The organism is Neobacillus sp. NRS-1170 (genome assembly GCF_050468025.1).
In genome coordinates this window covers 1-57,671 of sequence record NZ_JBITPF010000037.1, presented here as the reverse complement: position 1 = coordinate 57,671, position 57,671 = coordinate 1, and the positions used below count along the sequence as shown (strand labels likewise).

General features: G+C 40.4%; 52 protein-coding genes (1 of these 52 running past the window's edge). 46 read left to right on the top strand and 6 right to left on the bottom strand.

Annotated features, from left to right (window positions below; translation table 11 throughout):
- From ACIFOT_RS16760 to ACIFOT_RS16740, 5 genes are all read left to right on the top strand, one after another.
- Positions 1 to 277 carry the end of a hypothetical protein gene (locus tag ACIFOT_RS16760; protein WP_430066474.1) on the top strand. Its footprint begins 443 nt before the window's first position, so the window shows 277 of its 720 coding nt (coding positions 444-720); its start codon lies off the left edge, out of view; the stop codon is at positions 275 to 277.
- Positions 278 to 605: 328 nt separating this feature from the next.
- Positions 606 to 788, top strand: coding sequence for a hypothetical protein (locus tag ACIFOT_RS16755; protein WP_430066473.1), 183 nt, complete (start codon positions 606 to 608; stop codon positions 786 to 788).
- A 138-nt stretch (positions 789 to 926) separates the two neighbouring features.
- Complete coding sequence (locus ACIFOT_RS16750) at positions 927 to 1,400, top strand: GerAB/ArcD/ProY family transporter (protein ID WP_430066472.1); 474 nt, start codon at positions 927 to 929, stop codon at positions 1,398 to 1,400.
- 685 nt (positions 1,401 to 2,085) lie between these two features.
- Positions 2,086 to 2,520 (top strand): MarR family winged helix-turn-helix transcriptional regulator, encoded by a 435-nt coding sequence (locus ACIFOT_RS16745; protein ID WP_430066471.1) that lies wholly within the window; start codon positions 2,086 to 2,088, stop codon positions 2,518 to 2,520.
- Between the two features lie 231 nt (positions 2,521 to 2,751).
- Entirely contained in the window at positions 2,752 to 3,111 is a 360-nt protein-coding gene (locus ACIFOT_RS16740) for an ATP-binding protein (protein WP_430066470.1), read from the top strand.
- Between the two features lie 130 nt (positions 3,112 to 3,241).
- On the opposite strand, the gene ACIFOT_RS16735 is transcribed toward ACIFOT_RS16740, so the two are convergent.
- Both ACIFOT_RS16735 and ACIFOT_RS16730 read right to left on the bottom strand, forming a co-directional pair.
- Complete coding sequence (locus ACIFOT_RS16735) at positions 3,242 to 4,168, bottom strand: response regulator (protein ID WP_430066469.1); 927 nt, start codon at positions 4,166 to 4,168, stop codon at positions 3,242 to 3,244.
- Between the two features lie 6 nt (positions 4,169 to 4,174).
- Positions 4,175 to 5,404 carry a sensor histidine kinase gene (locus tag ACIFOT_RS16730; RefSeq protein ID WP_430066468.1) on the bottom strand — a complete coding sequence of 410 codons (1,230 nt, stop codon included), beginning with the start codon at positions 5,402 to 5,404 and terminating at the stop codon, positions 4,175 to 4,177.
- A 209-nt stretch (positions 5,405 to 5,613) separates the two neighbouring features.
- Between ACIFOT_RS16730 and ACIFOT_RS16725 the strand changes: the two genes are divergently transcribed.
- Positions 5,614 to 6,861, top strand: a complete 1,248-nt coding sequence (locus ACIFOT_RS16725) for a cation:dicarboxylate symporter family transporter (protein WP_430066467.1) — start codon at positions 5,614 to 5,616, stop codon at positions 6,859 to 6,861.
- A gap of 546 nt (positions 6,862 to 7,407) precedes the next feature.
- Here ACIFOT_RS16725 and ACIFOT_RS16720 read toward each other — a convergent pair.
- Complete coding sequence (locus ACIFOT_RS16720; protein ID WP_430066466.1) at positions 7,408 to 7,923, bottom strand: GNAT family N-acetyltransferase; 516 nt, start codon at positions 7,921 to 7,923, stop codon at positions 7,408 to 7,410.
- A gap of 150 nt (positions 7,924 to 8,073) precedes the next feature.
- Here ACIFOT_RS16720 and ACIFOT_RS16715 point away from each other — a divergent pair, with 150 nt between their 5' ends.
- The 6 genes from ACIFOT_RS16715 to ACIFOT_RS16690 all read left to right on the top strand — a co-directional run bounded on the left by ACIFOT_RS16715 (position 8,074) and on the right by ACIFOT_RS16690 (position 12,917).
- Complete coding sequence (locus ACIFOT_RS16715; protein WP_430066465.1) at positions 8,074 to 8,763, top strand: GntR family transcriptional regulator; 690 nt, start codon at positions 8,074 to 8,076, stop codon at positions 8,761 to 8,763.
- A 186-nt stretch (positions 8,764 to 8,949) separates the two neighbouring features.
- On the top strand, positions 8,950 to 10,221 hold the full coding sequence (gene hisD / locus ACIFOT_RS16710; RefSeq protein WP_430066464.1) for a histidinol dehydrogenase: 1,272 nt from the start codon (positions 8,950 to 8,952) through the stop codon (positions 10,219 to 10,221).
- Between the two features lie 24 nt (positions 10,222 to 10,245).
- Positions 10,246 to 11,112, top strand: a complete 867-nt coding sequence (locus ACIFOT_RS16705; protein WP_430066463.1) for an ABC transporter substrate-binding protein — start codon at positions 10,246 to 10,248, stop codon at positions 11,110 to 11,112.
- Between the two features lie 63 nt (positions 11,113 to 11,175).
- Positions 11,176 to 11,883, top strand: a complete 708-nt coding sequence (locus ACIFOT_RS16700; protein WP_430066462.1) for an amino acid ABC transporter permease — start codon at positions 11,176 to 11,178, stop codon at positions 11,881 to 11,883.
- A 4-nt stretch (positions 11,884 to 11,887) separates the two neighbouring features.
- Positions 11,888 to 12,628 carry an amino acid ABC transporter ATP-binding protein gene (locus tag ACIFOT_RS16695; protein WP_430066495.1) on the top strand — a complete coding sequence of 247 codons (741 nt, stop codon included), beginning with the start codon at positions 11,888 to 11,890 and terminating at the stop codon, positions 12,626 to 12,628.
- A gap of 22 nt (positions 12,629 to 12,650) precedes the next feature.
- The gene (locus tag ACIFOT_RS16690; protein ID WP_430066461.1) at positions 12,651 to 12,917 is read left to right on the top strand and encodes an aldehyde dehydrogenase family protein; all 267 of its coding nucleotides are present in this window, start codon (positions 12,651 to 12,653) and stop codon (positions 12,915 to 12,917) included.
- Positions 12,918 to 13,068: 151 nt separating this feature from the next.
- On the opposite strand, the gene ACIFOT_RS16685 is transcribed toward ACIFOT_RS16690, so the two are convergent.
- Positions 13,069 to 13,761, bottom strand: coding sequence for an aspartate/glutamate racemase family protein (locus tag ACIFOT_RS16685; RefSeq protein ID WP_430066460.1), 693 nt, complete (start codon positions 13,759 to 13,761; stop codon positions 13,069 to 13,071).
- 626 nt (positions 13,762 to 14,387) lie between these two features.
- Here ACIFOT_RS16685 and ACIFOT_RS16680 point away from each other — a divergent pair.
- The 7 genes from ACIFOT_RS16680 to ACIFOT_RS16650 all read left to right on the top strand — a co-directional run bounded on the left by ACIFOT_RS16680 (position 14,388) and on the right by ACIFOT_RS16650 (position 22,320).
- Positions 14,388 to 15,356: a LacI family DNA-binding transcriptional regulator gene (locus ACIFOT_RS16680; protein WP_430066459.1), complete on the top strand. Its 969-nt coding sequence runs from the start codon at positions 14,388 to 14,390 to the stop codon at positions 15,354 to 15,356.
- 216 nt (positions 15,357 to 15,572) lie between these two features.
- Positions 15,573 to 16,547: an ABC transporter permease gene (locus ACIFOT_RS16675; protein WP_430066458.1), complete on the top strand. Its 975-nt coding sequence runs from the start codon at positions 15,573 to 15,575 to the stop codon at positions 16,545 to 16,547.
- 13 nt (positions 16,548 to 16,560) lie between these two features.
- The gene (locus tag ACIFOT_RS16670; protein ID WP_430066457.1) at positions 16,561 to 17,460 is read left to right on the top strand and encodes a carbohydrate ABC transporter permease; all 900 of its coding nucleotides are present in this window, start codon (positions 16,561 to 16,563) and stop codon (positions 17,458 to 17,460) included.
- Positions 17,461 to 17,570: 110 nt separating this feature from the next.
- Positions 17,571 to 19,178: an ABC transporter substrate-binding protein gene (locus ACIFOT_RS16665; RefSeq protein ID WP_430066456.1), complete on the top strand. Its 1,608-nt coding sequence runs from the start codon at positions 17,571 to 17,573 to the stop codon at positions 19,176 to 19,178.
- 93 nt (positions 19,179 to 19,271) lie between these two features.
- On the top strand, positions 19,272 to 20,252 hold the full coding sequence (locus tag ACIFOT_RS16660; protein ID WP_430066455.1) for a carbohydrate kinase family protein: 981 nt from the start codon (positions 19,272 to 19,274) through the stop codon (positions 20,250 to 20,252).
- A gap of 2 nt (positions 20,253 to 20,254) precedes the next feature.
- Positions 20,255 to 21,733, top strand: a complete 1,479-nt coding sequence (locus ACIFOT_RS16655; protein ID WP_430066454.1) for a glycoside hydrolase family 32 protein — start codon at positions 20,255 to 20,257, stop codon at positions 21,731 to 21,733.
- Between the two features lie 17 nt (positions 21,734 to 21,750).
- Positions 21,751 to 22,320, top strand: a complete 570-nt coding sequence (locus tag ACIFOT_RS16650) for a YesL family protein (RefSeq protein ID WP_430066453.1) — start codon at positions 21,751 to 21,753, stop codon at positions 22,318 to 22,320.
- Between the two features lie 371 nt (positions 22,321 to 22,691).
- Here the strand turns inward: ACIFOT_RS16650 and ACIFOT_RS16645 are convergent, their stop codons facing one another.
- Entirely contained in the window at positions 22,692 to 23,474 is a 783-nt protein-coding gene (locus ACIFOT_RS16645; RefSeq protein ID WP_430066452.1) for a class I SAM-dependent methyltransferase, read from the bottom strand.
- A 316-nt stretch (positions 23,475 to 23,790) separates the two neighbouring features.
- On the opposite strand from ACIFOT_RS16645, the gene ACIFOT_RS16640 reads away from it, so the two are divergent.
- The 11 genes from ACIFOT_RS16640 (at position 23,791) to ACIFOT_RS16590 (ending at position 38,274) form a co-directional block, all read left to right on the top strand.
- Positions 23,791 to 24,912 (top strand): hypothetical protein, encoded by a 1,122-nt coding sequence (locus ACIFOT_RS16640; protein WP_430066451.1) that lies wholly within the window; start codon positions 23,791 to 23,793, stop codon positions 24,910 to 24,912.
- Between the two features lie 526 nt (positions 24,913 to 25,438).
- Positions 25,439 to 27,508 (top strand): sigma 54-interacting transcriptional regulator, encoded by a 2,070-nt coding sequence (locus tag ACIFOT_RS16635; protein WP_430066450.1) that lies wholly within the window; start codon positions 25,439 to 25,441, stop codon positions 27,506 to 27,508.
- A 4-nt stretch (positions 27,509 to 27,512) separates the two neighbouring features.
- Positions 27,513 to 28,361: a 3-hydroxyacyl-CoA dehydrogenase family protein gene (locus ACIFOT_RS16630; RefSeq protein WP_430066449.1), complete on the top strand. Its 849-nt coding sequence runs from the start codon at positions 27,513 to 27,515 to the stop codon at positions 28,359 to 28,361.
- A gap of 11 nt (positions 28,362 to 28,372) precedes the next feature.
- Positions 28,373 to 29,149, top strand: a complete 777-nt coding sequence (locus ACIFOT_RS16625) for an enoyl-CoA hydratase/isomerase family protein (protein WP_430066448.1) — start codon at positions 28,373 to 28,375, stop codon at positions 29,147 to 29,149.
- Between the two features lie 19 nt (positions 29,150 to 29,168).
- On the top strand, positions 29,169 to 30,317 hold the full coding sequence (locus tag ACIFOT_RS16620) for an acyl-CoA dehydrogenase family protein (protein ID WP_430066447.1): 1,149 nt from the start codon (positions 29,169 to 29,171) through the stop codon (positions 30,315 to 30,317).
- Between the two features lie 69 nt (positions 30,318 to 30,386).
- Positions 30,387 to 31,598 carry a CaiB/BaiF CoA transferase family protein gene (locus ACIFOT_RS16615; RefSeq protein ID WP_430066446.1) on the top strand — a complete coding sequence of 404 codons (1,212 nt, stop codon included), beginning with the start codon at positions 30,387 to 30,389 and terminating at the stop codon, positions 31,596 to 31,598.
- Positions 31,599 to 31,617: 19 nt separating this feature from the next.
- A complete protein-coding gene (locus tag ACIFOT_RS16610) occupies positions 31,618 to 32,391 on the top strand; it encodes an electron transfer flavoprotein subunit beta/FixA family protein (protein WP_430066445.1) in 774 nt (257 codons plus the stop codon).
- Positions 32,392 to 32,405: 14 nt separating this feature from the next.
- Complete coding sequence (locus tag ACIFOT_RS16605) at positions 32,406 to 33,380, top strand: electron transfer flavoprotein subunit alpha/FixB family protein (RefSeq protein ID WP_430066444.1); 975 nt, start codon at positions 32,406 to 32,408, stop codon at positions 33,378 to 33,380.
- Between the two features lie 30 nt (positions 33,381 to 33,410).
- Entirely contained in the window at positions 33,411 to 35,492 is a 2,082-nt protein-coding gene (locus ACIFOT_RS16600) for a (Fe-S)-binding protein (protein WP_430066443.1), read from the top strand.
- Between the two features lie 274 nt (positions 35,493 to 35,766).
- Complete coding sequence (locus tag ACIFOT_RS16595) at positions 35,767 to 37,029, top strand: MFS transporter (protein ID WP_430066442.1); 1,263 nt, start codon at positions 35,767 to 35,769, stop codon at positions 37,027 to 37,029.
- A 48-nt stretch (positions 37,030 to 37,077) separates the two neighbouring features.
- The gene (locus tag ACIFOT_RS16590) at positions 37,078 to 38,274 is read left to right on the top strand and encodes a thiolase family protein (RefSeq protein WP_430066441.1); all 1,197 of its coding nucleotides are present in this window, start codon (positions 37,078 to 37,080) and stop codon (positions 38,272 to 38,274) included.
- Positions 38,275 to 38,349: 75 nt separating this feature from the next.
- Here ACIFOT_RS16590 and ACIFOT_RS16585 read toward each other — a convergent pair whose 3' ends face one another.
- Positions 38,350 to 39,099 (bottom strand): glucose 1-dehydrogenase, encoded by a 750-nt coding sequence (locus ACIFOT_RS16585; protein ID WP_430066494.1) that lies wholly within the window; start codon positions 39,097 to 39,099, stop codon positions 38,350 to 38,352.
- Between the two features lie 214 nt (positions 39,100 to 39,313).
- On the opposite strand from ACIFOT_RS16585, the gene ACIFOT_RS16580 reads away from it, so the two are divergent.
- The 16 genes from ACIFOT_RS16580 (at position 39,314) to ACIFOT_RS16505 (ending at position 57,386) form a co-directional block, all read left to right on the top strand.
- Positions 39,314 to 39,709 carry a hypothetical protein gene (locus tag ACIFOT_RS16580; protein WP_430066440.1) on the top strand — a complete coding sequence of 132 codons (396 nt, stop codon included), beginning with the start codon at positions 39,314 to 39,316 and terminating at the stop codon, positions 39,707 to 39,709.
- A 624-nt stretch (positions 39,710 to 40,333) separates the two neighbouring features.
- On the top strand, positions 40,334 to 40,813 hold the full coding sequence (locus tag ACIFOT_RS16575; RefSeq protein ID WP_430066493.1) for a DUF2243 domain-containing protein: 480 nt from the start codon (positions 40,334 to 40,336) through the stop codon (positions 40,811 to 40,813).
- On the top strand, positions 40,803 to 41,603 hold the full coding sequence (locus ACIFOT_RS16570) for a cytochrome c oxidase assembly protein (RefSeq protein ID WP_430066439.1): 801 nt from the start codon (positions 40,803 to 40,805) through the stop codon (positions 41,601 to 41,603). The genes ACIFOT_RS16575 and ACIFOT_RS16570 overlap by 11 nt, the downstream gene beginning before the upstream one ends.
- A gap of 19 nt (positions 41,604 to 41,622) precedes the next feature.
- Positions 41,623 to 42,360: a GNAT family N-acetyltransferase gene (locus tag ACIFOT_RS16565; protein WP_430066437.1), complete on the top strand. Its 738-nt coding sequence runs from the start codon at positions 41,623 to 41,625 to the stop codon at positions 42,358 to 42,360.
- Positions 42,338 to 43,336, top strand: coding sequence for a sigma-E factor regulatory protein RseB domain-containing protein (locus ACIFOT_RS16560; RefSeq protein WP_430066435.1), 999 nt, complete (start codon positions 42,338 to 42,340; stop codon positions 43,334 to 43,336). Before ACIFOT_RS16565 ends, ACIFOT_RS16560 begins: the two co-directional genes overlap by 23 nt.
- 385 nt (positions 43,337 to 43,721) lie before the next feature.
- Entirely contained in the window at positions 43,722 to 44,297 is a 576-nt protein-coding gene (locus tag ACIFOT_RS16555; protein WP_430066433.1) for a DJ-1/PfpI family protein, read from the top strand.
- Between the two features lie 888 nt (positions 44,298 to 45,185).
- Complete coding sequence (locus ACIFOT_RS16550) at positions 45,186 to 48,710, top strand: S8 family serine peptidase (protein WP_430066431.1); 3,525 nt, start codon at positions 45,186 to 45,188, stop codon at positions 48,708 to 48,710.
- Between the two features lie 3 nt (positions 48,711 to 48,713).
- Positions 48,714 to 49,568, top strand: coding sequence for a serine hydrolase domain-containing protein (locus tag ACIFOT_RS16545; protein WP_430066429.1), 855 nt, complete (start codon positions 48,714 to 48,716; stop codon positions 49,566 to 49,568).
- A 276-nt stretch (positions 49,569 to 49,844) separates the two neighbouring features.
- A complete protein-coding gene (locus tag ACIFOT_RS16540; RefSeq protein ID WP_430066427.1) occupies positions 49,845 to 50,960 on the top strand; it encodes a mechanosensitive ion channel family protein in 1,116 nt (371 codons plus the stop codon).
- Between the two features lie 142 nt (positions 50,961 to 51,102).
- The gene (locus ACIFOT_RS16535) at positions 51,103 to 52,650 is read left to right on the top strand and encodes a spore germination protein (RefSeq protein ID WP_430066425.1); all 1,548 of its coding nucleotides are present in this window, start codon (positions 51,103 to 51,105) and stop codon (positions 52,648 to 52,650) included.
- 4 nt (positions 52,651 to 52,654) lie between these two features.
- Positions 52,655 to 53,755 carry a GerAB/ArcD/ProY family transporter gene (locus ACIFOT_RS16530; protein ID WP_430066423.1) on the top strand — a complete coding sequence of 367 codons (1,101 nt, stop codon included), beginning with the start codon at positions 52,655 to 52,657 and terminating at the stop codon, positions 53,753 to 53,755.
- On the top strand, positions 53,752 to 54,852 hold the full coding sequence (locus ACIFOT_RS16525; protein WP_430066421.1) for a Ger(x)C family spore germination protein: 1,101 nt from the start codon (positions 53,752 to 53,754) through the stop codon (positions 54,850 to 54,852). Before ACIFOT_RS16530 ends, ACIFOT_RS16525 begins: the two co-directional genes overlap by 4 nt.
- Before the next feature lie 123 nt (positions 54,853 to 54,975).
- The gene (locus tag ACIFOT_RS16520; RefSeq protein ID WP_430066419.1) at positions 54,976 to 55,953 is read left to right on the top strand and encodes a 2-hydroxyacid dehydrogenase; all 978 of its coding nucleotides are present in this window, start codon (positions 54,976 to 54,978) and stop codon (positions 55,951 to 55,953) included.
- 262 nt (positions 55,954 to 56,215) lie between these two features.
- Entirely contained in the window at positions 56,216 to 56,653 is a 438-nt protein-coding gene (locus ACIFOT_RS16515; protein ID WP_430066417.1) for a hypothetical protein, read from the top strand.
- 117 nt (positions 56,654 to 56,770) lie between these two features.
- Complete coding sequence (locus ACIFOT_RS16510; protein WP_430066415.1) at positions 56,771 to 57,130, top strand: VOC family protein; 360 nt, start codon at positions 56,771 to 56,773, stop codon at positions 57,128 to 57,130.
- A gap of 97 nt (positions 57,131 to 57,227) precedes the next feature.
- The gene (locus tag ACIFOT_RS16505; RefSeq protein WP_430066413.1) at positions 57,228 to 57,386 is read left to right on the top strand and encodes a hypothetical protein; all 159 of its coding nucleotides are present in this window, start codon (positions 57,228 to 57,230) and stop codon (positions 57,384 to 57,386) included.
- Positions 57,387 to 57,671: the final 285 nt, after the last annotated feature.

The window sequence follows — 57,671 nt, the reverse complement described above, 5'->3', positions numbered from 1 at the left end:
CTGGCACGGTTTGCGTGTGCGCTATCCCGAATACGTCGCCAGTCATAGCAAGGAGGAAGACTTCTACTTTGGCGATGACTTGCTGCTGCGCAGGCACGATTACCATGTCGATGTCTCAGGTGGTTTTCCAGCGGCTCACTATGTCTACGACTTCGTTGAGATCGAAGGGCTTCGTTTCCCGACAAAACGCCGCGCATATTTGCGTGGACCCAATCTCGAGCCAGTCAAGGATCTGCTGCTAGTCTCGATTGATTTCAGCAACTTCAGGTTCAGTTGAACTCCGAATTCAGGGTTCGATCCCCCTTGGTTCCACCAAATAACCTCAAATAAAGACAGGTTGCTTTTTGGTGAGCCGACTAAGGGGGCATACCCCGGGGAATGAAACACGCCGGATTGTCGGCTGCAATCCTTCATATACAAAAATGAAGGGGTCTAGCCGATAACAGCGGCTAGGCCTTTTGATATTTCCAAGAGCCGAAAGAACAGCCTAATGAACCAATCGGTTTAAAAGGGCGCGAATTTGAATGAAAGGATACGATTAGGGAAAAATAGAATAACTTTATGAATATGACTAGAGGTAAATATGCGGATTACAGGAACCCAGCTTGGCTTATTACTTTTTTCTTTTGTGGGTGCCGCCATATCCTTATCGATCCCGGAGTAATGGTGGCGTTCGCCAAGCAAGATGCTTGAATGTCGGTGTTTCCAGCTGCTTTAACCGGATTAAAAGTATTTGGGTGATGACGGTACTTGCACAACGTTATCCGGGTTTGACGATTACCCAATAAAGTTCAAAAATTGTCGACAAATGGATCGGAAAATGTTTAGGTTTTTATTACTTCTACTTTTTGTTTGTAATGATTTGCCAAATAGTAAGTACGCATATCGGTTTTATATTGCAATGAGCCTATGTCCCATCCGCTTGGATGAGTCAATTCTTTTTTTGGGGCTGGCTCCTGCCGTTTTTAAATCAACCGGAGAAGGCGCGCAGGATTTCTCTGGTCACGCTGCTCAGTATCGTTATTCTTATTCTTATCATTGATTTGCTGACGATTATGGTTTTCGGTCCGTTAACGGATAAACTGCAGTTTTCATTTTTAAGCGTCATTCAATATATCGGTATCAAGGGATCCTTCAAACGCTTGGAGGCACTTGCCTTCTCGATGTGGATGATGGGAATATTTATCAAAGTGCCGGTGCTGTTATTTATTCTTTGTCTGCATATAAGCCAGCTTTTCGAAATTCGGGAATATCGGGGAGTCGTTACACCGGTTACACTCTTATGTATTCTAGGTTCGGCTTGGGGTTATACGAATTCTGCAGAACTTCTCAATAAGCTTACTTATGTTTTTCCAATGATAGGTCTTACCACAATCTTCTTCCGCTATCACTCCTCGTGATTGACATTTTGTTCCGAACCTTTGGCTATCAGCGGTTTAAGTACATGGTCATCAAACAGCTCCTCGTCAACTAAGCTTTCCAGGTAAACTACAAGCCATTAAATGTTTCCGGCCCGAGCAATTTTACGGTATACAATATCCGAACAGTTTTGGAATATGTTTTTTAATAATGCCTCATTATGTTCTAAGTCGGAGGATAGGTTGCCGTACCCGTTATCATCAAACTCATGTGTCGGATCTAGAATTATCGGTTTCTTGAACAGCCATTTCTTTAACCATTTCAGAGTTGGGCCCTCCTGACAAAACTTACTCTATATGTATTTTACCAATTTTCGTAAAAGGTATTCGTTTTGCACACACTGCGCAGCACAAACTGGTTCTATTTGGAAAGTCATCTTAAAGCCCATTTGAAAATCCCGGGGAAACCAGCTACAATCGTATTAGTGATCATTAATGCAATTTTAATCATAACATGTATACTTGGCGGCACGATCAGCCAGAAAACTGGCAGGAGGCCTTCTCTCATTGACATGGGAATAATCACAGCTGTTTTTGGAACAGGCCTCTATTTTTATTTGATCAGTGTGTGTAATAGTAATGAGAAAATAAATGATGCAGCGTAAAGCTTACGGGCAAAAATAAGTGTCCGGTAACCATCTAGCAGCGTTAGGGAGGATTAGATGTAATGGCCACAATCGATGATATCCCAGGACTTTGTAACTGTACGAAGTTAAGGCGCGCGGCGCGCCATATCACGCGCTTCTACGACGCCTGCTTGTCTGAGTCGGGGGTGCGCGTTACGCAGTACTCCATCTTGGGCCATCTCAACCACCGGGGTCCGAAGACGATGATGGAGCTCGCCGAACTTATGACCATGGACCGTGCCACAATCGGGCACAATCTTCGGCCGCTGGAGCGCGACGGCCTTATCACGATTCAAGTGAGTGAAGCCGATCGGCGAGCCAGAATCGTGTCGATCACCGACGAAGGGCTCAAGCGTATCGAGCTGGGAAGAGCGGGATGGAATCGCGCCCAGGTTGAATTCGAACGCCAATTCGGCACGGAGTATGCAGCTTCCATGCGGCAAATGATGGATGAGGTGGCGGGCCTTCAGCTATGACCTCGAATGAACCGCCGATGGGTGTCAGGGAATCCTGATGGTAGTATGGGAAATGTAGAGAAGTTAAGGGCGCTTGATAACTTATCAACTAGTAAGTTCAATGTGAAATTGGAAAACAGAAAAACACAAATTCTTGTCTGGATTTATTTTTCCGATTGTTGGCGTCGGCGTACTCACGGAATTTTTTAATTGTATAGGAAATTATGCGCGATGACGAACTGTGGATAAGCGGTGAAAAAAAAATGGAGGGAGAGCATTGAAAATTTATTATCGAAAATCTTTAAATATGCGCTCAATGGTTCTAGGGTATATATCGATATCGAGGATGCAGGTAGTGAAATTCAGCTTTCCTTTAAGGACATTTCCGCCTATGAGCTAAATATTTCAGCAGACGAATTAATGGAACGTTTTAAGCGGGGCGATGAATCCAGATCCAGCCAAGGCAGCGGGCTTGGGTTATCGATTGCGAAAAGCCTCATTGAAGTTCAAAAGGGGAAATTTACAATCCACGTTGACGGAGATTTATTTAAGGCCGTTATTTCTTTCCCTAAGATGCCAGATACGCAATCGAAAGATGTGGAAGAAAGTTAATGTGAATGATGATCCAAAAAAGCCAAAATACAAAAATAGTGCATAAAAACTATTACTGCAAATATTTAAAAGGGCCGTCCTGGCCCTTTTTTGTTGTTCCCTAAAGGGAACTTGTTTGAACGAAAGCAATCTACCTATGTGATAGTCTGCCTTTTGTCTCCATTTGTAAAGCATAGAGGAATTTTTTGATATCGATTCGTGTAGTTGTGGTGTGGTTTTTTCCTTCTAGTTCGAGCATTTTCATTCTTACTTGGGTGTAGTCGAATAATTTGGATGAGTAGTATTCAAATGTTGGGTTGGCATAATCGGTTAATCCCAGTGAAGCAAGATGTTCGAGCACCTGTTGGAGCAGGCGGCGGATCCGTTGTTCCACAGCCTTTGCTTCTTTTCTTATTTCCTCCGGAGAGACGGACGAACCAAGCCGCTTTTTAGCCGCCTGTTCATACAGATCCTTCAAAGGCGGGAGCTCCCGATTTCCCTCCATGTCCCATTGATGTAAAATTTCTAGAAGATCCAACAAATCCTTTTCACCGTTTTTGCCAACAATCCCAAGTTCAAGCAGGATGCTTTTGGCAGAGGACGGAAACAAAGACTGTTTACTTGGGGGCGTGTTCTCAAACAGCCGGTTTTTTGTATTATGCGTAGTTAAAAAGCTTAATGACTTTTGAATGTTATGAAGTGATTTTTCCAGTAACAGATAGTCACTTACTTTCTTAATGATACTTACCACCTCAAGCCGGTTAATCGGCTTTGTGATATAATGCTCGACACCCAGGGAATACGCTTCGCTAATCATATCCTTCGTTTCGACTTGGGAGATCATGATGATTTTTCCCCGAAAGCTGGGAGCAATATCTCTGACTGTCTCAATCCCGTCCCTGATGGGCATGAGCAGGTCAATCATTAGAATATCAACTTCCTGTATATCGAGGGTATGGGCATCTACTTCAGACCCGTCGGCTGCTTCCCCCACCACCGAACCCAATCCCTCTTCTTCAATAATATTGGATAACATCCCTCTGATAGTGGGGGTATCATCGACAATAAAAAATTTCACCGTAAATCACCCCTTTTTCATTAAATTCACAACCGGAAGCTGAATTTCAAAGGTGGTTCCTTTTTCTTTTGAAGACTCAATCAGGTTAATTTTGCCATCAAGATCTTCAATGACATTTTTTGTGTAGGATAAACCAATTCCATTAGAAGCGATTCCAGCTTGGTCAAATTTCGTTGTAAAGCCTGGTTCAAAAATATACACTTTGTTTTTGTTAGAAATCCCGGTTCCATTATCCTTTATCGTTATTTTGACTAGGTCTTGAACCTTTTCAACCGTTACCCCAATCTGCCCCTCCTGATCGATGGCTTCCACAGCATTGGCGACAAGATTATTGATTAGGGAAAGGAGGATAAAAGTGCGGTACTCCGGATGTTCACCAGAAATTCTTACCGGGAAATCAATCGTTTTCCCGAGCAGCTCACTATAATTTTTATTCGAGATGGTTGCAACAGAAATGATTTCCTGAATGTTCATAAAATCATCTAATTTTTCTTTGGCCATTAATTTGGACAAACCGGCATATATACGTTGATTATCTTTTTTAATCTCGTGTAATTCCCCGGCGATTTTCAGCATCGCTTGCGCTTGATTCTGATTGTTTAGAGCTTTTAAATCACGATAAATGACATAGCAGGCGCTGGTTAACTTCTCCGCATCTTTCGCTGATTTTTCCAGTTGAAACATTTCTATATATAAATTAGAGACTAATAATAAAACCTCTTCGGTCCGTTTTTTTTGCTGCTCTTCAGCCAACCTTGTTTCTCGCACTAAGATGGTATTAAAAAAACCGAGGACAAAGAAGCTGCGGATGATCGCTACCCCTATAATAATCAAAAAGCTCGAGGTTGTCATTTTCATATCGGTTGTAAAATGACGAATGGTCATTTCGGTAACATTCCCCATGATTTCGAGCACCATGCCGAGCAGACCAATGAGAAGCGGCTGATGATACAATTTCTTTACCTTGAAAATATGGAAAAACATGCCGAAGACCATGTAATAAAAAAACACAGGAAAATGGATAGGGAAATCGAATGAGCCAACCTGAATCTTGTCCAGAATAATCCGAAAACAAACAACGGCACTTCCCGTTAACAAACCGGCTAAAACAGGATGGATTTTTCGTGACCATAACAAAATGAAGAAGAATACAGTTGTACTCATGCTGAATCGTAAATCAGCACCGCTTAAGGGGTAAAACTTTAATTCCCCAGTAATGGGCACAGCAATAATCATAAATAAATAAGCTAATAATTTATCGCGAATACAATCACTCCCTTTCTATCGTAAAAAAAATTTTATAAATTGTAAAAATATTTTTAATCCTTTTTGTAGTTTTTTGTAGTTTATCGTAGTACTACAGGTATGATGTAAATGTTGAAAACGATTACAGACTATATTCTACTATAATATTATCAAAAAACTTATCGATGGGAGAGAAGCGAGTGAAAAAAGTTAGTTTAGCATGGCAAATTTTTATCGGTTTAATTCTTGGGATCATTGTGGGTGCCATTTTTTACGGAAATCCGCAGGTTGAGCAATTTTTACAGCCGATTGGAACCATCTTTTTACGATTAATTAAAATGATTGTCGTGCCAATTGTTATTTCATGCCTTGTTGTCGGTGTGGCCGGTACGGGCGATATGAAATCGTTAGGGAAGCTCGGCGGAAAAACGCTCCTTTATTTTGAAATTATTACAACGATCGCAATTGTTGTTGGGTTATTAATCGCCAATGTTTTCCATCCGGGTTCAGGCGTGGACCGCTCACAACTCGTTAAATCGGACATCAGCTCCTATGTAACGACTGAAAAAGCAACGGAGTCACACTCCCATATTGATACACTTGTGAATATCGTACCGACTAATGTAGTGCAGGCGTTCGCAAATGGGGATATGTTGGCCATTATTTTCTTCTCCGTAATGTTTGGAATTGGCGTTGCGGCAATCGGTGAAAAAGGCAAGCCGATTATCGCGTTTTTTAGGGGTACAGCTGATGCGATGTTCTATGTAACCAATCAGATTATGAAGATTGCTCCATTTGGGGTTTTTGCCTTAATTGGGGTTACGGTTTCGAAATTTGGGTTGGAATCATTAATACCGCTAGGAAAATTGGTTATTACCGTTTATGGTGCAATGATATTCTTTGTTATTGTGGTCCTTGGCATTGTTGCGAAAATAGTCGGCTATAATATTTTTAAACTATTAGCTTACCTGAAAGACGAATTAATTTTAGGGTATTCCACAGCAAGTTCGGAAACCGTCCTTCCGAAAATTATGGAAAAAATGGAGCGAATCGGCTGTCCGAAAGGGATTACTTCATTCGTGATTCCGACTGGCTATTCCTTTAATCTCGATGGTTCAACCTTGTATCAGGCGATTGCAGCACTGTTCATCGCGCAAATGTATGGCATTCATATGAGCATAGGACAGCAGATTACATTAGTTCTTATTTTAATGATTACCTCAAAAGGGATTGCAGGTGTCCCTGGCGTTTCAATTGTCGTCCTGCTTTCAACCTTAGGAAGTGTCGGTGTTCCAGTCGAGGGCTTGGCGTTTATTTTAGGAGTTGACAGGCTGCTAGACATGGCCCGTACATGTGTAAACATTGTTGGTAACTCACTAGCTGCTATTGTTATCACAAAATGGGAAGGTCATAAAGTCAAAGACCACCTCGAAAAACAAGCTGCATAAACGATCATATTGGAAAAGGCACAACTAGTGAATAATAGCTAGTTGTGCCTTTTTGGTTTTTATAGACAAAATTCTAGAGATGGAGCAAAAAGTGTCTAAAAAACTGCATTTTATGGACAGAAATACTATGAGGACAAGTTTCATTAAAATTTCTCCCCGATTTTCCTCATGATCCGTCCACGAGAATCATTAAATAGCGATACCGTTTTTAAAATCCAGCGTTTGAAAGAGTTTTTCGGTATCTACCTCGTCGCTGCTATTATCAAAAGATACCATCTTAATATTTTTCCATAAACACTGTTTTTCCTGGATGCTTTGAACATACGTATCCCAGTTGGCCAGTAGTATGGGAAATGGGTTAAAATCCTTCAATAAAAATAGAAAACCATCCTAGCTGTGGCAAGCAACAGGATGGCCTCAGAGAAATATAAATGAATATTACCCTACTTGGAGGTAGGGATGAAGAGAGAAGTTTACAGCACTTCTCTTTTATTATACTGTAAATTCATTTGGGTGACCAAGAGAACCGTCCCAGTGGAGGCATCCTTATTGCTTCTTTTCAAAAGCAAACAGTTTAAGTTCTTCAGTGTCTGGAGAAAGGATAACCAACCTCTCAAAATTCATTCCAATTTTCTTTAGTAGATTGGAGGAATGGTCATTATCCTTATCAGTGATTGCAACAATTCTATTGAGTCCCAACTTTTCAATGCCATATTCCAATGTAGCAGAGGCTGCCTCGTATCCATAACCTTTGGATTGAAATCTCGATAAAAATGCAAAGCCAATATCAACATCTTCTAAAGAATCCCTTTTAATCAATCCGCAAATGCCAATCGGAATTCCTCCGTCTTTTAACTCAGTTAAGTAAAGACCAAATCCTTTTCTAGTGTACATGTCCATTGGTCCTGTTAAAATATAGTTTCTAGCATCCGCTAGCGTTCTTATACCTCTATCTCCTATGAAACGGATCCAAGAAGGATCATTCAAAAGTTCCAGGATAAAGGCATCATCATCAGGTGTTAACCATCGAAGGATTAATCTTTCAGTTTCAAATACTTTCATATAAAATACACCTCAGTATCATTTTAGCACAGAAAGACCATGAGAACCGTCCTTGAGAAATTGAAAATTATTATAATATTAAAAAAATATTGACTATTCTAAAAAATGTCCTTACACTACCATTATATAGTAATAGAGGAGGTGGCTTGTTTGTCACACTCAAAAATGGGGGAACAGCAGATTTATCTAATCTTGCGAAGCGCCATTTTTAATGCGGAGCTTCCTCCGGGCACGCAATTAGTAGAGTCATCGCTTGCCGAAGCATTTGGAGTGAGTCGAACCCCTATTCGATCCGTTCTTTCACGGCTAAAGTATGAATCATTGGTTCGTTTTATTCCCAATCGGGGAGCTTTTGTTTATTGTCCAACACCTGAAGAAGCTGAACAAATCTTCTTTGTTCGGCAGTTATTGGAGCCTGAAGCCGCTTATTTAGCGGCGCTTAAAGCAAGTCCTTCCGATCTAGAAAAGATGAACTTTTTTATTAAGGAAGAGGAACAATTTTACGACCAAAATCAACCACATCATGCATTACAGGCCATTCAGTCTTTTCATATGACAGTGATTGAGGCGAGTCAGAATACCTACCTAATCCAATGCTTGCGCGAGATACTATCCCTTACGCATATCATCCTCACATTCTATGATGTTACAGAATCTAATACCACCCATTCTCATCATGAGCATCGAGCCTTGTATAATGCCATCCACCAACGAGACGCCAACCATGCCAAACAGCTTGCTAACGATCACATACCACACATCATAGGCGATATTGACTTCACGAAAAAACTAAATCACGCATTAACCATTGAACAAATCATTACTCGGTACACTCCCTAGTAATTTTTTAATAGGGTTAATTGTATACAATTATTGTACACGTTTAGGAGGATACAATATGTCGTCTATTTTCATGAAAACGGCCGTGCCTGGGACAGGTTTTGGGACCGGTTTAAGAGCTGGCAAGCCCACTATCCGCAAATCGGCGATGTTCAACAAGTAAATTTTTAGAAGGGAGAACAGTTCATGGAAATATTAAAACAGGAGCAGCTGCAGGGCGGCGGAAAAATTCAGGTGGAAGAAGCAGTTTCTTCTATTATTCAACGGGTTCGTCAAGAAGGGGATGCCGCCCTAAAAGCCTATCTGAGACAGTTCGACGGGGTGGATATCGAGGAACTGCACGTCCAAGAAAAGGATATCCAGGAAGCCTTATCCCTATTACCGCGGACATTGATTGAGGACATTCAATTTTCGGTAGAGCGGATAAAAGCCTTTGCTGAGGCACAGCGCCGAACACTCACAGAATTTGAGCAAGAAATGATTCCGGGAGTTTATTTGGGACAACGGGTCATTCCAATCGAAACCGTTGGGGCCTATGTTCCTGGAGGACGATATCCGCTGTTATCTTCGGCACAGATGGCAATCATCCCCGCCAAAGTCGCGGGCGTATCAAACGTGAAAGTATGTACTCCGCCAACCAAAACGGGAGAAGTACATCCGGCAGTACTTGCTGCGGCCCACTTATCTGGAGCGGATGAAATCTACCGTGTTGGAGGAGCTCAAGCGATTGCTGCTCTTGCCTATGGAACGGAATCGATTGGTCCGGTTCATAAAATAACGGGTCCGGGCAATGTGTTTGTAACCGAAGCAAAACGCCAGGTTCATGGTCAGGTCGGTATTGATTTGTTAGCTGGCCCCAGTGAAGTGCTAGTTGTTGCCGATCAATTTGCCAATCCGGTATATGTCGCTTCCGATTTGCTCGCCCAAGCGGAACACGATGTTAATGCTCGGGTTGCCTTAGTGACCACCGATCGAAATCTAGGAATGGCCGTTCTTCGCGAAATCGAAGAACAGCTTAAAACCTTGCCGACTGCCGAAGTCGCCCGTGCCTCATGGGATCGATGGGGACAAGTATTCCTTGCGGATAGCTTAGAGGAAGCCATCTCGATTGTGAATGATTGGGCACCAGAACATCTTCATGTCCAAACGACAAATGCGTATGAGATTAAAGATCAATTTATCAATTATGGATCTCTATTTTTAGGAGGACTTTCCTCTGTTGTCTATGCAGACAAAGTGTGTGGAACGAATCATATCCTACCTACTCGTGCGGCTGCAAAATATACAGGCGGTGTATGGGTGGGGACGTTTTTAAAAGTAGTAACCTATCAATCTATCAAACAAGAAGGTGTAGAAGTGCTTGCACCTCATTGTGTTCGGCAATCAGGCCAAGAAGGGCTGATTGGTCATCTTCGCTCAGCCAATATCAGATGGAGCGGAAAACTGGATATTGAATAAAAATATAAATTTTATGGGGGAACTATGATGAAAAAATTCACGAAAATGTTTTTGCTCACTCTCCTTTCTCTTATTCTATTAGCCGGCTGCGGCGGTGAAAAGACGACAAACGGAAATGCCAGTGATTCAAAAGGTGACAGCAAATCTGCCACAAGTACATTAGAAAAAGCAAAAGAAAAGGGTGTGCTAGTTGTCGCATCATCGAACGATGTTCCATTTGCTTATATCAATAAGGATACAAAGAAATTTGAAGGTATTGATGCTGAAATTATGACAGAAATCGCGAAACGCTTGGGCATTGCGAAAGTAGAGATGAAAGAAGTTAAGTTTGAAAACCTGCTGCTCGAGCTTAACAACAAAGGGGTTGATATCGTTGCAGACGCGATGTACGTCAAGCCTGAACGTCAAAAAATCGCCAATTTTACGAACATCTGGTACACAGAAGGGGAAGCGCTGGTCGTCTTAAAGGATTCTCCTATCAAAGGGTTGGATGATCTAAAAGATAAGGTTGTTGGGGGACAAAAAGGAACGGCATTCCTTGAGTTTGCTCAAAAGCTTCAAAAAGAAGGAAAAGTCAAAGAAGTGAAGGTGTTTAATTCACAATCGGAATTGCTTCTTGCTGTCAATACGAAAAAGGTGGATGCGATTATCACAGATAGTGCAGTGGCAGGCTACAGTATCACTAATGATAAAACGTTGAATTTAAAATTGGTTTCCCCTTATAAAGCCGAAGCAGCTGGAAACATTGGAGCAGCTGTCCGCAAGTCTGATAAAGATCTGTTGGAAGCCGTGAATAAAGAATTAGATAAGCTTAAGGAAGAAGGGTTTGTCCTTAAAGTTTTGAAAAAGTATGGATTAAACGAAGATAACTTCGTGCCTGCTGGAAAGTAAGCAGTTTTTCATGGAGAGCTCTTTCCTAAGGCTCTCCTATCTTTTTTAAAAAGGGGGATACATATGGACATCTTAAAAAGTTTAGATTTTGAGACAGCCTTTAAAGATTTGTATCCAGAATTGATACGTGCGATGGGGACTGTTCTTGGAGCTACTATATGCGGTTTTATCCTGGCGTTGGTACTAGGCACGCTGATTGCTTTAGGGCGATTATCGAAGCTTAAATGGCTGAATCGATTATTGGTAATCTTTCTTGAAGTTATTCGAGGAACTCCTCTGCTGGTTCAGGTCGTGTATATGTACTATGTCGTTCCATTGCTTATCTCTTTGGTGGTTCAATTTTGGAATCCTGGATATCAACTGAATTTTAATGCGTTCATTGCCGGAACCCTTGCCTTGGGTGTGAATTATGGGGCATATTTATCGGAAGTCATCCGCTCGGCTATTACCGCCATTGACCGCGGACAAACAGAAGCGGCTTTGGCCCTCGGCTATACGAACAAGCAGGCAATGTGGTCCATCATTATTCCACAGGCCAGCCGAATTGCGTTACCGACCTTCGGCAACTACATCATCATGATGGTGAAGGATACCTCACTTCTTGCCTTTATTACGGTGAGTGAACTATTGCTAAGAACGCAAACTTATGCCTCTCAAACATTCTTAACCATTGAATCCTACACACTTTTAGCAATAGCCTATTTAATTTTAAGCCTGCCAATGGCTCAAATAGTAAGATTGATGGAGAGGAGATTACGTCGTCATGTCTAATGCAATCATTGAAGTGAACCAGCTGCGAAAATCTTTTGGCTCCAATGAAATTTTAAAAGGAATTGATGTGGAAATCAGACAGGGGGAAAAGCTTGTTATCATCGGTCCATCGGGATCAGGAAAATCCACCTTTCTTCGCTGTCTTAATTTTTTGGAAATCCCAACAAGCGGGACTGTAAAGGTGCATGGTGATTATTTTATCAAACCTGGCGGAAAATTTGATGAGAAACATGTTGCCTCCCTTCGAACTGAAGTCGGGATGGTGTTTCAACGATTTAACTTATTCCCAACCATGACAGCACTCGAAAATGTGATGGCGGCTCAAATCAAAATACGAAAAAAGTCTAAAGAAGCGGCACGAGAAACAGCTGAAAAATATCTGCGCAAAGTAGGATTAGCAGATCGGATGAATCATTATCCGAGTCAATTATCAGGCGGGCAGCAGCAGCGTGTTGCGATTGCAAGAGCACTTGCAATGGAACCGAAAGCTATGCTGTTTGACGAGGCAACCTCTGCACTCGATCCTGAGCTTATTGGCGAGGTTTTAAATGTTATTCGTGAATTAGCTAACGAAGGAATGACGATGGTACTGGTCACACATGAAATGAAATTTGCCGAAGAGGTTGGTGATCGGGTTATTTTTATGGACGGGGGAGTCATCGTGGAGGAAGGGCCTCCAAAAGAGTTTTTCCATAATCCGAAACATAACCGAACCCGGGAATTTCTTCAAAAAGTGGAGCATTAGGGAGTGGATAACTTAGTGAACATTGGAACGCTCATTAACGGTAAAGAATACAAGGGAAACGGTCGTGCTGGGTACGAGGTTCGGCGTATTTACCTCTGATATCAATCGGGCTTTTCGATTCTTTGAAGCTCTAGAAACCGGTGGGGTATGGATCAATGAAATCTCGACGGTCAGGCAGGACAATTATCCGTATGGCGGGGTAAAGATGAGCGGCATTGGCCGGGAAGGAGTTGCATCTGCGATTGCGGAAATGACTGATGTGAAATTTATGAGGATTAAGTTGATTTGAGGCCATGGGTGGGCCATGGGGACGGTTCTTGTGGCATTTCTTTCGATAATTTCCGCTTTATAAAGTTAATGATTCATAAATAAACAGCAAGGATGTCCTTTAACAAGTGTCTGATACTTGTTAAGGCACATCCTTTTTTATATGGAGGAATTCATAGTTCCAGTGCTTTATTCACCGCGGCAATTGCATGAATCGATGCTGTATCAAATAACGGAACCTTGGTATCCTCTTGTTTTATCAATAAACCAATTTCTGTACACCCTAGGATCATTCCAGACGCGCCGTTTTCCGTTAAAGAGTTTATTACTTTTTTATAATCCGTTCTGGATGAATCTAGAACTTTCCCTAAACATAACTCATTAAAGATAATGTTATTTACCATTTCCCGTTCGTGATAGTTAGGGACAATCACATTTATCCCATTTGCTTCTAACCGTGATTTGTAAAAGTCTTGTTCCATTGTATACTTTGTTCCGAGCAGGCCAACCGTACTAATACCACTCTTTTTAATTTGAACGGCTGTTGCATCGGCAATATGTAGAATAGGGATGGTGATCTTTTCTTGGATGGCATCGACTACTTTGTGCATCGTATTCGTGCAAATAACGATAAAGTCAGCACCCGCTTTTTCTAAAGATACTGCAGCTGCGGCTAAGATATCTCCAGCTCTTTGCCAGTTACCCCCAGACTGACAGCGTTCAATTTCGGCAAAATCTACGCTATACATCAGACACTTTGCAGAATGCAGCCCTCCTAATCTGCTTTTCACCTCCTCGTTGATAATCCGATAATATTCAACCGAGGATTCCCAGCTCATACCTCCAATAAGACCAATCAATTTCATACCTTCACCCCATTATCTTTATTAACTAATCTAATCATAAATCGTACTGTGCATCATTTAAAGGGATAGGCATCGCTTTAATTCGACATTCTTTTTTGGGGTTTAGTGCAATAAATCCAGAATTGTGGAGCACCGAAGAGTTTTTAATAAAACGTTTAAGTAGAGTTAGAAAATAGGAAAGGAGGGAGAAACTTGAATGCTGAAAAGAATAGAATCATTTTCTGGGGAATATTGTTCTTTTTTCTGATGATAGTATCGACAATCATTTTTGTACCAGCGCAGATAATATCCCTCTATAGCAAGGTTTACACTCTATCTAATCAAACGATTGGTTAATATAGAACAAATGGAAATTCGTCGAAGGAGCTCGTTTTATGGGAGTGCCTCTTATTCGTTTAGCGTCTATTTAGTGATCCAGTGTTTTGTGCAGCTGTTTTTTTATTTGGTTGTCCGTTTGGCCGGGGGGACGGTTGTGGCTGACACTAACCTCATAAAAACCATGAGAACCGTCCCTGTGGCAACTTTTTAATATTTTCTGAAAAAAGTTGTTGAAACGTTTCCAAAGCAGTGATAAGATTAGTTCATAAAATCATTGAAACGTTTCCAAGGAATCGGAGGTAGTTGTGGTGCCAAGTATTAAAGATGTTGCCAATTTAGCAGGTGTGGGAGTTGGCACTGTCTCAAGAGTCATTAACAACCATGCAAATGTTACACCCGAATCGATCAAGAAAGTGAATGATGCGATCAAACAATTAAACTACATACCTAACGAAGTGGCAAGAAATTTTAAAATGCAAAAATCGAAAATGGTCGCCCTTTTGCTTCCTAGTATATGGCATCCGTTCTTCTCAGAAATGGCCTATTACATCGAAGATCAACTCGACCAGGAAGGGTATAAACTCATGCTCTGCAATAGCGGGGGAAGACCAGATAAAGAAGTCTATTATCTTGACATGCTCTATCAGAACAAAGTGGCCGGTATTATCGGAATCACGTACAATGACATCGAAGAAAATGTGAATACCGACATCCCCATCATTAGTATTGATCGCCATTTTGGATCAAAAATTACCTGTGTGACCTCCGATAACTACGAAGGCGGACGGATTGCTGCAAGACAACTTGCAAAAGCAGGTGTAAAAAAAGCCGCTTATCTTGGAATAACGAGTTTTGCTTATAGCGAAGTCATCCTGAGAAAAAAGGGATTTGTAGACGAAGCCAAACTTCATGGAATCGAGTATGTCACATTTGAAGAAAACGGCGATGTTTACGACGATGATGTTTTTTTTGAACAGTTCTTTCAAAAACATGGCGACGCAGACGGCATATTTGCCAATACGGATATTCTAGCTGCTAAATACATTAAAAAAGCAAAAGAACGCGGTCTTAATACTCCAAAAGATGTAAAAGTCATTGGCTATGACGGAATTCAAGACAATGATTTGTTTCATCCGATTCTTTCTACCATTCGGCAGCCAGTTGAAGAAATGGCCAGAATGTCGGTCAACCTTCTATTACGAAAAATTGAAGGAGAAGAACTAGAGCAAGAGATTTATCGAATTCCCGTTAAATATAGAGAGGGCGAAACCATTTAGTTATTTTTTTAGCTATCGTTGGAAACGTTTCAACGCATAGAGTGAGGTTGAATCTAATCCAAAACAACTAAGAAAATTTTTTAGCTATAATTGGAAACGTTTCATTCAATAGAATTGAGACTATTTCCAAGTTGTTAGGGCTCTAAGTAAAAGATGCTTATTTTAATTTTGAACATACTAGAAGAGTTGAAATGATATTAAAAAGGTGAGGGAGACATGATGAAATTAACCTTAAAAGCTTCCACTAATTCTTTAAAAGCATCTACCGTCGAAATGAAGGGTGTAAACAAGAAAAGCAGAGTCAAAAGGATTTTTGAAAGCTATGAGCTTTATCTCTTTTTATTGCCTGCTATCATCTACTTTATTGTTTTTCAATACGTACCCATGTACGGTGTATTAATTGCCTTTAAAGATTTTACCCCATCACTTGGAATTTTAGGCAGCCCGTGGGTAGGGTTCGAAAACTTCACACGTTTTTTTGATTCCTATCAATTTTGGGATTTAATCAAGAATTCACTAGGTTTGAGTATTTTTCAACTGATCATAGGATTTCCAATGCCAATCATTATTGCGCTTCTGCTAAATCAGATGATACATGAGAAATATAAGCGATTTGTACAAACGGTTATTTATGCTCCACATTTTATTTCCATAGTGGTTCTCGCTGGAATGGTCTTTGTCTTTTTCTCAGACAAAGGACTAATTAACAGTGTTGTTACACTTTTTGGCGGAAAAGCCATCACCTTTATGTCTGAACCGAGTTGGTTTAAACCTCTCTATATCGGTTCAGGCGTTTGGCAGGAGACAGGTTGGGCTTGTATCGTCTATCTTGCGGCGCTTGCGGGGGTCAGCCCGGAAATTCATGAAGCTGCAACAATGGACGGCGCCAATAAATGGCAGAGAATTTTACATGTAGATATTCCGGCGATAATGCCAACAGCGATTATCCTGCTCATTTTGTCAGTTGGGAATTTAATGAATCTTGGTTTTGAAAAGGCTTACCTTATGCAGACGCCTCTTAATCAACCGGCTGCCGAGATTATCCCGACTTATGTCTATAAAGTCGGATTGCAGCAGGCCGAATACAGCTTTGGAGCCGCTGTCGGTTTATTTAACAGTGTGGTCAACTTGATTTTGCTCTTTATAGTCAACAAAACAGCCAAGAAATTTTCTGGCTCAGGGTTATGGTGAGGAGGCATTAAAATTGGTACAAACAGCGAAAACCATCAAATCAAAAGAAGATAAAATATTCGATGTGGTCAATACCATTTTTTTAACGCTGATTTGCTTGGCGGTCTTATATCCATTATATTTCGTCGTCATTGCTTCTATCAGCAACCCGGATATGGTTTATAACGGAGAAGTTTGGTTTTTTCCAAAAGATATCACCTTTGAAGGCTACAAACGGATTTTTAGTGACCCGAAAATATGGATCGGATATAAAAACACAGTCGTTTACACTTTTATCGGAACTGTTGTACAGGTTTCACTGACACTAATGGCAGCCTATGCGCTCTCACGCAAAGACTTTTACGGAAGAACCTTTTTTATGATGATGATTCTCTTCACGATGTTTTTTAATGGAGGATTAATCCCTACTTATTTAGTGGTGAAACAATTAGGGATGCTTAATACGATCTGGGCAATGATTCTTCCCAAAGCGGTGGCTGTCTGGAATCTTATCGTGGCAAGAAGTTTCTTTGAAGAGAATATTCCTAATGAACTTCTTGAGGCAGGAAAAATTGATGGCTGCTCGAACACCAAATTTTTCTTGAAAGTGGTTCTGCCGCTTTCCAAACCAATCATTGCAGTCATGGTCTTGTTTTACGCGGTTGGACAATGGAACTCGTACTTCGATGCTCTCATTTATTTAAATGATGAGAGTCTCTATCCTTTGCAATTGATTTTGAGAAATATCCTGACACAAAATCAGTTGAGTGTCAAAATGCTTAGCGATCTCGACAATCTTGCAGCACAGCAGCAAGTGGGAGAGATTATTAAATATGGAATTATTATTGTAGGGGCCCTTCCATTGTTAATTGTTTATCCTTTTGTTCAGAAGTATTTTGTAAAAGGCGTTTTAATTGGCGGAGTAAAAGGATGATTATTAAATCGACGCATGTAAGGAGGTGGTATCGAGCTGCTAAAGCCTCAACCACTTATTAAAAAATAAAATGCTTTAAAAATAAAATGATCATAAGAGGAGAAATAGACATGAAAAAGTCATGGTTAACGAATTCACTTGTTTTATCCATTGGTTTATCTACCATTCTCGCAGGTTGTTCAAATAGTTCAAGCGGCAGTGCAAGCGAAAAGAAAGTTAAGGCTAAGATGAATGAAACTGGTTTGCCGATTGTAGACAAAACAGTTACCTTGAATTTTGTATCACCAAAATCTCCTTTAGCTCCAAATTTTAAAGACATGACTCTGTTTAAAGAATTGCAGAAAAAGACCAATGTTCAAATTACGTGGAATAACATTCCGACTGATGGTTATCAAGAAAAGAAAAACCTTTTGCTGTCAAGCGAGGATCTACCAGATGCGTTTTATAATTCCGGATTTACGGATTTGGATATCGTAAAATATGCAAAAGATGGCACCATCATTCCTCTCGATAAATTAATAGATAAATATATGCCTAATTTAAAGAAAAGACTGGAAGAAAGACCGGCTCTAAAGAGTATCATTACCGCTCCCGACGGGCACATCTATTCACTTCCAAGAGCAGAAGAAATGGACCTTATCGGACTTCCAAATACCATGTACATAAACAAAGCATGGCTTGATAAGTTAGGTTTAAAAATGCCAACTACCCTTGAAGAATACCACGACGTCCTAAAAGCGTTCCAAGATAAAGACGCAAACGGAAACGGCAAAAAAGATGAAGTCGGATTAACCTACCTATTTAATGGCTGGTGTGGAAACTTCGGTGATATGATTGCTGCCTTTGGTGTTCCTGATAATAACGACCACCGTATTGTCCGCGATGGTAAAGTAATCTTCAGTGCCGCTCAGCCGGAATATAAAGAGGCCATTGCTTATTACCATAAGTGGGTGAAAGAAGGAATCATTGATCCTGAAGCAACGACTCAAGACCAAGCGAAGTTATTCTCCAAAGGTAAAACAACTGACGAAACCCTCGGTTCGTTCATTTGGTGGGAAGACACTGAGTTAGTTGGAACAGAACGTCAAGACGATTATGAGATTTTGCAGCCACTTAAAGGTCCAAAAGGAACTCCAATTGTTGGGCGTTCTAATTACTCTGAACACAGCCGGGATGCCTTCGTAATCACAAAGGCCAATCAGAATCCTGAGATTACAGCTAGATGGGCAGACCAATTGTACGATCCAAAAGAATCTGCACAGGTTGACTGGGGTCCAATCGGTGAAATTTATAAAGAAGATGCGAATGGAATGCTTGTGAATAAAGAATTGCCAGCTGGAGTTGCGATGGGTGAATTCCGTCAAAAAGTTGCGCCTGGCGGACCATTCGTTGTATTAAAAGAAGACTTCGGAAAAGTGGTCGACATGGAACCTCGTGCAAAGGAACGCTTGCAAATTCTAGACAAATATTATCGTCCGTTTGAAGAAAAAGAAAACTATCCTCAAGTCTTCTTTAACGAAGAAGATACCAAACGAATCAACCAGCTGCAGACAGATATTACTCAGTTCGTCAATCAGAAACAAGCTCACTGGCTGCAAGATGGCGGAATCGAAAAAGAATGGGATAGCTATGTAAAACAATTAGACCAAATGGGACTTAAAGAACTTATGAAACTATACCAAAAAGGTCTAGATAACTTTAACAAAAACAATAAATAATCCACCCCATTCTTTAAAGGGCAGAACATAAGGATGCAGCTTTTGTTCTGCCTTATCTTTTTATCATACCAAAATAAGAGTTAGGTGAAAAAAATGTACGATGTGACAGCACTCGGAGAGCTACTTATTGATTTTACTCCCTCCGGTTTCTCAGAAAATGGTAGGGTTTTATTTGAACAGAATCCTGGCGGGGCACCGGCCAATGTTTTAGCTGCCTTGTCCAAATTTCAAAAAAAGACTAGTTTTATTGGAAAAGTTGGAAAGGATCAATTTGGTATTTTCCTGCGAAATACATTGGAGCAAATAAATGTTGATACTTCTGGATTGGTTATCTCAGAAAATACAAATACTACTTTAGCTTTTGTTCACTTAGATCCAACGGGTGATCGCACATTTAGCTTTTATCGTGACCCTGGAGCAGACACTACATTAAAAATAGAAGATGTAAATTTCGATATGATTAAAGATTCAAGGATTTTCCACTTTGGTTCGGTATCCATGACGCATAATCCTGCTGCTGAAACCACTCTTGCAGCCGTTTCTTATGCAAAAGAAAATGGAGTCCTTATTTCATTTGATCCAAATTTGCGGGAGTCGCTATGGAATGATTTAAACCGTGCCAAGGAAATGATGTTTAAAGGACTTGAATTATCAGATGTCGTAAAAATTTCTGAGGAAGAATTAGTATTCCTTACTGGGGTTAGTGATCTAGAAATAGGATCCAGAATGATCTGTGATAACTTTCAGGTTCCTCTGCTGTTCATCACCTTAGGTGGGGAAGGCAGCTTTTTTAGACAAGGGGAAAGAACAGGTTTTGTATCGGGGTATGTAGTCAATGTACAAGATACGACGGGAGCTGGAGACGGATTCCTTGGAGGAGTCCTTTATAAGGTTCTTGAAAAAAACTGTAAGATTGATAACCTACCGATGGAAGAATTAACGGAAATGGCCTCTTTTGCTAACGCTGTAGGCGCTTTAGCCACAACTAAAAGAGGTGCGATTTTAAGTATGCCTACTTTCGATGAGACTACTACACTCATTGTTTCAAAGGCAACAATAAAGGAGAATTTGTAACTATGGTATTGGAGACATCTAAATTGCTAAGTTCAGATCCATATACAGAAAACTACCGACCACAGTTCCATTTTACACCCGAATCTAATTGGATGAATGACCCAAATGGGATGGTTTATTATGAAGGTGAATATCATTTGTTTTATCAATATCATCCTTACAGCACAGTATGGGGGCCGATGCATTGGGGACATGCGGTAAGCACGGATTTGATTCATTGGGAGCATCTGCCGATTGCTTTATACCCTGATGAAAATGGAGCCATCTTCTCTGGAAGTGCGGTTGTGGATTGGGATGATTCCAGCGGATTTTTTAACGGAGGAACAGGCCTAGTCGCCATTTTCACTTCAGCGGACGGTCCAAAACAAACGCAAAGCATTGCTTACAGTACGGACAAAGGTCGAACCTGGATAAAATACGAGGGGAACCCGGTTTTAAGTGATGAAAATTATCCGGATTTCCGTGATCCGAAAGTGTTTTGGCACGAGGATACGAAGAAATGGGTCATGATTTTGGCGGTAGGAAATCATGTAAGAATCTATCTTTCTGACGACCTAAAAACATGGAACTTTGCAAGTGAATTCGGAAGGGAAGCAGGATCCCATGATGGAGTTTGGGAATGTCCAGATTTGTTTGCATTGCCAATCGGTGAAACGGGTGCAAAGAAATGGGTCATGATTGTGAGCATCGGAAACGACGATGCTTATCTAGAAGGTTCACGAACCCAGTATTTTATCGGAGAATTCGACGGAAACACTTTTATCAATGATAACACAACCGAAACGGTTCTTTGGATAGACTACGGCCGCGACAATTATGCGGGAGTGACATGGTCCGATACACCAGATGAAAAACGGAAGTTTATCGGCTGGATGAGCAATTGGAAATATGCCAATATTACGCCGACGAAGGGATGGAGAAGTGCCATGACCTTGCCGAGAGAGTTGTCACTCATCAGTACACCTGAAGGAGTTCGCATAATACAGGCACCTGTTAAGGAAATAAATAGTCTTCGAAAAGAAAAAAGGGAATGGAAAGATCAGGTTATTGGGGCTGATTCCGAAAATCTACTCTCTGATTTTAGAGGGAAAGCCATCGAAATCATCGCAGAGTTTGAACTCCATTCGGCAGCTGAATTCGGATTTCTAGTAAGGACATCAAGTGAAGAAAAAACGATCATTGGGTATGATGCAACGAAACAGGAGATTTTTATCGACCGGCAACATTCAGGCGAATCATCGTTCCATCCGTCGTTCGCCTGCAGACATTCTGCTAGTGTAAAACCAGCAGGAAATCGAATACCACTTCGATTGTTCTTAGATTGGTCGTCGGTTGAAGTGTTTGCAAATCACGGTAAATCCGTCATGACAGACATAATTTTTCCGAGCAGCACAAGTGAGGGATTGGCATTGTTCACCACTGGTGGGGATGTTACACTAGTTTCATTAGAGATGTATCATTTAAAATCAATCTGGAAATAAACAGGAGGAAGTCATCCATGAATATCCTGAATAGTCGAATGCTGCGGAGCATTGAAAAAATGGTAGACCTATTTTTATTGAATTTGATTTGGCTCATTTTTTGTCTTCCTGTGGTTACGATTTTTCCAGCAACGACCGCGATGTATGGTGTGATTCGAAAATGGGTGATGGGCAAAGAAACAGACGGGGTTTTCCGAAGCTTCTTCAAGTTGTTCCGGGAATGCTTTTTTCAAAGCATGGGAATCTCAATCCTATGGTTTGTTTTAGCCTATTTGATTTTTCTCGACTATCAACTGGTGCATTCGAACTTGCTAATGGTAGGTATTCTTGGGCTGCTGACTCTATTATTCTTATCGATAACGGTTTATTTATTTCCGGTTATGGCTCACCTTGAGACTAGTTGGAAACATATTATTCGAAATTCGCTTATAATGGCCATTTCTTATCCTGTATCCACACTTCTGTTAATTGGGGTATTACTTATTTCTATGTATCTAATAAATTTAATTCCGGCATTAATTTTTATACTAGTAAGCATTTCTGTTTACATTTCATATACCATCTGCCATAAATTATTTGTTTATTAGGGACCATGGGGACAGTTCTCGCGGCTTTTTTGAGCCAAGAGAACCGTCCCCATGGTTTTTAATGCAGAAAAATCCGCTCGGTTGGTAGTTTAATTTCGACGACTGTATAACGGGAAATATGACTTTTAGCTAAAGGTGATTATTCTCTGGGGAAATACCATTCGTGTTTTCGACATGATTTTTTTGATAATGGGTAATAAAACATTGATATATCAAGGTTTTAAGGAGATTTAATCAAACGTTTGATTAGGGAAATTACATATCGAATTTCCTCGGAAATGCTCAGTTTAAGGGAATAGCGACAGGTGCTGGATAGCCTTTTTAAGGGCTATCCAGTTTTTATTTAAGTTACATTTCTGTGGTTTACGCGCTTATTTCTTTCCACTCAAAATCATTGCATTTCCTAATACTTTTTTGTTCAATAAGAGCTTGGGCAATTTCATTACATTAGCAAGGTTGTAGCTATTCAATTCAGATATGCCATGTTTCTTTAAATCATTTAACAGCTCTATTTGATCCCCAAATATTTTTTCATCCATAAACAAATCTAAGAAGACAAACTCACCACCAGGTTTTAACACTCTTAATGCCTCTTTCATTACTTCCGTTTTATTACTTCTATCTTTTACTTCATGAAATGTTAGACAGCTTACAATTATATCAAATTCATCATTATTAAAGGGGAGTTCTGCAGCACTTGCTTTCAGAAAATCAATCCTATCGGAGACCCCTTCTATTTCAGCATTCTGTTGGCATTGAGCTTTCGAATATTCCCAATTCCCGCCCCAATAATCAATTCCGGTTAAAAAGGACTTAGGAAAACTCTTTGCTAGTTTAATAATCAGTGAACCACTGCCTGTTCCTATATCTAGTATTTTTCCCTTTCCATCCCCATTCACTTTGGCAACAATTAAATCATGTATTTTTGACTGATAATTCCCCCCAAATGCGGCGAATTGGTAAACAGAATAAGAAAGTATAAATGCTATATAAATAAAAGGCAACGCTAAAATCCCTGACAGGAGTCGGAGATAGAAATGAACAGGTAATAATGTTACCAAGAGAAGCAGAAGTGAAATACCTAAAAAAATAAGTAGTTTGTAAATTCGAATCCAAGTCTGATATTTAGCTTTCGTTTTCAAGTTATCAGCCATCCTAAATTAATCTATTTATGTTTGTTATTATTATAGAGGAAATTAATAATCTTTGTTAGGCGATTACGGATAATATTTCACCAGCTCTTTCCTAGTCAACCTCAGACTGACAGCGCGTCCCCATGGCAACATGGCTATCATCCTATTTTTCGGAAGGGTTTTTCTAGGTAATTTGCTTTAATCTTCCTTCAAGCTTCCCCTTGACTGCATCGAAATTTGTTTGATAATATCCAATTTTGGTCTCTTATTACTTTTAATGGGAAATTATGTAGAAAGCTTTAATTATACACAAAAAAATGCTTACGGGAAGCTTGTATTGTATGCGCACGGATATCGTGGCACAGGCCAAGCGTTGACGGTTACTGAACCTTCCATCCGAAAAGAACTTCTTGAGCGCGGATATGCATGGGCCGCTTCCAGCTATAGTACAAATGGATATGATGTTGAATCGGGTGTAAAAGATACCCATGCTTTGAATGGATTGTTTAGGAATTTAGTAGGTAATCCTACTCGGACCTATATTATGGGCCACTCCATGGGTGGACACGTCACAGGGGTGTATGCAGAACAATATGGTGATGTGGATGGGGCACTGCCAATGTGTGGTGTAATGGGAGACTCGGAACTATTTGACTTTTTTACAGATTACAGCCTTGTAGCTCAATCGCTAATTGGAATTAGTAAGGAAAATCAACAGTTTCCTGCGGATGATCAATACTTTGCTAAAACAGTTCCCGAACTCCGACAAAAATTAGGAAATGGTTTAGTCTATAACTCTGCTACAAAATCATATGTTTTTCAGTCTTTGACTCCATTGGGAGAAAAACTGGAAAAGGTAACGGAGAATCTCTCAGGCGGAGATCGCCCATTATTCGAAATCTCATTCGAAACGATGTTTGACGATTTCCTCCTCCAGCGCATCCCAACAAACCCAGCATACGGGGAAGCGACGGGGAATGTAATCAACAATACTGACTCTGTATATCAGTTGGACAGTGATCCTGCACTGTCCGATGAGGAAAAATCACTGAACGAAAGTGTCCGACGCATCACCAATGATCCGAATGGCCGCCACAATAATGGTTTTGCTGCCATTCCAAAGGTAACGGGAGATTTGAAAGTTCCTACCGTTTCTCTTCATACACTCGGTGATCTTTATGTTCCGTTCTCAATGGAACAAATTTATGCAAAAAATGCTGCCGAGAAGGGAAAATCCGACTTACTCGTTAGCCGTGCAATTCGGGGTATCGGCCACTGTGAATTTACCAATAAAGAACAGATTGATGCTTTTGATGCTCTCGTAGATTGGGCGGAAAATGGCAACAAACCTAAAGGCGATAATGTCCTAAATCCTGCTGTCGTAGCTGATCCACGCTTCGGAACGCAATTTACTTCCGAGCTTCGTCCTTATGATCCGCTTTTCCATGTAGGAGAATAAAAAGAGGTCCACGGAGGTCCATGGGGACGGTTCTTATGGCTCTAATGCATCATCACCCATTAGAGCCGTCCATTTGGGATTAAGGTCTTTTACTCTAAAATGATCAAAGAGACAACTCATTTAATAACCTGAGTGTCTCTTTTTTTTGATCTATTTATCATTTTACTATTCTTCGCTTCTACTATTGTTGATATGTTTATAGTTAAAGCGAAGCGCCTCAAGAACCATGAGAACCATCCTCGCGGTCCCAGTAGAACCGTCCCCGGGGTGTTTTTGATGCAAAACCGCATCCAACTTTAATGGAAAATTCGCAAGTTTTCTAACTTTTACACTCTTAATATATTGAATTATCATCCTTTTCAGAAAAAATGATGCTATAATGCATCTAATGATGCTATAGTGCATCTGAAAAATAGCTTTATCCTGAGAATTCAATCGAAAATGCATCAAAAAAGCCGTTTTTGGAGTTGGCACGATAATTGCAATATATAAAAATGAACTTTGTTCACCCTGGGGAGTGTTGATCTTGTATACGAGAATTAAGAATTTGATGCAGAAACCCATCATATTTTCTGAAACTGATCAATTGGAGTATATTATCCGACAATTTGATCAGCAGCAACTGTCCGGCGCATTGATTTTTAATGAGAACGAACTAATGGGCACCATTTCGGAAAAAGAAATTATCCGAGGTGCCGCAGCTGGCAAAGAGCAGGCTTTTGAGGTCATGTGCCCTATAAGTTTCATATTTAATGAAGAAGATCTAGTCGATTTTAATTTAAAGTTAACCAACAATATTTTTCCAGTGGAAAATGAAAAAAATGAAATTACAGGAATTATCACATACACACAATACATTGAAGAGTGCCTAAAAAATTCTAAGTATACTTTAGATCAATTGGACGCCATTTTCAATTCTGCCCATAGCGGCATTCTTTCCATAGACAACAAAGGCTATATTACTTCTATTAATCCGGTTGCGGAAAAAATGGCAGGAACAACCAAGGAGAAAGCAATCGGAAGGTTTATATCTGACATTGTGGTTCCAACGGGATTATTAAATGTCATCCAAGAAGGAAAGCCAACAGCAGAAAAATATCAAGTCGGAAATCGAAAATATATTTCCAACCGAACCCCCATCAAAAGGGATGGAAAAGTGGTCGGGGCTGTGGGCGTCTTTCAGGATATATCAGAAATTGAATTTATTTCACAAGAATTAAATACTGTTAGAGACCTGCTGGATGAATTGGATATCGTACTGGAATCTTCCTATGATGCCATTATCATTGTCGATGAACAAGGAAAAATCATCAAATCTAATGAAGCGCTTAATCGCATTATCGGCATCGTGAAAATGCCCAATTATTATCAGGAGCTGGTCGGAGATTATCTTGAAAAATGCATTGTAACGGCCGTTTCGGAAGAAAGACAAAGAGTGACGCAGATGGAAACCAATAAGAAGAAAGGCAATCTTCTCGTCATAACGGGGTCACCTGTAAGGAAAAAAGGAATGGAATCAAAAATTGTGATCAATATCAGGGATGTATCTGAAATGGACGGACTGAGAAAAGAATTGAAAGATGCCAAACAGCATCTGAAAATGTTAATGGGAAAACAGGAAACCGAAACGAATTTCGTAGCCTTTTCTCCGATTATGCGAAAACTGAGCCATGACATTAAACAGATCGCGACCGTTGATTCTACGATCCTGTTATTGGGTGAATCCGGCGTGGGGAAGGAAGTTGTATCCCGCTTAATTCATCAAAGCAGTTCCAGAAAAGAGCAGCCCTTTGTCAAGGTCAATTGTGGGGCGATCCCGGAAACGCTTGTAGAATCAGAACTGTTTGGTTATGAATCAGGTGCATTTACAGGAGCAGACAGGAAAGGGAAGCTCGGCTTGTTCGAACAGGCACATCAAGGGACGATCTTTCTTGATGAAATTGGCGAGCTGCCCTTGTCTATTCAGGTAAAGCTCTTACGGGTGCTCCAGGAACGGGAATTTACAAGAGTCGGAGGAATAAAACAGAAAAAGATTGATGTCCGGATTATCGCGGCTACCAATCAAGATTTGCGAAATCTCGTGGAACAGAAACAATTCCGAAGCGATCTCTATTATCGATTGAACGTGGTTCCGATTCATATTCCCTCTCTTAAGGAAAGGATTGAAGATATTCCGTTTTTAATCGCCCATTTTCAAGAATTGTTCTCCCGAAAATATAAACGGGATAAACAATTCTCAGAGGAAGCCGTTCACCTCTTGACGCACTATCACTGGCCGGGGAATGTCCGGGAACTGTCGAACGTAGTAGAGCGATTAATGGTCACCACCAGCGGAGCCATCATTCATAAAGAGGGAGTTGCCCAGCTTTTATACAAAGAAAATCGTGGCAATGAAGGAACGATGATTTATGTGAACGGGATTATGCCTTTGTCTGACGCTGTTTTAGAAGTTGAAAAACAATTGATTACACAGGCTTTAAAAATATACAAGAATACAAGAAACTCAGCAAAAGCGCTTAGAGTCAATCAATCTACCATTGTTCGTAAAATGAAAAAATTCTCTGAGGATGAAAAATTAAATGAAAATAGGGTGTGAAAAAATGAAAAACATTAGTGTCATTGGGGCAGGAATCATGGGCAGGGGGATCGCCTATGTATCTGCACTTGGCGGTTTTCATGTTGTTCTTAATGATGTAAGTGAAGAAAATTTAATCACTTCTCAACAATACATTGAAAAAACGATGAGAAATAGTGCTGAAAAAGGATTCCTCCGAATGGAAGAAGCAGAACGGGCACTTGCTAACATTTCTTATTCGGCCGATCTCGAGGAAGCGGTTAAAGAAGCGGACTTAGTGATCGAAGCCGTGTTTGAGTTAATGAGTCTTAAAATTGATATCTTTAAAAAATTGGACAAAGCCTGTCCTGCTCACACGATTTTAGCGACAAATACATCGACAATGAGTCCAACCGAAATTGCCGCTCAAACGAGCCGGCCGGATCAATGCGTGGCGATGCACTTTTTTAATCCCGTGCACAAGATGAAGCTCATTGAGGTTGTCAGAGGACTTGACACCTCAAATGAAACCGTTGCCAAAGTGATGGAGGTCGGTGAAAAACTGGGGAAACAGTGTGTGGAAGTAAATGAATTCCCGGGATTTGTGACAAGCAGAATGAATTGTTTAATCGGGAATGAAGCGATGAATATGCTGATGGAAGGCGTTGCATCTGCTGAGGACATTGATAAAGCACTAAAACTTGGCTTGAATCATCCGATGGGCCCGCTGGAGCTGGCGGATTTGGTAGGCTTGGATTCCAGGCTTAGGAACATGGAATACCTTTACCAAACTTTGGGGGAAAAATATCGGCCGTCGCCTCTTCTCGTTAAATATGTGAAGGCAGGCAGATTTGGAAAAAAATCAGGCAAAGGGTTTTACGATTATACCAACTAGGGGGAAAGATCATGTGCTATCAGTATATCCTCACTGCTAAAGAGGATGATATCGGGATTTTGACCATTAATCAGCCGTCGAAACGAAATATGCTGAATCTTGATGCTCTAAAAGAGATGGAACATGCCCTGGAAGCATTTAAAGAGGATCGTGAAGTAAAAGTAGTCATCATTACAGGTGCTGGGGATAAATCCTTTGCATCCGGCGCTGACATTGGTGAGTTGAATAAACGGACAATGCTGGATGCGCTTCAGCCCAATATGACTGCAACCTATCAAAAAATCGAAAATTACGATAAGCCGATTATTGCAGCCATTAATGGGATTGCTGTTGGCGGAGGCCTGGAACTGGCACTGTCCTGTGATGTGAGAATCGCCGTTAAAGAAGCCATTCTAGGGCTTCCGGAATTGAATCTTGGAATCATTCCCGGTGCAGGCGGCACACAGCGTTTGACAAGAATTCTTGGCAAGGGAAAGGCAATGGAATTGATCTTGACCGGGGATCTGTTAACAGGTGAGGAGGCCGAGCGCTTTGGACTCGTTGCCAAAGCTGTGGAAAGGGAAGAATTGATGGCAATAGCCAAGTCCTTTGCTGCGAGAATCGCTTCAAAAAGTCCTTTAGCCTTAAAGATTGCCAAAATGGTGGTTAATAAAGGGGCAGATATCGAAATGGATACGGCCCTTATGATTGAAAAATTGGGCCAAGCTTTATTAATGGGCTCAGACGATAAAAATGAAGGTACACGAGCATTTCTTGAAAAACGAACAGCCATGTTCCAAGGAAAATAAACAGAAGAGGGGAACCATTATGGATTTTAAATTACCAGAAGATATCGAAGATTTAAAGAAAGCTGTCAATAAATTTATTCAGGAAGCAGTCGATCCTGTCGCGATGGAAATCGAAGAAAAAAATGAAATTCCCGGTTACATTATGGAAATGACAAAGGAAATGGGTTTGTTTGGTCTTAGTATTCCCGAGGAGTACGGCGGCTTAGGATTGAATATGGTTGGGAAATGTGCCGTTTATGAAGAAATCGGCAAAACGCATAATGGCTACACCACTCTGGTCGGCGCGCATACCGGCATTGGCAGCGTGGGGATTATGGAGTTAGGAAACGAGGCACAAAAAAAGAAATACTTGCCGAAAATGGCATCAGGGGAATGGATCGGAGCCTTTGCCTTAACCGAACCAAGCGCAGGTTCCAATGCGGCCAATCTAAAAACAACCGCGATAAGAAAAGGAGATAAATATATTATTAATGGCTCCAAGCATTATATTACCAATGCTGTCGATGCCCATGTCTTTACGGTTATGGCTGTTACGGATCCTGCAAAAGGCGCCAAAGGAATCACTTCCTTTATTGTCGAAAAGGATTATCCCGGTTTTAAGGTGGGGAAAGTCGAAGAAAAAATGGGACTGAGAGGATCCCACTCAGCGGAACTGTTCTTTGAGGATCTCGAGGTTCCTGTTGAAAACGTTCTCGGCGAGGAAGGCTTAGGGTATGTTAATGCCTTAAAAATTCTCGCAAATGGCCGAACCGGACTGGCTGCAAGGAATCTCGGATCCTGCGAAAAATTGCTGGAGTATTCAATTAAATATGCCCTTGAAAGAGAACAGTTTGGAAAACCGATTTATGAGCAGCAGGCTGTCCAGCATATGATCGCCGATATGGCCACTGAAATTGAAGTCCTTCGTGCGATGGTCTACCGTGTGGCCTGGATGACAGATCAGAATGAACGTGTTGTCAAAGATGCGGCGATGGCCAAGTATTTCGGTTCTGAAGTATACAACCGTGTAGCGGATTTGGCTGTCCAGGTTCACGGCGGCATCGGCTATATTAAAGAATACCCGATCGAACGATATTTCCGTGATGCCAGGATTACAAAAATCTATGAAGGTACAAGCCAGATACAAAAAAATATCATTGCTGCTGAATTAAAGCGCAAGTATTCATAAAGTTATAGATTCTAAGAAGCAGTAGATTAAAACTGAACAAGGGAAGAGCTCGAGAAAGGAGTTGCAAGTATGCAAGCATTGGATGGCATCAAAGTCCTTGATTTATCTAGAACGTTAGCTGGGCCATATTGCAGCATGCTGCTCGGAGATATGGGAGCAGATATCATTAAGGTGGAGCAGCCTGGCAAAGGAGATGAGTCGAGGCGCTTTACACCGCCTGCATGGAACGGAGAAAGCTGCTACTATCTTTCTTCTAATCGAAATAAGCGAAGCATTACGATCGATCTGAAATCGGCTGAAGGCCGGGAGATTATTTATGAACTGGCCAGAAATTCGGATGTTCTCCTTGAAAATTTCCGCACCGGAGCACTGGATAAGCTTGGGCTTGGATACGAACGGCTTAAGGAAATCAATCCAAAACTTATCTACTGTTCCATCTCAGGGTTTGGCCGAACGGGGCCGGAAAAGAATCGGGCCGGCTATGATTTACTTCTCCAGGGGTATGGAGGTTTGATGAGCATTACCGGTGAAGCGGACCGGACACCTGTGAAAGCGGGAATGTCAATTGTGGATCTGACGACAGGAATGTATGCCGTGTATGGTATTTTAACGGCGCTCATCGCCAGGAATAAGACGGAGAGAGGACAGTTCATTGATGTCAGTTTATTGGATGGTCAAGTCTCCTTACTGAACCATATGGCAACGGGATACTTTGCCACAGGCAATCCTGCCGGTCGGATGGGGTCGGCCCATCCAACTCTTGTACCTTATCAGTCGTTCTCGGCTAAGGATATGGACATTATTCTGGCTGTTGCCAATAACGGCCTATGGGAGAAATGCTGCCGGGCCATGGGGTGGGGCGATCTTTTGGAGGATTCCAGATTTGCCGCAAATGAAGACCGGGTTAGCCACCGTTCCATTCTGATTCCCATCATCAGCGAACGGCTTTCCCAGTTGAATAGCGAGGAAATATTTGCCGCGATGGATGCTGCTGGAGTGCCTTGCGGGCCGATCCACACGATTGATCAAGTAGTCAATCATCCTCAGGTGAAGGCGCGGGAGATGATCATCGAGGTGGAGCATCCCAACGTCCACAATTTAAAAATGCCGGGATTCCCAGTGAAATTGTCAGAAACACCGGCAAGTCTGAAAAAACATCCGCCGCTTCTAGGGGAACATACGGAGGAGGTTCTAGATCAGCTTGGCTTCTCTGCCGAACAGATTGAAGAATTAAAAAGGAAGCGCGTCATTGGTGATGAAAGCTTAATAAAAAATCCTTAAAAAACTAGGAGAGGTAACGATGAATATTTATGTCCTATTAAAAAGAACCTTTGATACCGAGGAAAAAATAAACATCCAAAAAGGAACGATTGATGAAAGCGGAGCTGAATTCATCATTAATCCTTATGATGAATACGCCATTGAAGAGGCGATTCTCTTAAGAGATCAACATGGAGGAAATGTTACGGTCGTCACGGTCGGCAATGAAGAAGCCGAGAAACAGCTGCGGACCGCTCTTGCCATGGGATGCGATCAAGCGGTTTTAATCAATACGGAAGATGACCTTGAGGAGAATGATCCATTTATAACCGCTAAGATTCTATCAACCTATTTTAAAGAAAATGAGTTTGATTTAATTTTAGGAGGCAATGTGTCCATTGATAAAAGCTCAGGTCAGGTAGGGCCGCGCCTGGCGGAATTGCTGGACATTCCATTTGTCACAACGATTACGAAAATAAACATTGAGGGAAAAACAGCCATTATTGAACGTGATGTCGAAGGCGACAGTGAAATTATTGAAACCACTCTGCCATTGCTTGTGACAGCGCAGCAAGGATTAAACGAACCGCGTTACCCATCCTTACCAGGCATTATGAAGGCTAAAAAAAAACCACTGGAAGAATTGGAGCTCGATGATCTTGGGCTGGACGAAGAGGATATTGTCGCTAAAACCAAGACCATTGAGGTATATCTTCCTCCTAAAAAGGAAGCGGGACGAATTTTAGCAGGAGAGCTTCAAAATCAAGTCCAAGAACTGATCAAGCTTCTTCATACGGAAGCGAAAGTCATCTAATAGGAGGAATTATCATGGACAGAAAAATTTTAGTATTGGGAGAAATTCGCAATGGGGCACTTCGCAATGTTTCCTTTGAAGCGATTGCTGCAGCTAAAATCGCTGCTAAAGGCGGTGAAGTCGTCGGCGTCATTCTAAGTGACCATGCCTCTGATTTTGCAGAGGAAATGATCGCCTACGGTGCGGATCGTGTTGTGGTGGTAGAAGACGAAAAATTGAAAACGTATACACCAGATGGGTTCGGACAAGCATTCCTGCAAGTCATAAATGCAGAAAAACCAGAGGGGATTATCATGGGGCATACGGCCCTTGGCAAAGACATTTCCCCCAAAATAGCAGCCAAAATTGAATCGGGATTAATTTCCGATACGATTGCGGTGGAAATCGTTGGTGATCAAGTTGTATTTACCCGTCCAATCTACTCAGGGAAAGCCTTTGAGAAGAAAATCATTACGGACGGCATAAAGTTTGTGACCGTTCGTCCAAACAACATTCCTCCACTTGAAAAGGATGAGAACCGTTCTGGTGAAATCAGCACATTTGCCGCCGATATTAAAGATCTTCGGACGGTCATCAAAGAGATTGTCCGTAAAACCTCTGAAGGTGTCGATTTGTCAGAAGCGAAAATCATTGTTGCCGGCGGCCGGGGTGTGAAGAGTGAAGCGGGCTTCAAACCCCTGCAGGAGCTTGCAACTGCATTGGGAGGGGCCGTGGGGGCATCACGAGGGGCATGTGATGCGGAATATTGTGATTATTCCCTGCAAATTGGTCAAACCGGTAAAGTCGTGACACCTGATTTATACATTGCTTGCGGGATCTCAGGAGCCATCCAGCATTTAGCCGGAATGTCCAATTCTAAAGTCATCGTAGCCATTAATAAGGACCCGGAAGCAAATATTTTCAAAGTCGCTGATTATGGCATTGTCGGAGATTTGTTTGAGGTCGTGCCAATGTTAATCGAAGAATTTGCGGCAGTAAAGCAATCATAGCCAGGAACCAATCAAAAGGGAGCGATCGAGTTGAACCTCTTATTATTAAATACTATAGCCTTTTTGTTAGTGACAGGTTATGCCCTTTACTTGTTTCTATATTTGATCAAGACTCGCTATGAATATATCAAACTCGGCCGCAAACAGGAATTTGACCGGAAGTTTAAAGTACGGTTTGAACGAATTAAAGTAAACGTTTTTGGCCAGAAGAAGCTGTTAAAGGATAAGAAAAGCGGGACGATTCACGTCATGATGTTCTACGGCTTCCTGCTTGTTCAGTTGGGTGCGATTGATTTTATTAGCAAAGGACTTCATCCGGGCTGGCACCTTCCGCTTGGTCCAGTCTATCCCATTTTCACGTTCTTCCAGGAAGTCGTTACCTTGATGATCTTGGTTGCTGTGGTCTGGGCGTTTTATCGCCGTTATATTGAGAAACTGATTCGTCTGAAACGAGGATTTAAAGCGGGACTTGTCTTGATCTTCATTGGTTCTCTCATGCTTTCTGTTCTATTTGGAAACGCGATGGCGATGATCTGGCATGGTCATGCTCCATCACTAGCTGAACCGATTGCCTCCGTTATTTCCAGTGCGTTCGGCTGGTTGAATGAAACGGCTGCGATTACGTTGTTCTATCTTTTCTGGTGGATCCACCTGTTTGCCTTGTTAACGTTTCTTGTCTATGTGCCACAGTCCAAGCATGCTCATTTAATCGCTGGACCTGCCAATGTGTTTTTCAGCCGGTTAACGTCACCTGGAAAGCTCGAGAAAATTAACTTTGAAGATGAGACCCAGGAAACGTTCGGTGTCGGTAAAATTCAAGACTTTAAACAAACGCAGCTGATTGACTTATATGCTTGTGTGGAATGCGGACGCTGCACAAACATGTGCCCGGCAACCGGAACAGGCAAGATGCTCTCCCCCATGGATTTGATTGTGAAGCTGCGGGACCATTTAACAAATACAGGGGCTTTGGTAACGTCCAAATCCCCGTGGGTACCAGGATTTGCTTTTGCCAATACGAATGGAAATCAGCTTGCCATGATGTCGAGAGCGAGTGGCCTTCAGGAAGCTTCCGCGGCTCTTGATTATCATCCGAGCCTGATCGCGAATGTCATCACGGAGGAAGAAATTTGGGGTTGTACCACTTGCCGCAACTGTGAAGACCAGTGTCCGGTTATGAACGAGCACGTGGACAAGATTATTGATCTTCGCCGTTACCTAGTCTTAACCGAAGGCAAAATGAATGCGGATGCCCAGCGCGCGATCCAAAATATTGAACGCCAAGGAAATCCGTGGGGACTTAATCGGAAAGAACGGGAAAATTGGCGTGAGGCACGTGAAGATGTCTATGTTCCTACAGTAAAAGAATTGGCGAAGCAAGGAGAGGAATTTGACTATTTATTCTGGGTAGGCTCTATGGGTTCCTATGATAATCGCAGCCAAAAAATTGCTCTATCCTTTGCGAAACTATTAAACGAAGCTGGCGTGAAGTTTACGATCTTAGGAAATAAAGAAAAAAATTCAGGCGATACCGCCCGGCGTCTTGGGAATGAATTTCTATTTCAAGAGCTGGCAACAAAAAATATTGAAGAATTTCAGAAAAACGGCGTGAAGAAAATTATCACCACTGATCCTCATGCTTACAATATTTTTAAAAATGAGTATCCGGACTTTGGCTTAGAAGCGGAAGTATATCATCATACAGAAGTTCTGGCAAGGCTCATAAAGGAAGGCCGATTAGTGCCGAAAAACGAAGTAAATGAGACGATTACCTTCCATGATTCCTGCTATTTGGGAAGATACAATGAGGTTTACGATCCGCCAAGGGAAATCTTAAAATCCATTCCGGGTGTAAAGCTGATTGAAATGGAACGCAGCCGGGAAACGGGGATGTGCTGCGGGGCCGGCGGCGGACTCATGTGGATGGAGGAGGATACGGGAAGCCGGATCAACGTTGCCAGAACTGAGCAGGCGCTTGCAACCAATTCCACAACGATTTCGAGCGGTTGTCCTTACTGTTTAACGATGCTCAGTGACGGAACGAAAGCCAAGGAAGTGGAAGAAAAAGTTAAGACTATGGACATTGCAGAAATCTTAGAGCGGGCAATCTAATCGTCTTTAACTTGAAATAGTTCATAAAAAGCACTTTTCGGAAACTTTGTTACTTTCTGTAGGGTCCGAATCAGTGCGGTATTCGGACAGCCTTGGTGATTTCAAAGGCGACCGTGTCCGAATCAGGTGCTCTTCAGTAAAAACTGATTATTAGCAGAAAACAGCAAATAAAAATAACCTTTTCTGAGACTCTTAATCAAGTGTAAGGAAGCGAAATCATTTGTCGTATTATTTTTGTTCTTAGAGTAAATAAAAGAAAGAGTGGTGCAAGGACATGTCAAAATCTGCGAAACCGCATTTATGGATTATTGTGTTAATCTCATCTTTTCTGGGTCTCATGGTAGATGCCATGGATTTACAAATGCTTGCTTTAAGTCTTCCACTATTAAAAGACGATTTCCATTTGAGCGATATCCAGGCTGGAGCCCTGGGAACATGGACACTCGTCGGAATGGCTGGTGGAGGTCTAATTGGCGGATGGTTATCTGACCGCTTGGGCAGGGTCAGAACGATTACATGGTCAATGATTATTTTCTCCATTGGAACTGCCCTTTTGGTCTTTGCCCAGAGTTATGAGCAGTTCCTTGCGATTCGTTTAATCTCCTCGTTTGGCTTAGGTGCTGAATATGCCGTCGTAAACCTTCTTATGGCGGAATACGTTCCTACCAAACGACGTACGACCATATTGGGTACCATCCAAGCAGGGTGGTCAGTAGGATATCTGGTTGCCACTTTGTTAGCTGGAGCAATCTTGCCGGAGCATGGCTGGCGTCCATTATTTCTAGTCGCTTTGGCACCGGTAATACTTGCCGTTTATATGAGATTTACCATTCCGGAGCCGGAGGGCTGGAAGCAAAGTATTAAGACGAAATCTCTTCGAAAACAAAATGAATGGGTCAACATCTTCCAGGATGCTAAGGCGAGAAAAATGTTTATTCTATGGGCATTTACCTCAGTCTTTCTGCAATTTGGTTACTATGGAGCCAACAATTGGCTTCCGAGTTATATGGTCAGTGATCTAGGCTTTGACTTTAAGAAAATGACAGGTTACCTTGTAGGAACTTATACGGCGATGATTTTAGGTAAAATTATTACTGGCTGGCTTGCCGATAAATTTGGACGCAAGGTCATGTTTGTCATTGGCGCACTTGGTACAGCTGCTGCACTTCCGATTATTGTGAATTTCCAGACTCCAGCAACCATTGTCGTCTTATTTACATTATTCGGATTCCTTATCGGAATGCCTTATGCTGTTAACGCAACCTATATGAGTGAAAGTTTTTCAACGAAAATTCGCGGTACTGCAGTAGGGGGAGCCTATAACATTGGCAGATCAGGAGCTGCACTGGCACCCGTGATGATCGGAATGATCGCGACAAATTATTCGATCGGCTTTGGATTGGCTCTTTTGGGGATTTCCTATGTATTATGTGCCATCATTCCGGCCTTGTTTATCCGTGAAAAACTCCATGAACCATATGTGGAGCAGTCATCCATCGATCATTCCGTTTCGATGAAAAATAGTGTGAATCAATAGAAAGGACCATGGGGACGGTTCTAGTGGTTTTTGAAGGGACTGGGGAAAATGGATAATCGAATATATATAGTGAGTGCACAGAGAACGGCAGTGGGAAAGATCGGCGGGACTTTGAAGGATGTCCAACCAGATGACTTGCTTGTTCCCTTATTTGATGACTTAAAAGCAAAGAATCTCCTTCCGATTGATGTGATTGATGAAGTTATTATTGGCCAGGCGAAACAAAGTCAGGATCAGTCGAATATTGCGCGGAAAGTGCTGCTAAAAGCGGAGCTGCCAGAATCCTTGCCGGGCTACACGGTTCATCGCCAATGTGGTTCCGGGATGCAGGCCATTCATAATGCGTTTATGGCGATACGGTCTGGAGTAGGGCATGCCTATATTGTCGGAGGCGTGGAAAGTATGAGCTGTGCTCCATATTATCTCCCAAATGGCCGGTATGGATTCTTATCGGGGAATGCTGAAATCCTCGATCCGAATAAGGAAAGCCAACCCGGGTCACAACCGGAAGAAAAGTACGGGCGTCTTATCATGGGAATGACTGCTGAAAATTTAGCAGCAGACTACGCGATTTCCCGCGAGGAGCAAGATGCTTTTGCTTTTGATAGCCAGAGCAAAGCACAGGCCGCCATCGAAAATGGTGACTTCGAGGATGAAATTGTCCCTGTTCCGATTTTTCAAAAAAAGGGAGATCCGGTTATGTTCACTGTCGACGAACATCCGAGGCGGACGAGTTTGGAAAAACTGGCAACGTTAAAGCCTGCTTTTAAAAAGGATGGGACGGTTACTGCCGGAAATTCCTCAGGACTAAATGACGGAGCCTCCTTGCTGATGATTGTTTCCGGTGAAATCGTGAAGAAATATCAGCTCAAGCCTTTAGTGGAGATTGCAGGTCTTGGCGTTTCGGGTGTTCAGCCTGACCGCATGGGTATTGGCCCTGTTGAAGCCACCAGACGCGCGCTAAAAAATGCGAACATCAGCGTGGATGAGCTTGACTTGGTAGAACTAAATGAAGCGTTCGCTGCGCAGGCATTAGCCTGTGTGAGAGAGCTGGAATTACCGATGGAAAAAGTCAATGTCAACGGTGGCGCCATCGCGCTCGGCCACCCAATAGGCAACAGCGGGGCGAGAATCAGCGTCACGCTGATTCATGCAATGAAAAAAAGAAAAGCAAAATGGGGGCTCGGCACCTTATGTATCGCAGGAGGCCAGGGAATCGCAACTTTATTCCGTGCGGTTGAGTGAGACCAGAGACAATGGGAGAGACCATGGGGACGGTTCTTGTGGCTTTTTTGTGCCATGAGAACCGTCAATGTGGTACTATTCCACATAAATCATTTTCCTTGTCATTCCACCATCAACCACAAGGTTAATCCCGGTTACAAAGTCATTCTCTTTTGCGGTTAAATAAAGACAGGCTCGTGCAATATCATCCGGCTTGCCTACACGTTTTGATAAATGCTGTTCATGATCCAGTTTGCTTAACTTTGAATAATCGCCTGTTTCGATCCAACCAGGGGAAATAGCATTAACCGTAATCCTGTCCTCACTGAATGAGGCAGCGAGCGCATGGGTGATGGCAAGGATTCCACCTTTTGTGGCAGCATAAGATTCCGAGTTGGGTTCTGACATGATCGCTCTAGTGGAGGCAATATTGACAATCGATCCGCCATCCTGGTTATGCCGCATATATTTGGCTGCTTCCCGTGATGCCAAGAAAACACTTCTCAAATTGGTATGGATGACATCATCCCATTCTTCAATCGATGTTTCATAAGGAGATTTGAATAATGCTTTACCTGCGTTATTGATTAAAATATCAATCTTGCCAAATGTTTGAATGGCTGATTCCATTAACCGGATAATATCCGATTCTATTCTTACATCTGTGTTAACGAACAGCGCTTCGCCACCTCGTTCCTTCATCATCAATACTGTATTAGCCCCAGCTTTATCATCAATATCCGCCAAGATGACATTGGCGCCTTTTTCTGCATAATGTAAGGCAATTCCTTTACCAATCCCATTCCCTGCACCTGTTATGACTACCGTTTTTTTAGAGAATTCCACCATATTTCCACCTTCCTTTACTTAAGTTTAAGATAACACAAAAAAGACGGTGGACCATAGGGACGGTTCTTTTGGCTGTCTTAACCTAATCAAAGTCCATTAGAACCGTCCCTGTTGTGTTCGGTGTTTTAAAAGGACTTTGGAATTTTTTACCGAATTATTAGGTAGATGGCTTCGCTTTCAGCTAAAAAATAAGGGAAAGAGGGGTTCGCATATGGAGGAAAAGTTTATTCAAATAGCTGCGATTACTGTGGCAGTGGTTTCGAGCGGCATCGCAATCTTTCAAGTCTTACTCTTTTTGGGGCTGCCGTTAGCGGAGTATAGCTGGGGCGGTAAATATCAGGGTGTGCTGCCGAAAAAAATAAGAATCATAAGTCTGCCATCAGCATTTTTATTACTCTTTTTTGGATTTATCTTTTTAATACACACAAAAGTTCTATCAGTGGGATTCAATCTGCCAACAAATCTTTTTGTCATCATAATTACAATCTTCATGGGGTTAAACACACTGGGAAATCTAGCTTCAAAAAGCAAAAAAGAGAGAAGGGTAATGACTCCATTAGCGGGAATCACATTCTTATCGTGTTTAGTTGTCCTAATATATAATTAAGTAATCATAGGGACGGTTCTTCTGGTTTTACTGCTACAAAAACCATAAGAACCGTCCCATTGGAATCTTCTAAAATTCCCCACTCACCTCAAATTAAATTCCAATAGTTTATCATTCTATTTTATGTATTACAGACTGTCGAAAAATATAAGATTTTAACGATAAAAAATACATATAACTTTCTTACTATGACAAAATATTCATAATATTTTAGATATTATTAATAGGCAACTCAAATTTTATATTCTATAATTTTTATAAATTGTGTACACCATAAGGTGTCTCAAACTTATTTAAAGAGACTTTTTCTACGGTCCCGAACCGTCCCTATTGCCACCAAAAGAAAAACACATTCGAAATGTACTCGTCTAACGTACATTCCGAATGTGTTTTTTGCTTTTGTTAAGTTTGATATTTATTATTGCCTCTTTCTTCTATTACGTGGCAACAGAACAATAAAACCATATCATGATTAGTCCATATAAACATGGTGTTTACATGGATGTGGCCGTTTTTACCATTTCCAATGGGGTGTTTCTGGAACAAACAATTTTGCTTAAAGATAAGTGATATTGGTTATATTTGTAATAAATTAGATGATAGGTTGGAGGAAAAATCTTGGTTATGGAAGCAGAACGTTCATTTTTAGCCCGAAATTTATGGTCGGGTATTTTTTTCGGCATCGGTTTAGTTGGTTTTTTTGATGAAACTGTTTTTCACCAAATTTTACATTGGCATCATTTTTATGACAAAAGCACATTAAGTATTGGTTTGGTCTCAGATGGTCTTTTTCATGCTTTGAGTTGGTTTGCAACTATCGGGGGGCTATTCCTTCTTGCGGACTTACGGCGCAAAAATGCATTTTGGTTGAAAAGGTGGATAGGAGGAATGCTGCTTGGGGGAGGAGGATTCCAGTTATACGATGGAACCATTCAACACAAGCTTATGAGGATTCACCAGATTCGCTATGTTGAAAATGTCATGGTCTACGACATAATATGGAACATACTTGCACTAGTCATGCTCATAATTAGCATCATTCTAATTGTAAGAACACAAAAGGAATCGAAGCCGCTAAGGGGTAAAGGCAGTCATGCACAATGAACCTATCTATCATGGTAATGGAAATGCCTATGAGCTTAACTTGTTTATACCGTTTGTATTGTTATTAATTGTGTATATGTTTGCTAGTTTTAGATCAAATCGTCATTACAAGCGCTGGCCGTTGTACCGCACAATCTGTTGGGTGTTAGGAATTCTTTGTATAGCTGCAACAGTTGCAGGTCCCTTAGCAAATCGTGCTCATATGGATTTTACAGCACATATGTTAGGACATTTACTTCTTGGAATGGCTGCTCCGCTTCTTATTGTTCTATCTGCACCAATGACACTTGTTATGCGAAAACTCCATGTAAAAAGAGCACGGCAGCTTTCCAAAATTCTAAAGAGTTATCCTATTCGGATCCTTAGTGACCCCATGTTCGCCTCTCTATTCAATTTGGGAGGATTATGGATCCTTTATACTACAGACTTATATTCAGCGATGCACCACAATATTGTTCTTTATTTTTTCATACATTTACACGTATTCCTTGCAGGCTATATGTATACAGCAGCTGTCATTTCAATTGACCCAACCCCACATAGAACAAATTTTATTTACCGTGCGATTGTTTTGTTCCTTTCATTCGCGAGTCATGGAATCTTATCAAAATACATATATGCCCACCCTCCATTGGGAGTAACCAAAACACAAGCAGAAATGGGAAGTACCCTCATGTATTATGGTGGAGATGTGATTGATATCGTTTTAATCTACATTCTCTGCTGGCAATGGTATAAATCTAAAAAGCCAATGGCATGGGGACGGTTATCATGTAGGGGCGGTCTTTGAAGTGTAGGAGGATAAAAAATTGTTAGTCGATAAAATCATCCAATTTGAGAATCATTTTGCGGAACTGCAGGCAGAGGTTGTAGAAAAGCCATATGGCCGAATCTTTTATGACAGAGATAATCCATTATCTTATGATAGTAATCATGCTTATATTAATGAAGATTTTGATGGTGATTTGGATTTGGCCATCAATGAATTAATCGAATTTTATAGGGTGATTGCGATTACTCCACGTGTCTATACGTTTACTAGAAGTAAAAGTAATGTGGGGCTGTTTTTAGAAAAGAAGGGATTTTTAAAACAGATTGAAGATCTAAGTTCCTATGTCCAAAAAAACAAAAAAATAATCGATCGGGCCAGCACGATTGATATTAGAAGACTTCACATATCAGACGAAGCGGAATTAAGCCACTTTGGTCAGGAACTGAGCGAGTGGGGGTATAAATCGTTAATGAAGGCTTTAAGCAACAAAAATTTTTATCTGTTTGGCGGATATGAAGGTGATGTTTTGGTATGTATGGCTTCTTTGTACAAACAGGGCGATATTTCAAGAATCAATGATGTATTCACAAAAAGTGATAAAAGAGGGAATAGCTATGGAGCCCAATTAATCAACTTTATCACAGAGTTTAATGATAAAACCCTTCATACCGTAAGCTATTTATATGCCAACAATCCTATCGCTATCAACATGTACAAAAAAGCGGGATATGAAGAGGTGAAGGAAATGGTTCGTGGGTGTTACTGGGTGGAATGATCAACAAGTCTTGAGTTCAATTAAAAAATCCAAATCACGAAAGCAAGTATTTCTGCTAAAAAATAAGTTTAATGCTTTGCTTAGTATTTCTGTCGTTTCTATAATGTTTTTAGGTATTACGTATTTTGTTGGAACACAGCTTAACCTTATCAGCGATACAAAAGGGAAACAAGCTAATGTGCCAGAGGAAAATACTCAAAAATCTCTAAATAAACCGTCAAATAAGAAAACTGCATATTTACCACCTAAGCAAGAAGAAAATTATGATGAAATGACTAAAGAAGAAATCCTTACAAAAATGCTCAACACGGTAGATTATTTTGAAACAGCTAGAGGCGAATATAAAATTCATTACAGCTTTAGCCCTGGTTATCAAGTAGTTGAATATGCTATTAGTTTAAAGCATCAACCAGGAGGATATGGCAAAACAACACTTGATACAGGTGAAGTTTCTTCTCAAGAATTTTATAAAGATGGAACTGTATGGCACCTAAATGAGTCTAAAAAAACCTATATGGAAGAACGAGTAATGGAAGAACAAAAAGGAACTACCCTAACCTTAGATCAAGCATTTTCAACTGCTGATGATGGAAATCCCCTAACCAATTATAGAGAACGACCCCCATTCAGTACTGCAATGGAAACGTTGTTTCCTTATGAAATCGCCTCAAACTATACACGAGATTTAAGTAAATGGGAAATAGAAAAACAAAATGAAGAATTACTGGGTCATAACACACTTGTAATAAAAGGGACTAAAAACCATAGAGATTTCCAATCATTCCGTTTTTGGGTAGATAAGGATACAGGGATATTAGTTAAGTATGAGACAAATAACGCTAATGGAGAAATTGTTGATTACTTACATCCTACGAAACTAGAGATAAACGTTCCCATCGATAGTGAAAAATTTACACCGAATTTAGAAGGATATAAAAATTATGAACTGCAACTCCATTTAGAGAATCATGTATAAGCACTAATATTTATACATTTTTTCAATCTTTGCTTATTGTGTTAACGGGCAGTATAGTTAATGAAGGAATTATTAAATATGAAAAGAATATATTTGTAGTAGTCAACCAAAATGGGGTATTTAAAGTGGATTTGTATTTTTAAGGGTGGAGGATCAGTTGGAAATGCCGGATTTATATATTTGGGAGCCCCCCCTAAAGTAGACTACCTATCCTAAATATCGGTTAAGCTTTTTTGAGTGTATCCTATAAGGGGATATATCAAAGAGACAAAGGGAATGTGTTCTTTTGTTTAAAGAAACCGTTAATCGTAATTCTTTCCTTGTGCAACTATTGCATGATGGAATAAATTTGAATAGTTAATTCGGTTAAATGGAGGAGTTAAATTTGAACATTGCTATCGTCTGTTTTGATAATTTTACAGATATTGATGTATTTTTACCTTGGGATTTGTTAAATCGTGTACGTTTGGTTGGTGGTATTAGTGATTGGGATGTCCAACTTCTTGGAACTGCTAAAACACATATTTCTATGGCTGGATTAAGGATTCCAATGACAGGGGATATATCTGAGATTCCATCAGCTGATGCTGTAATATTTGCAAGTGGTATAGGGGTTCAGGATTTATTTAAAAATCAACAGTATTTAAATAAAATAAACCTTGACCCAAAAAGTCAATTGATTGGGTCCATGTGTTCAGGATCTTTAATTTTAGGAGCTAAAGGGTTGTTAAAAGGTCTAAAGGCAACTACTTATCCAACGGTAGTTGAGCAACTTAAAAAATTTGATGTAGAAGTTATTGAACAAAGTTTTGTTAATAATGGAAATGTTTCAACCGCTGCTGGTTGCTTTGCTGCTCAGGATCTTTCAGCTTGGATTATTAGAACCTTAGTAAGTGAAGATATGGTAAACACCGTATTAGAAACTGTGCAACCTGTTGGAAAAGGATTGTATTTTAATTAGTTGTTCATGAAATATAAAAGACAGTGTTCATAAATATGTTTTACTTCAACTAACGCATGCGTTAGTTACATAAGTAAAAAGGAACTTCGTTTCATGCGAAGTTCCTTTTTTCATTTTTCAATCGGTCGCTCAGTTTACAGGACATAGCAAAACCAGGCTTAGGGGGTGTAGTAGAATGAGCGTTCAAGAAATTGAATGTAAGTTCATCTTTTTTTTTATTAAGTAGCTAACTGTTAAAGTTACTATACTTTTGTACAAATTAAATTATTTTGTTAACAAAGAAACTTAACAACACAGACTTATATTGATATTACTCCCATAATCTTGCCTCATTCTTCTTTATTGATAACTGAAATGAATCATTATGATAACGAGAATGTCATTTACTAAAAAAAAATATCACCATATAATAACCTTAACATTTTGAATAGTCTAATTTTTTCTGTTTTTTCAATGGTTTAGTTCCACTATCCTAAAATGCAATTTGGATGACATGACAAATTACTTCTTTAGCACACGTTCTAACCTTATTCATTTCTTCTATTTAGTAGTTTGATTTTTGCCGCATTAAAAAGTCACTAAATGTAACAAAGAACCCACCCAAGTGAATCAACAGTCTAGCTCTCCCATTCTTAATAGTCAATACAATTTAAAGGGGGAAACACAGGTTAAGGATAGTTCCAAAGCTGATGTTACTGCAGCAGGAAAAATGGACTTCACTAGAAGAGAAAGTTGTAACAGTTGCTGTGAGTGTTTACTGCAGTGTAAGCAGGATCTACACAAGCACAATTCAATCTTGGAACTGCTGTTTTAAACGTTGAATAAATATTACTAAAGACGCACTTGTTTTAGGTCAATAATCTAGATGAGTAAGTAGGAGGAAAGTGGATGATGAGGAAGAAAAAAGGTTTTCCTTATAAAGTAATTACTACAGCAACTTTAGCAGCAATATTGTTAACGTCAACGGGTTTTGCAGAAGAAACAGAAAGTAACACGGTTCCAGCTCCAAGTATTGAGGACATTGTAAAAAATGGTCAAAAAATTTTCTTAGATGAAGACAAGCATTTAAATAAGGATCAAGTAGATGAACTAGGTTATAAGGATTTAAGTGAAAATGGTATTGTTAAAGCTTATAACCCAAATGAACAAGTACGAGTAATAGTTGAGGTAGAACAACCAGAATCTATTGATATTCCTCCTAAAGAAAAAAAGAAGCAACAAAAGCAAAAGCAAGATGACGCTATAGCAAAAATTTCAAAGCAAAGATTAGCTTACAAGGTAAAAAATCGTTTCTTTGAAAGCTTTAATGGGTTTAGTGTTGAAACAGAATTTCGTAATGTTAAAGAAATACAAAACACATTTGGGGTTGATAAAGTACATATTGCAAGAACTTTTGAACCATCAATGGGTGCAAGCAAAGAATTGGTACAAGCTCAAAATGTATGGCAGCAATATGGATATGAAGGTGAAGGTTTACTAGTTGGAGTTATTGATTCTGGAATTGATTTTGCTCATAAAGATATGACACTTACTGCAAAAGGTAAAAAAAAGGAAAAGTGGACAGAAACGAATATCCAAAATAAGCTTACTGAAACTGAAGTAAATGAAAAATGGTATAGTGACAAAGTACCTACAGGTTACGATTGGGCGGATGATGATAGTGATGTAATTCCTCATGGTGAATATGGAAGCCCTCATGGTACACATGTAGCAGGTACAGTAGGAGCAAATGGTGACGAAACAAATGATGGCGCACAAGGTATTGCGCCTGGTGTGCAACTTTTAGCTGAAAAAGTGTTTTCAGATAATGGCGGAGGAGCTTATGAGGATGATATTATCGCAGGTATTGAGCACGCAGTAACATTGGGAGCAGATGTTATTAACATGAGTTTAGGAACTGATGCTGGCTTTGTTGGTGACAACGATCCGATTCAGAAAGCAATTCACGCAGCTACAGAGCATGGCACACTTGTAGTAGTTGCTGGTGGGAACTCTGCTTACAGCACTAAAAATGATCTACTGCAATCTTCTTTACAACCTTATGCCGAAAATCCAGATATTGGTACAGTGAGTGAACCAGGTGTAAGTCCATATGCAATTTCTGTTGCTTCATATGAAAATTCGAAAATACATGTGAGCACACTTGTAGAAGAAAATGGACTTCAGCTTCCATATCAAGATCAAACTCAGTTTAACTTTAAGCTTTCTAAAGTATTATCTCCATTTGAAAGTTACGAGATGATTTATGTAGGTGAAGGTAGAACTGAAGATTTTAATAATAAAGATGTCACAGGTAAAATTGTTATTGCTAAACCAAACCAAATTTATGGATCATACAGTTATATTCAAGACGAAGCAAGTAGGAAAGGTGCTAAAGCTGTTATTTTAGTACCGTCGAATACAGATGTTGACTATCCAATTACAGACTTTAGTCCATATTTTACTCCTGCGGCAACAACAGGCAAAGCAATCGGTAATTCGTTAATTTCTAAGTTAACAAGCGGATATATCGTTAAAATGAAATTATCAAAAGGAATTTATATTGATAATCCAAGTAAAGATACAATGTCATATTTCTCATCTTATGGAACACCACATACATTAGACTTTAAACCTGAATTATCAGCACCAGGAGGTAATATTTATTCAACTGTTCCAGGAAATGAGTATGAGATTATGAGTGGAACATCAATGGCGACTCCACATGTAGTAGGCGGGTCTGCACTTTTATTACAATCCTTATATGAAAAAGGTTTAGCACATTCAAAAGAAACAGTTTTAAAGGCTAAAATTGCTTTAATGAACACATCTAAAATTATACAAGATCCTCGGACAAATACTGAAGCTCCTTACTCTCCACGAATTCAAGGGTCTGGATTGATGCAAATACAAAATGCAATTAAAACACCTGTACTCGTAACAAGAGAAAAAACTCCTCTAGAACAAGCAGGATCAGTTGCATTAAAAGAGATTAATAGGAATAAAGTCCAATTTAAATTGAATATAGAGGCACTTCAAAACAATAAAGATAAAGAAGATTTCGAATACAAAGTTTATGTAGATGTACTAACAGACGGCAAAGAAAAGAAAGAATTTGACTTAGACAATGATGGTACATTGGATTCAAAAGAGTATTTAACGTTAAAAAGTGAGCGAATACAGGGTGCTTTTGCTTCTGTGAATGGAGAAAAAGTATCTAACTCTCAAGGAAAGGTATTTAAAATTAAGACAGGACAAAACAAGAATCTCGATATTCAAGTTGAATTACCTTCCAATTTAAAGAAGGGAATTTTTGTTGAGGGATATGTACGACTAGTTCCCACAGGTCAAAACGCAGATTTAGCTGTTCCAATTTCAGTACCATATATGGGCTACTACGGAAAATGGGATCAACCACAAAATATTGACCCTGTAGCATGGGATAAAGATGCTTACTTAGGTTACACAGCTCTTTGGAATGATGAACCAGGTTCAGAAGGTACATTCCCACTAGGTTATGATCCGAAAACAGGAACATTTAACAAAAGTCGAATGGTTATTTCTCCGAATGCTGCCTTTAAAAATGTTTTCTCAACTTTTACGACACTAAGAAACTTACAAAAAACTGAAATGTATGTTGAGAATAAAAATGGTGAAATGATTCAATATCTTGGTGACTTTAGTGAATACACTGGAAAGCCATGGAAATTCCGTAAAAATATTATGTCTTATCGTAACTATTTAAATGCTGGTTATTTGTGGGATGTAAAAGACCAAAATGGCCAAGTAGTCAAAGATGGGAATTATAATTATGTCATAAAAACAACACTAGATTATAAGGATGCTAAACCACAAATTGTAAAACTACCTATTCAAGTAGATTCTGTTGCTCCAGTCGTTTCGGATATTAAAGTGCAACCGAAAGATGGACAATATGAAATTTCTTTCAAAGCAGTAGACAATAAAAATGGTAGTGGATTTAAAGTCGGAATTATTTGGTATAACGGTAAATATAAGTCATTACAGATTGGACAGACATCTGTCCTTGTGAATGAAGAACCAAAAAGCGTCGTCGTACTGGGCTCTGATTATGCTTATAATCATGGATATTCAGTGTGGGGAGACCCTTCATATATTAATGAGGAAATGCTAGTTAGCTACTTTAGTGTATGGCCACATGAAGATATAAGTGCAAGTATACCTGCTGGAATCGATGGATTTGCTAATAACAATGTAAATTGGACAATCAATATAAAAGATATAAATGGAAAAGTAATTGATTCTTTTGTAGTTGAAAATGAAAACGAAATTCATTCAAAGTGGACCCCTAAATCAGATGTTCCAAATGGTACGTATTTTGTTTCAGCAGACGTTGTAAATAAACAAGGTTTTAAAGTTACGACAACCCCACAAACTGTTACTGTAGTACAATAAAGAATGAAAAAATGCCAGCTATTAGAGCGGGTAACGGGGCGATTGTTTAGAAGATATATCATGGAAGAGCTGATATATCCTTTACATATGAATCGTACAACATTCAGTATTGAAGAATTACATAAATTTGAAGATGTATCCACTCCATATGTCTATCATTCAGAGAGGGGCCAGCACGAAAAGCAGTCGTGGCCTGTTCTAGGAAACTATGAAGCTGGTGGAGGCATTCGCTCCAATGTTCTTGATCTGCTTAAATACGGTGACCTTTATATCCATAAAGGAGAGCCCTTTATATCGGAGAAACAATTAAAGAGAATGTCGCAGCCCTACTATCCTATCAATCGAAGCTCTTATTATGCTTATGCATTGGAAGTGACACCTGACTACCACGGTGTCACACTGGTCGAGCATAGCGGCGGCCAGTCAGGCGTTTCCTCTAACTTTGGATTTATCCCGGAACATAACCTGGTCGCGGCTGTGTTAACCAATGTATCGGAGGTTTCTGCGAAAGACATCTGGCTGGAGGCTGTGAATCATGCTTTAGGATTATCATTAGAGGAGAAAAGAAGTAAGGAACAGTTTGTTGACCTCCCGGAAGAACAACTGAAGAAATTTGTTGGGACCTACGGAAGTGAAGAGGGAGATTGTCTTCAGATTTTATTCGAAGATAATAAGGTAAAAGCGATCATCAATGATAATGAATTTTCGTTAAGGGCAAGCGGGGAAGCCACTCTTGTCATCACTGATAAAGAGAAGCCGATTCAGTTTTATTTTGATTCGAATGGAGAAACTCGGGCAGCTTTTCTGGGATTAAGGATGCTCTTAAAGAAAAATGGGTGTGAACCTGCTTCTTCATGAATAATGTTTATGAATATTTTCAGGGAAGTGAGACAATGTCTTACTTCCCTTTTTAAAACTTATCTTTATCGAGCTGTATGTTTTACTGCAGCCCTTTTTGCAAATCTCCTTCGCTCTAACGATAGGTATATTTTTGCACCTCTCACCGTTTTGAGTCTTTTGTTGTATTCAAAAATCCTGTTAAAAAAGTTATTATATTGCGGTGTAATGGTTTGAAAAACAGCTAACTATTATAACTGCTAAAAAAGTATCGTAAAAGGGAGAAGGTATTTTAGAATGTCTTTTGATTCATTTGTATTGGCCGTTGGGGCGGCGGGAATCGACTATGATATGTTAAAAGATTTAGGGATTTCAATAGGGATTTTGCTTCTATTTATTCTTTTTCGAAACATATTTACCAAGTATGTGTTTCAGTTGATTTTAAAATTGTCGAGAAAAACACCAACTGATTTTTTCACCCAAATTTGTTTAAGTTTTGAACGTCCCTTAGGCTGGTTTTTCATTATTTTTGGTTTGTACCTGGCCATGGACTATTTTCCTTTTATCGAACAACAGAATGCCTTATTTTTAAAACTTTTGCGTTCCATGGTCATAGTTTTAATTACATGGGGATTGTTTAATTTGTCCTCTCCTACATCGGGAATCTTAATAAGTTTAAATGAAAAATTAACTAATAAGATAGATTCCATTCTGATTCCGTTTTTTTCAAGGACTATCCGCGTTATCCTGATTGCCATCAGTATCAGCATTATTGGTCAAGAGTTTGATTATGATGTCAATGGGTTGGTTGCTGGTCTCGGACTAGGGGGTCTGGCCTTTGCTTTAGCAGCAAAAGAGGCGGTAGGCAATCTCATTGGCGGGATTGTCATTGTAACAGAAAAACCTTTTTCCATCGGTGATTGGATCTTAACTCCAAGCGTTGAGGGGACCGTCGAGGATATTAATTTCCGAAGTACGAAAATTCGAACCTTTAGTCAGGCGTTGGTGACAGTTCCAAACGCAACACTTGCGAATGAGGCCATTACCAATTGGAGCCGGATGGGGAAAAGACGGATTACTTTCCACTTGGGACTTAACTATCAAACTACCAAAGACCAAATTAAGCGAGTGGTTTACCGGATTGACCAAATGCTGCGGACTCATGAAGAAATCCATCCGGATACGATTATGGCAGCCTTCGACCATTATAATGAAAGCAGTCTCGATGTTCTGGTTTATTTTTTCACAAATACGACTGTTTGGGCGGAGCACGTTAAAATCAAGCATGAAATCAACTTAGAAATCATGGGGATTTTAGAGGAAGAAGGAGTAGAAGTAGCCTTTCCAAGCCGGACGATTTACGTATCACCGCAATCAAATGAATTGCTGCAAACTATGGGTTCCTTTGATTGAAATTAAATATAAAGAAAATCAGACCTTTGCGGTGACGCGGAGGTCTTTTTTTGCCGGCTGTTTGAATGGGATTAGAATATTTTTCCTTTGTGAATGCATACTAAAAACAAAATCTTAAAATATTGAGAAAGGGACGGAGTGGATGTTTGATTTTTTGAAGCCCTCAAAAGGCAAGCGCTCTTTTCTGCACAAAGAAGTAAGCACCCATTCTAATCTTCAGAAAAAAAAGAGCGCAGATGATGTCCTGGACTCTGATTTAACCCATAATACAGAGATACTCCAACAGGTATTTTCCCAGGCACCTGATTTAGTGATACGCCGCTTTTCAATTAACGCTAGTAAATCTGATGCTGCTTTGGTTTATTTGCCTGGATTGACGAATAAAGATGCGATTCATAATCATGTTCTGAAGCCATTGATGAGCAGCTCCTTCGAACTTGATAAGGAACTGCCCATTACAATAGGAGATGTCGAAGTCGTCGAAACGTGGGGTCAGGTCGAAAGTGCGATTCTAGGTGGAGATAGCGTTTTATTGTTAAATGGACAAAATACCGGGTATCGATTAGATACAAAAGGATGGCCGCAAAGACAACTTAACGACCCTCAAAACGAAATATCTCTAAAAGGTGCTCATCAAGGGTTTGTGGAAACAGGGACACAAAATATCGCATTAATTCGCAGGTATATTCCCCACCACGAATTAATATTGAAAGAAATGACAATCGGTTTACGAGGAAAAACAAAGGTTTCCCTTTTATATTTAAGAGATGTGGCTTCTGATGACGTGCTGAGAGAATTGGAAACACGGATTCAAAATATTACCGTGGACGCAATCATTAATACCGGTGAACTGATCGAGTTTATTGAAGATAATCCTTATTCACCCTTCCCGCAAATTATGTTGACCGAAAGACCTGATACAGCAGTATCCCACATTCTGCAGGGAAGATTTGTGATTGTTTTGGACCGTTCTCCGAGCGTTTTGATTGCTCCGACAAATCTTATGTCTTTTTTTCAGGCTGTGGATGATTACGGAACCCGTTGGTTACTTTCTTCCTTTATCCGAGTAAGCCGTTTTTTAGCCTTTATCATTACCTTATTTTTTCCCGCCAGTTATGTTGCGTTTATTTCCTATAATTTTGAAGTCATCCCGATGGAGCTTTTACTTTCGATTGCTGAATCAAGGATACAAGTTCCATTCGCGCCTGTGCTGGAAGCGGTCATTATGGAGACGATTTTGGAATTGATGAGGGAAGCTGCATTAAGGCTGCCGACTCCAATTGGTCAGACCATAGGCATTGTGGGGGGGATTATCATTGGGCAGGCGGCCGTTGCGGTAGGAATTGTCAGCAACATTATGATCATCGTCGTTGCCGTTACAGCCATCGCTTCTTATAACATCCCTAATTATGATATGAGTTCGGCCATTAGACTGTTAAGATTTCCAATGATGTTAGCAGCCGCTATGTTTGGTGTTGTTGGGATTGTAATAGGCTGGATGACCATAGTCGGCCACCTGGTAAGTCTTGAATCATTAGGCACACCCTATGGAACTCCGCTGGCTCCTTTCCGATTTGCTGATATGAAGGATGCGTTTTTGCGCTTTCCTTTATGGACAATGAAAAGCCGCCCCAAAGGCACTGGAGCTATTCCTACTATTCGACAAGGGCGAAATCGCACTAAAAGGTGAAACGATGAAAAAATATGCCTTTAATGAAATCACTGTCATGCAGTATATTTTTTTAATTAATGGAGCGCAGGTAGGGGCTGGTGTTCTATCCCTCCCGCGCATACTTGCTGAAAAAGCTGGAACCGACGGTTGGATCGCTATCATAATTGGATGGTTATGCTCAGTCTCTTCCAGCATTTTTTTAGTTAAAGCGGCTGCAAAATACCCTGAGGACACCCTTTACGAAATTCTAATACGTTTTTTCGGAAAAATACTGGGGAAAGTGCTCATCTCGGTTTATATGGTGTACTTTGCATTTTCCGCTTGGTCCATTCTTGTAAATGCTTGTCTCTATATTAAGGCATGGTTTCTGCCTAAAACCCCTGAATATATCATTTTGCTATTATTTTCGATTCCGACTTTTGTTATTGCCCGCAACGGATTGCGCGTTTTAGGCAGGTACTCGGAACTATCTTTTTATATGGTAATTTGGATTCCTTTGTTTTTATTGATACCGCTAAAGGATGGAAATTGGCTCCACTTCCTTCCTTTGCTTAAAGAAGGGTGGCGGCCGGTTTTATCTGCTGTGCCGACCACTGTTACTTCCTTTTTGGGGTTTGAAATAGCGTTCTTCTTGTACCCATTTTTACAAAAAAAGCAGCATGCGGTACTCGGAATTACGATTGCGACTACCTTAACGATGATGTTTTATGTATTTGTAACGGTTGTTTGCTTTGCCTATTTTAGCCCCGATGGGATTATTGAATTTAATCAACCTGTACTGAATTTACTTAAACTCATTGAATTTCGTTTTTTGGAACGTTTTGACATGGTTTTATTGGCTGTTTATCTGATTGTTGTTTCCACAGCCTGGTTGCCTTGTGTATTCTTTGCTGCGTTTTGTTCTAGTAAATTGCTTGGAAAACAGGATCACAGTAATTACGTGATTATTTTATTATTGATCATAATTGGAATGGTATTTTGGCTCGATCCTACTTGGTTTGATTCAGAAGGGTGGCAGAAGATGGTGGTCAAAGGCGGACTGGGAGTGGCATTCGTTGCACCGCCCTTTTTATGGGTTTATGGCTGGATATATGAAAAGTTCTGTCGGAGGGTAAGCCATTGAAAAGGAAGACACTGATTTGCCTATCGCTTGTGGCTATGATGATGACCGGATGCGTGGATCAAATGTATATTGAAGATGTCACACTGTCACTTATACTAGGATTAGACGTGGATGAGGATGGCCATTTATTGGTGTATATGTCAAGTCCGGTGTTTAACAAAGAAGCAAAGGTAAAAGAGGAGAAAGTAGAAGTGAAGGCTGTTTCCATTCGAGATTCCAGGGAACTGTTTGATCAGACCGTAATGGCTTTAACATCAGGAAGCAAAACGCAATTACTCTTAGTCGGGAAAAAGCTGTTAAAACGAAAAAATTGGATTGATTACATCGATCCTTTTTATCGGGACCCCAAAAATACGGTTACAACAAGAGTTGTCGCCGTAGATGGTCCTGTTTCGGACGTCATTTTTTTTAGGCCCAAAGATAAGCCGCGTCTCCCTTTGTATTTAGCCAATTTAATAGATACAGCTTACAGAAGAAATGTCACTATCAAAACGACACTTCAAGAATTTCATGAGCAAACGACGGAAAAAGGGATAACAGCAAGCATTACCGAAATGAAAAAAGACCACAAAATCATGTTGACTGGAACTGCTCTGCTTGATGAACAGAGCAAATATAAGTTAAGCATAACACCAAATGAAAACAAATTATTACGTATCCTGCAGAATAAAACAAAAGGGGATTTTCCATTTACCATTTCCGTCCCTTTGGAATCGAATGGACATGATCATTGGATTAGCTATAGTACACCAAGTATCAAGGTAAAAACAAAGGTAAGGTATGAGAATCATTTTATTTTTGACACAGACGTAAAAATGAGAGTTGCCATTACAGAGCGGCTTTTTCCATTCAATGTACGGAGCGATGCAGCGAAACTGGAAAAGAGCATTGAAAAGAAAATGGAAGCAGATTTTGAGCGCTTAATAAAGAAAACGCAAACCAAGGGGATTGACCCTTTCGGATTTGGGATCTATGCAAGAGCTTATACGTATCCAGAGTGGAAAAAAGTCCAAAATCAATGGGGAAAAGCCTTTTCGAAGGCTGATGTGAACGTCAAGGTACATGTAACAATTGGCGGGATGGGGACGATTAAGTAGTAAACGGCAATGCGGTTCCACAAAATGACAACTATTTGGTTTCGATAGGTATATTATTGGTGATTTAGGGGTGGACACTATTACAATAGATATATCATGAAAGAGAGGAAAGTGAGGCTGCCTATGAAACCAAAGGTAATTGTCTATAAGAAACTCGATTTCACTGTTTTGGACTTTATCCGTGAAGCGTGTGAGGTAGTTTATTTTGAAGAGTTGAATGAAGATACATATGAAAGTTTTTATCAAGAGTTAAAGGATGCCAAGGGCATTCTGGGTTCCCGTTTAAAGGTAGATCAAGAGTTTTTGGAACATGCTCCTCAGTTAAAAATTGTGAGTAATGTTTCTGTCGGCTATGACAACTTCGATATTCCTGCCATCACCAGTCGAGACGTCATGGCTACCAATACTCCAGGCGTTTTAAATGATACGGTAGCAGATACGATTTTTGGGCTGATGCTGGCCGCCGCCAGAAGAATGCCGGAATTGAATCAGTATGTAAAGGAAGGAAAATGGTCAACAACAGATGGTGAAAATCTGTTTGGAGTCGATGTGCACCATAAAAAGTTAGGCATCATTGGAATGGGCGGAGTTGGAATGGCCATTGCCAAAAGAGCCCATTTTGGGTTTGATATGCCGATTTTGTATCATAACCGCTCCCGCAATCTTGAAGCGGAGCAAACCTTTCAGGCAACGTATTGCTCCCTTGAGGAATTGTTGCGGGAATCGGATTTTGTTTGCCTAATGACCCCGCTGACTCCAGAAACCGTGAAGCTGATTGGTGAAAAGGAATTTAAGTTAATGAAGAAATCGGCTATTTTTGTGAATGGCTCGCGGGGTGCGACAGTAGATGAAGAGGCATTGGTTCGGGCGCTGCAAAATCAGGATATCCTGGCGGCAGGACTCGATGTTTTTGAGCAGGAGCCTGTTCAAGCGGATCATCCGCTGCTGTCGATGGATAATGTGGTGACTTTACCTCATATTGGATCGGCCACCCATGAAACCCGATTGAAAATGGCGCAGCTGGCTGCTGAGAACCTCGTCCGGGGAGTGCTGGGGGAGATACCTCCGAACCTAATCAATCCCGTTGTATTTCAGCGCTGAAAACGGCCCCCTCTGAATTTCTGGAGGAATTTTCCTGTTTAACGGTTAATATAATTAATCTGATGTTGAACAGGAAAAGGGGGAATATCTTATCGAACGTGAGACCAATGCAAAAACATCGGTTATCGATTCACCTTCAACCCGGTTTGCCCGAATCGCAAGGAATTTAGGGATTGGCTTTTTTTCTGCGGTTATTACTGGAATTCTTGCTGGTCTATTATTACGCCTTGTAATGAAAATTATCGCGGTTGTATTCCCTCTCTTGGCCAGTGGATTTACGTTTCAAGGAACCTTTTTCTTAGTCTTATTGGGTCTCGGTTTTACTTTGGCTAACAGTATCATCTATACGTTTATTCACCATTACTTGCTCAACGGCTGGGTACGTAAAGGGTTGATTTATGGAGCGATGAATCTATGTATTTTCGGGATTCCCTTCTTTTTATCCAATCCGGGTAATGAATTATTTGGACCGCAAGCCTCATTAGGAATCACTTTGTTCTCGCTTCTTTTCCTATTGGGGGGCCTTCTTTTAGCGATGTCAGTCCATTTGGTAACAAATTGGGTCGACCGCATACCTATCAGGCGGATATACGCGTATGTTTTTTTCGGCATTCTTGTCATACCAGCGATCGTCATATTAGGTGGAATTGTCTATGAGATTTTCACTGAAATCATTCCTTCTATAAGATTAAACTTTTAAGTCTTGCAGAGAGAAGTGGTAGAGCACTTCTCTTTTTTTGTTTAGATTGTTGGTTTTTGAGATAAAATTGTACAATAATTCAGTAAGTTTTAAACCTGGGAAAGGGTGATGAGAGATATGAAAATCAAAAAAATCATAAATAGGATTTATGTGAACGACCTTGAAAAAGCTGTTCCGTTTTACGAAGGGCTGTTTCAGACCAAGGCAACAAGATTCAACTATTGGAGTAAAGGATTTGATATTGCTGCTATAGGAGACTTTCTACTAGTTAGCGGGTCTGATGAAGCTTTGGCAAAAATGCGAGATTCCGCGATTTGTTTCTTGGTAGAGGATATTCAGGCTTATAAAACATGGCTGCTGGATAATGGTGCCGTGATACGTCAGGATATTACGAAAGACTTTTCAGGCTACAGTATGATGGTAGAACAACAAGATGGTATGGTTGTTGAATATGTGGAACACTCCTATAGTTACTAAGTAAAAGTAAAACTGCACAAAATTCATTTGGCACCTATCAGGAGGTCTGAATATTATTTGGTCTACAACGAATCCTACGTTTAGGAGGTGACAGAAGATGGAAGGTAAAGAGAAAGAAAGGGAGCAAGAAGACAAAAAGGAATCCATCCATGCAATGGACCAGGGACTTAACTTAATTTTTCAAGTTGTAAATAATATGACTGGGTTGGACAAGGGTAAGGATGGGTTAGATGATAATGATGATAGAAAAGATTGAATAGAGCGCCTTTTATGGCGTTTTTCTATTTCTGCTAAAGCGCTCAGCATCCTCTTGTATCGACCTAAATGAATAGCCAGCCCGCAGGTGCCCTCTAGCGGTCATTTTCACTCATCAAAGAAATCGAACAGAGCCGCAGGGGACTCGGCTTGCAAAAATCATGCTCCCGAGTCCGCAAGAAAGTATATAGAGGACACGTCTAGACAAAAACCATGCTCCCGAGTCCGCAAGAAGCCCTATAGAGGACGCGGCCTGCCGAAAATCAGATAAAGTCCATATAATTGT

Excerpts from the sequence above, each read along its gene's own strand:
- ACIFOT_RS16615 (WP_430066446.1), top strand. The coding sequence starts at position 30,387 with ATGCAAGCATTGGATGGCATCAAAGTCCTTGATTTATCTAGAACGTTA.
- ACIFOT_RS16650 (WP_430066453.1), top strand. The coding sequence starts at position 21,751 with ATGAATATCCTGAATAGTCGAATGCTGCGGAGCATTGAAAAAATGGTA.
- hisD (WP_430066464.1), top strand. The coding sequence starts at position 8,950 with ATGGAAATATTAAAACAGGAGCAGCTGCAGGGCGGCGGAAAAATTCAG.
- ACIFOT_RS16570 (WP_430066439.1), top strand. The coding sequence starts at position 40,803 with ATGCACAATGAACCTATCTATCATGGTAATGGAAATGCCTATGAGCTT.
- ACIFOT_RS16510 (WP_430066415.1), top strand. The coding sequence starts at position 56,771 with ATGAAAATCAAAAAAATCATAAATAGGATTTATGTGAACGACCTTGAA.
- ACIFOT_RS16645 (WP_430066452.1), bottom strand. The coding sequence starts at position 23,474 with ATGGCTGATAACTTGAAAACGAAAGCTAAATATCAGACTTGGATTCGA.
- ACIFOT_RS16620 (WP_430066447.1), top strand. The coding sequence starts at position 29,169 with ATGGATTTTAAATTACCAGAAGATATCGAAGATTTAAAGAAAGCTGTC.
- ACIFOT_RS16540 (WP_430066427.1), top strand. The coding sequence starts at position 49,845 with ATGTCTTTTGATTCATTTGTATTGGCCGTTGGGGCGGCGGGAATCGAC.
- ACIFOT_RS16545 (WP_430066429.1), top strand. The coding sequence starts at position 48,714 with ATGAAAAAATGCCAGCTATTAGAGCGGGTAACGGGGCGATTGTTTAGA.
- ACIFOT_RS16700 (WP_430066462.1), top strand. The coding sequence starts at position 11,176 with ATGGACATCTTAAAAAGTTTAGATTTTGAGACAGCCTTTAAAGATTTG.
- ACIFOT_RS16655 (WP_430066454.1), top strand. The coding sequence starts at position 20,255 with ATGGTATTGGAGACATCTAAATTGCTAAGTTCAGATCCATATACAGAA.
- ACIFOT_RS16595 (WP_430066442.1), top strand. The coding sequence starts at position 35,767 with ATGTCAAAATCTGCGAAACCGCATTTATGGATTATTGTGTTAATCTCA.
- ACIFOT_RS16610 (WP_430066445.1), top strand. The coding sequence starts at position 31,618 with ATGAATATTTATGTCCTATTAAAAAGAACCTTTGATACCGAGGAAAAA.
- ACIFOT_RS16625 (WP_430066448.1), top strand. The coding sequence starts at position 28,373 with ATGTGCTATCAGTATATCCTCACTGCTAAAGAGGATGATATCGGGATT.
- ACIFOT_RS16660 (WP_430066455.1), top strand. The coding sequence starts at position 19,272 with ATGTACGATGTGACAGCACTCGGAGAGCTACTTATTGATTTTACTCCC.
- ACIFOT_RS16530 (WP_430066423.1), top strand. The coding sequence starts at position 52,655 with ATGAAAAAATATGCCTTTAATGAAATCACTGTCATGCAGTATATTTTT.
- ACIFOT_RS16675 (WP_430066458.1), top strand. The coding sequence starts at position 15,573 with ATGATGAAATTAACCTTAAAAGCTTCCACTAATTCTTTAAAAGCATCT.
- ACIFOT_RS16685 (WP_430066460.1), bottom strand. The coding sequence starts at position 13,761 with ATGAAATTGATTGGTCTTATTGGAGGTATGAGCTGGGAATCCTCGGTT.
- ACIFOT_RS16665 (WP_430066456.1), top strand. The coding sequence starts at position 17,571 with ATGAAAAAGTCATGGTTAACGAATTCACTTGTTTTATCCATTGGTTTA.
- ACIFOT_RS16580 (WP_430066440.1), top strand. The coding sequence starts at position 39,314 with ATGGAGGAAAAGTTTATTCAAATAGCTGCGATTACTGTGGCAGTGGTT.
- ACIFOT_RS16505 (WP_430066413.1), top strand. The coding sequence starts at position 57,228 with ATGGAAGGTAAAGAGAAAGAAAGGGAGCAAGAAGACAAAAAGGAATCC.
- ACIFOT_RS16590 (WP_430066441.1), top strand. The coding sequence starts at position 37,078 with ATGGATAATCGAATATATATAGTGAGTGCACAGAGAACGGCAGTGGGA.
- ACIFOT_RS16535 (WP_430066425.1), top strand. The coding sequence starts at position 51,103 with ATGTTTGATTTTTTGAAGCCCTCAAAAGGCAAGCGCTCTTTTCTGCAC.
- ACIFOT_RS16745 (WP_430066471.1), top strand. The coding sequence starts at position 2,086 with ATGGCCACAATCGATGATATCCCAGGACTTTGTAACTGTACGAAGTTA.
- ACIFOT_RS16520 (WP_430066419.1), top strand. The coding sequence starts at position 54,976 with ATGAAACCAAAGGTAATTGTCTATAAGAAACTCGATTTCACTGTTTTG.
- ACIFOT_RS16750 (WP_430066472.1), top strand. The coding sequence starts at position 927 with ATGAGTCAATTCTTTTTTTGGGGCTGGCTCCTGCCGTTTTTAAATCAA.
- ACIFOT_RS16730 (WP_430066468.1), bottom strand. The coding sequence starts at position 5,404 with ATGATTATTGCTGTGCCCATTACTGGGGAATTAAAGTTTTACCCCTTA.
- ACIFOT_RS16720 (WP_430066466.1), bottom strand. The coding sequence starts at position 7,923 with ATGAAAGTATTTGAAACTGAAAGATTAATCCTTCGATGGTTAACACCT.
- ACIFOT_RS16605 (WP_430066444.1), top strand. The coding sequence starts at position 32,406 with ATGGACAGAAAAATTTTAGTATTGGGAGAAATTCGCAATGGGGCACTT.
- ACIFOT_RS16705 (WP_430066463.1), top strand. The coding sequence starts at position 10,246 with ATGATGAAAAAATTCACGAAAATGTTTTTGCTCACTCTCCTTTCTCTT.
- ACIFOT_RS16630 (WP_430066449.1), top strand. The coding sequence starts at position 27,513 with ATGAAAAACATTAGTGTCATTGGGGCAGGAATCATGGGCAGGGGGATC.
- ACIFOT_RS16575 (WP_430066493.1), top strand. The coding sequence starts at position 40,334 with ATGGAAGCAGAACGTTCATTTTTAGCCCGAAATTTATGGTCGGGTATT.
- ACIFOT_RS16550 (WP_430066431.1), top strand. The coding sequence starts at position 45,186 with ATGATGAGGAAGAAAAAAGGTTTTCCTTATAAAGTAATTACTACAGCA.